General features: G+C 68.0%; 50 protein-coding genes and 1 pseudogene (1 of these 51 cut by a window edge). 26 read left to right on the forward strand and 25 right to left on the reverse strand.

Annotation, left to right across the window (positions count from 1 at the left end; all coding sequences use genetic code 11):
* Positions 1–1811 carry the 5' portion of a prolyl oligopeptidase family serine peptidase gene (locus tag ACP7AB_RS13125; RefSeq protein ID WP_425991760.1) on the reverse strand. It extends 274 nt beyond the left edge of the window, so 1811 of the gene's 2085 nt are visible here — the first part of the coding sequence; its start codon is at positions 1809–1811; the stop codon falls past the left edge of the window.
* A 111-nt stretch (positions 1812–1922) separates the two neighbouring features.
* Here ACP7AB_RS13125 and ACP7AB_RS13130 point away from each other — a divergent pair, with 111 nt between their 5' ends.
* Together ACP7AB_RS13130 and ACP7AB_RS13135 are read left to right on the forward strand one after the other, a co-directional pair.
* Positions 1923–2180, forward strand: coding sequence for a type II toxin-antitoxin system Phd/YefM family antitoxin (locus ACP7AB_RS13130; protein ID WP_425991758.1), 258 nt, complete (start codon positions 1923–1925; stop codon positions 2178–2180).
* A complete protein-coding gene (locus ACP7AB_RS13135) occupies positions 2177–2563 on the forward strand; it encodes a type II toxin-antitoxin system VapC family toxin (protein ID WP_425991756.1) in 387 nt (128 codons plus the stop codon). Before ACP7AB_RS13130 ends, ACP7AB_RS13135 begins: the two co-directional genes overlap by 4 nt.
* A gap of 4 nt (positions 2564–2567) precedes the next feature.
* Here the strand turns inward: ACP7AB_RS13135 and ACP7AB_RS13140 are convergent, their stop codons facing one another.
* Positions 2568–4658 (reverse strand): prolyl oligopeptidase family serine peptidase, encoded by a 2091-nt coding sequence (locus ACP7AB_RS13140; protein WP_425991754.1) that lies wholly within the window; start codon positions 4656–4658, stop codon positions 2568–2570.
* Positions 4659–4854: 196 nt separating this feature from the next.
* Here ACP7AB_RS13140 and ACP7AB_RS13145 point away from each other — a divergent pair, with 196 nt between their 5' ends.
* The 9 genes from ACP7AB_RS13145 (at position 4855) to rplS (ending at position 16655) form a co-directional block, all read left to right on the forward strand.
* Positions 4855–5736: a GNAT family N-acetyltransferase gene (locus ACP7AB_RS13145; protein WP_425991753.1), complete on the forward strand. Its 882-nt coding sequence runs from the start codon at positions 4855–4857 to the stop codon at positions 5734–5736.
* Positions 5736–6221, forward strand: coding sequence for a tRNA (adenosine(37)-N6)-threonylcarbamoyltransferase complex ATPase subunit type 1 TsaE (gene tsaE / locus ACP7AB_RS13150; RefSeq protein ID WP_425991751.1), 486 nt, complete (start codon positions 5736–5738; stop codon positions 6219–6221). Before ACP7AB_RS13145 ends, tsaE begins: the two co-directional genes overlap by 1 nt.
* On the forward strand, positions 6214–7314 hold the full coding sequence (amgK, locus tag ACP7AB_RS13155; RefSeq protein ID WP_425991749.1) for an N-acetylmuramate/N-acetylglucosamine kinase AmgK: 1101 nt from the start codon (positions 6214–6216) through the stop codon (positions 7312–7314). Before tsaE ends, amgK begins: the two co-directional genes overlap by 8 nt.
* Positions 7311–8030, forward strand: a complete 720-nt coding sequence (gene murU / locus ACP7AB_RS13160) for an N-acetylmuramate alpha-1-phosphate uridylyltransferase MurU (RefSeq protein ID WP_425991747.1) — start codon at positions 7311–7313, stop codon at positions 8028–8030. The genes amgK and murU overlap by 4 nt, the downstream gene beginning before the upstream one ends.
* Positions 8031–8213: 183 nt before the next feature.
* Positions 8214–11270, forward strand: a complete 3057-nt coding sequence (gene addB, locus ACP7AB_RS13165; protein ID WP_426046153.1) for a double-strand break repair protein AddB — start codon at positions 8214–8216, stop codon at positions 11268–11270.
* Complete coding sequence (addA, locus tag ACP7AB_RS13170; RefSeq protein ID WP_425991743.1) at positions 11267–14740, forward strand: double-strand break repair helicase AddA; 3474 nt, start codon at positions 11267–11269, stop codon at positions 14738–14740. The genes addB and addA overlap by 4 nt, the downstream gene beginning before the upstream one ends.
* A gap of 229 nt (positions 14741–14969) precedes the next feature.
* The gene (gene trxA / locus ACP7AB_RS13175; RefSeq protein ID WP_425991741.1) at positions 14970–15305 is read left to right on the forward strand and encodes a thioredoxin; all 336 of its coding nucleotides are present in this window, start codon (positions 14970–14972) and stop codon (positions 15303–15305) included.
* Between the two features lie 167 nt (positions 15306–15472).
* Positions 15473–16222: a tRNA (guanosine(37)-N1)-methyltransferase TrmD gene (gene trmD / locus ACP7AB_RS13180; RefSeq protein WP_425991869.1), complete on the forward strand. Its 750-nt coding sequence runs from the start codon at positions 15473–15475 to the stop codon at positions 16220–16222.
* Positions 16223–16226: 4 nt separating this feature from the next.
* On the forward strand, positions 16227–16655 hold the full coding sequence (rplS, locus tag ACP7AB_RS13185) for a 50S ribosomal protein L19 (protein ID WP_303696550.1): 429 nt from the start codon (positions 16227–16229) through the stop codon (positions 16653–16655).
* A 296-nt stretch (positions 16656–16951) separates the two neighbouring features.
* Here rplS and ACP7AB_RS13190 read toward each other — a convergent pair whose 3' ends face one another.
* The 5 genes from ACP7AB_RS13190 to ACP7AB_RS13210 form a co-directional block, all read right to left on the reverse strand.
* Positions 16952–18106, reverse strand: a complete 1155-nt coding sequence (locus tag ACP7AB_RS13190) for an aldose epimerase family protein (protein ID WP_425991739.1) — start codon at positions 18104–18106, stop codon at positions 16952–16954.
* On the reverse strand, positions 18106–19752 hold the full coding sequence (locus ACP7AB_RS13195) for a pectate lyase (protein ID WP_425991737.1): 1647 nt from the start codon (positions 19750–19752) through the stop codon (positions 18106–18108). Before ACP7AB_RS13195 ends, ACP7AB_RS13190 begins: the two co-directional genes overlap by 1 nt.
* Positions 19753–19992: 240 nt before the next feature.
* Complete coding sequence (locus ACP7AB_RS13200; protein WP_425991735.1) at positions 19993–21003, reverse strand: sugar kinase; 1011 nt, start codon at positions 21001–21003, stop codon at positions 19993–19995.
* Positions 21004–21023: 20 nt separating this feature from the next.
* The gene (gene kduD / locus ACP7AB_RS13205; protein WP_425991733.1) at positions 21024–21782 is read right to left on the reverse strand and encodes a 2-dehydro-3-deoxy-D-gluconate 5-dehydrogenase KduD; all 759 of its coding nucleotides are present in this window, start codon (positions 21780–21782) and stop codon (positions 21024–21026) included.
* 11 nt (positions 21783–21793) lie between these two features.
* On the reverse strand, positions 21794–21958 hold the full coding sequence (locus tag ACP7AB_RS13210; protein ID WP_425991731.1) for a hypothetical protein: 165 nt from the start codon (positions 21956–21958) through the stop codon (positions 21794–21796).
* Between the two features lie 119 nt (positions 21959–22077).
* Between ACP7AB_RS13210 and ACP7AB_RS13215 the strand changes: the two genes are divergently transcribed.
* A complete protein-coding gene (locus ACP7AB_RS13215) occupies positions 22078–22737 on the forward strand; it encodes an RpiB/LacA/LacB family sugar-phosphate isomerase (RefSeq protein WP_425991729.1) in 660 nt (219 codons plus the stop codon).
* Positions 22738–22907: 170 nt separating this feature from the next.
* Here the strand turns inward: ACP7AB_RS13215 and ACP7AB_RS13220 are convergent, their stop codons facing one another.
* On the reverse strand, positions 22908–23966 hold the full coding sequence (locus ACP7AB_RS13220) for a LacI family DNA-binding transcriptional regulator (RefSeq protein ID WP_425991727.1): 1059 nt from the start codon (positions 23964–23966) through the stop codon (positions 22908–22910).
* A 210-nt stretch (positions 23967–24176) separates the two neighbouring features.
* On the opposite strand from ACP7AB_RS13220, the gene ACP7AB_RS13225 reads away from it, so the two are divergent.
* The 4 genes from ACP7AB_RS13225 to scpA all read left to right on the forward strand — a co-directional run bounded on the left by ACP7AB_RS13225 (position 24177) and on the right by scpA (position 30386).
* Positions 24177–24989, forward strand: a complete 813-nt coding sequence (locus ACP7AB_RS13225; RefSeq protein WP_425991725.1) for a 2-keto-4-pentenoate hydratase — start codon at positions 24177–24179, stop codon at positions 24987–24989.
* Between the two features lie 78 nt (positions 24990–25067).
* Positions 25068–26378 (forward strand): MFS transporter, encoded by a 1311-nt coding sequence (locus ACP7AB_RS13230; protein ID WP_425991723.1) that lies wholly within the window; start codon positions 25068–25070, stop codon positions 26376–26378.
* A gap of 314 nt (positions 26379–26692) precedes the next feature.
* Positions 26693–28084 (forward strand): methylmalonyl-CoA mutase family protein, encoded by a 1392-nt coding sequence (locus tag ACP7AB_RS13235; protein WP_425991721.1) that lies wholly within the window; start codon positions 26693–26695, stop codon positions 28082–28084.
* Positions 28085–28241: 157 nt separating this feature from the next.
* Complete coding sequence (gene scpA, locus ACP7AB_RS13240; RefSeq protein ID WP_425991719.1) at positions 28242–30386, forward strand: methylmalonyl-CoA mutase; 2145 nt, start codon at positions 28242–28244, stop codon at positions 30384–30386.
* A gap of 1 nt (position 30387) precedes the next feature.
* Here scpA and ACP7AB_RS13245 read toward each other — a convergent pair whose 3' ends face one another.
* The 5 genes from ACP7AB_RS13245 to ACP7AB_RS13265 form a co-directional block, all read right to left on the reverse strand.
* Positions 30388–30798, reverse strand: a complete 411-nt coding sequence (locus tag ACP7AB_RS13245; protein WP_425991717.1) for a hypothetical protein — start codon at positions 30796–30798, stop codon at positions 30388–30390.
* 21 nt (positions 30799–30819) lie between these two features.
* On the reverse strand, positions 30820–32640 hold the full coding sequence (gene mnmC / locus ACP7AB_RS13250; protein WP_425991715.1) for an FAD-dependent 5-carboxymethylaminomethyl-2-thiouridine(34) oxidoreductase MnmC: 1821 nt from the start codon (positions 32638–32640) through the stop codon (positions 30820–30822).
* Between the two features lie 115 nt (positions 32641–32755).
* Positions 32756–33034 carry a hypothetical protein gene (locus ACP7AB_RS13255; RefSeq protein WP_425991713.1) on the reverse strand — a complete coding sequence of 93 codons (279 nt, stop codon included), beginning with the start codon at positions 33032–33034 and terminating at the stop codon, positions 32756–32758.
* A gap of 261 nt (positions 33035–33295) precedes the next feature.
* Positions 33296–34168: a flagellar motor stator protein MotA gene (motA, locus tag ACP7AB_RS13260; RefSeq protein ID WP_425991711.1), complete on the reverse strand. Its 873-nt coding sequence runs from the start codon at positions 34166–34168 to the stop codon at positions 33296–33298.
* Positions 34169–34237: 69 nt separating this feature from the next.
* Entirely contained in the window at positions 34238–36037 is a 1800-nt protein-coding gene (locus tag ACP7AB_RS13265; RefSeq protein ID WP_425991709.1) for a long-chain-acyl-CoA synthetase, read from the reverse strand.
* A gap of 358 nt (positions 36038–36395) precedes the next feature.
* On the opposite strand from ACP7AB_RS13265, the gene ACP7AB_RS13270 reads away from it, so the two are divergent.
* Positions 36396–36938 (forward strand): hypothetical protein, encoded by a 543-nt coding sequence (locus ACP7AB_RS13270; protein ID WP_426046154.1) that lies wholly within the window; start codon positions 36396–36398, stop codon positions 36936–36938.
* Positions 36939–37004: 66 nt separating this feature from the next.
* Here ACP7AB_RS13270 and ACP7AB_RS13275 read toward each other — a convergent pair whose 3' ends face one another.
* From ACP7AB_RS13275 to ACP7AB_RS13290, 4 genes are all read right to left on the reverse strand, one after another.
* Positions 37005–38324, reverse strand: a complete 1320-nt coding sequence (locus ACP7AB_RS13275; RefSeq protein WP_425991705.1) for a PQQ-dependent sugar dehydrogenase — start codon at positions 38322–38324, stop codon at positions 37005–37007.
* Positions 38325–38334: 10 nt separating this feature from the next.
* The gene (locus ACP7AB_RS13280; RefSeq protein ID WP_425991703.1) at positions 38335–38874 is read right to left on the reverse strand and encodes a lipocalin family protein; all 540 of its coding nucleotides are present in this window, start codon (positions 38872–38874) and stop codon (positions 38335–38337) included.
* A gap of 66 nt (positions 38875–38940) precedes the next feature.
* Positions 38941–39858 (reverse strand): DUF1206 domain-containing protein, encoded by a 918-nt coding sequence (locus ACP7AB_RS13285; protein ID WP_425991701.1) that lies wholly within the window; start codon positions 39856–39858, stop codon positions 38941–38943.
* A 145-nt stretch (positions 39859–40003) separates the two neighbouring features.
* Entirely contained in the window at positions 40004–41629 is a 1626-nt protein-coding gene (locus ACP7AB_RS13290) for an NAD(P)/FAD-dependent oxidoreductase (protein ID WP_425991699.1), read from the reverse strand.
* 336 nt (positions 41630–41965) lie between these two features.
* Between ACP7AB_RS13290 and ACP7AB_RS13295 the strand changes: the two genes are divergently transcribed.
* The 7 genes from ACP7AB_RS13295 to ACP7AB_RS13325 all read left to right on the forward strand — a co-directional run bounded on the left by ACP7AB_RS13295 (position 41966) and on the right by ACP7AB_RS13325 (position 48301).
* Positions 41966–42445, forward strand: a complete 480-nt coding sequence (locus ACP7AB_RS13295) for a hypothetical protein (RefSeq protein ID WP_425991697.1) — start codon at positions 41966–41968, stop codon at positions 42443–42445.
* Positions 42446–42754: 309 nt separating this feature from the next.
* Positions 42755–43471, forward strand: coding sequence for a hypothetical protein (locus ACP7AB_RS13300; protein ID WP_425991695.1), 717 nt, complete (start codon positions 42755–42757; stop codon positions 43469–43471).
* An 879-nt stretch (positions 43472–44350) separates the two neighbouring features.
* Positions 44351–44848 (forward strand): hypothetical protein, encoded by a 498-nt coding sequence (locus ACP7AB_RS13305; protein WP_425991693.1) that lies wholly within the window; start codon positions 44351–44353, stop codon positions 44846–44848.
* 430 nt (positions 44849–45278) lie between these two features.
* On the forward strand, positions 45279–46232 hold the full coding sequence (locus ACP7AB_RS13310; protein WP_425991691.1) for an ABC transporter ATP-binding protein: 954 nt from the start codon (positions 45279–45281) through the stop codon (positions 46230–46232).
* Entirely contained in the window at positions 46229–46996 is a 768-nt protein-coding gene (locus tag ACP7AB_RS13315) for an ABC transporter permease (RefSeq protein WP_425991689.1), read from the forward strand. Before ACP7AB_RS13310 ends, ACP7AB_RS13315 begins: the two co-directional genes overlap by 4 nt.
* Before the next feature lie 12 nt (positions 46997–47008).
* Positions 47009–47290, forward strand: coding sequence for a DUF427 domain-containing protein (locus ACP7AB_RS13320; RefSeq protein WP_425991687.1), 282 nt, complete (start codon positions 47009–47011; stop codon positions 47288–47290).
* Between the two features lie 63 nt (positions 47291–47353).
* The gene (locus tag ACP7AB_RS13325) at positions 47354–48301 is read left to right on the forward strand and encodes a hypothetical protein (RefSeq protein WP_425991685.1); all 948 of its coding nucleotides are present in this window, start codon (positions 47354–47356) and stop codon (positions 48299–48301) included.
* An 18-nt stretch (positions 48302–48319) separates the two neighbouring features.
* Here ACP7AB_RS13325 and ACP7AB_RS13330 read toward each other — a convergent pair whose 3' ends face one another.
* Together ACP7AB_RS13330 and ACP7AB_RS13335 are read right to left on the reverse strand one after the other, a co-directional pair.
* Positions 48320–48721 carry a hypothetical protein gene (locus tag ACP7AB_RS13330; RefSeq protein WP_425991683.1) on the reverse strand — a complete coding sequence of 134 codons (402 nt, stop codon included), beginning with the start codon at positions 48719–48721 and terminating at the stop codon, positions 48320–48322.
* A gap of 48 nt (positions 48722–48769) precedes the next feature.
* Positions 48770–49285: a hypothetical protein gene (locus ACP7AB_RS13335; protein ID WP_425991681.1), complete on the reverse strand. Its 516-nt coding sequence runs from the start codon at positions 49283–49285 to the stop codon at positions 48770–48772.
* A gap of 65 nt (positions 49286–49350) precedes the next feature.
* On the opposite strand from ACP7AB_RS13335, the gene ACP7AB_RS13340 reads away from it, so the two are divergent.
* Both ACP7AB_RS13340 and ACP7AB_RS13345 read left to right on the forward strand, forming a co-directional pair.
* Positions 49351–49965, forward strand: a complete 615-nt coding sequence (locus tag ACP7AB_RS13340; protein WP_425991680.1) for a hypothetical protein — start codon at positions 49351–49353, stop codon at positions 49963–49965.
* 64 nt (positions 49966–50029) lie between these two features.
* Positions 50030–50701 carry a DsbA family oxidoreductase gene (locus ACP7AB_RS13345; RefSeq protein ID WP_425991679.1) on the forward strand — a complete coding sequence of 224 codons (672 nt, stop codon included), beginning with the start codon at positions 50030–50032 and terminating at the stop codon, positions 50699–50701.
* A 56-nt stretch (positions 50702–50757) separates the two neighbouring features.
* Here the strand turns inward: ACP7AB_RS13345 and ACP7AB_RS13350 are convergent, their stop codons facing one another.
* From ACP7AB_RS13350 to ACP7AB_RS13375, 6 genes and pseudogenes are all read right to left on the reverse strand, one after another.
* Positions 50758–51117 (reverse strand): endonuclease domain-containing protein, encoded by a 360-nt coding sequence (locus tag ACP7AB_RS13350; RefSeq protein ID WP_425991678.1) that lies wholly within the window; start codon positions 51115–51117, stop codon positions 50758–50760.
* Between the two features lie 88 nt (positions 51118–51205).
* The gene (locus tag ACP7AB_RS13355; RefSeq protein ID WP_425991677.1) at positions 51206–51751 is read right to left on the reverse strand and encodes a hypothetical protein; all 546 of its coding nucleotides are present in this window, start codon (positions 51749–51751) and stop codon (positions 51206–51208) included.
* A 613-nt stretch (positions 51752–52364) separates the two neighbouring features.
* The gene (locus tag ACP7AB_RS13360) at positions 52365–52628 is read right to left on the reverse strand and encodes a hypothetical protein (RefSeq protein WP_425991867.1); all 264 of its coding nucleotides are present in this window, start codon (positions 52626–52628) and stop codon (positions 52365–52367) included.
* Positions 52602–53084, reverse strand: a pseudogene (locus ACP7AB_RS13365) (DpnI domain-containing protein); the annotation flags it as partial. The gene ACP7AB_RS13360 and the pseudogene ACP7AB_RS13365, both read right to left, overlap by 27 nt.
* Before the next feature lie 203 nt (positions 53085–53287).
* Positions 53288–53569: a hypothetical protein gene (locus ACP7AB_RS13370; protein ID WP_426046157.1), complete on the reverse strand. Its 282-nt coding sequence runs from the start codon at positions 53567–53569 to the stop codon at positions 53288–53290.
* A 154-nt stretch (positions 53570–53723) separates the two neighbouring features.
* The coding region (locus tag ACP7AB_RS13375; RefSeq protein ID WP_426046155.1) for a hypothetical protein at positions 53724–55475 on the reverse strand (1752 nt) is incomplete at its 5' end.

A 55475-nucleotide genomic window follows, 5' to 3' on the forward strand; every position in this document is an offset into this window, starting at 1 on the left:
ACGGTGCCGCCGTACTCCCACTCGGTGAACCACAGTTCCTCGGTGCCATAGCCCATGCCGCGCACGTCGAAGACGCCGTCGTGATTGACCAGGCATTTGAATTCGTCCGACCAGCGGCCGGCGATCCAGTTGATCATATAGCCGCCATAGGAGGCGCCGAGCGCGCAGGCGTTGTCGCCGTCCAGGAACGAGTAGCGCTCCTGCGCCGCCGCCCAGCCCTTCTGCAGGTCTTCCAGCGGACGGTCGCCCCAATGCTCGGAGATCGCGTCGGTGAAGCCCTGGCCGTAGCCGGTGGAGCCGTGGAAATCGATCATCACCACCGCATAGCCGGCGCCGGCGTAGCTTTCCGGGTTCCAGCGGTATGACCAGGAGTTGCCGAATGAGCCTTGCGGCCCGCCATGGATCAGGAAGGCGACCGGGTATTTGCGGCCCTCGACATAGCCGGCGGGCTTGATGACGTAACCGTGGACCGTCTCGTCGTTCCAGCCCTCGAACGAGAACTGCTCGGCCTCGCCGAACATGCGGCTGTCGAGTTCCGGGTTCACGTCGGTGATCTGGCGCGGCATCTCACGGCCGCGGAAGGTCTTCACGAACAGCTCCGACGGCGAGGTCAGACTGTCCTGGGCGAAGACGAAGCCGGACGGGGTCAACTCGACCGCCGAGACGTGGCCGGGGCCAGTGATCGGGACGACGGCGCCGTTGGCGACATCGATGGAGAACAACCGGGTCTGGCCGACATCACCGGCGACGACATACAGGGTTCGGCCGTCAGCGGACCATTGCAGGCTGTCTGCCGAACGGTCCCAGTTGGCGGCGACCTCGCGCTTGGCGCCTGTGGCCACGTCCATCAGCACGATCTGCCAGCGATCGGCCTCGAAGCCCGGGCGGGCCATGGCGCGCCAGGCCAGGGTTCGGCCGTCCGGCGAGAAGACCGGGCCGGTGTCCCAGGCGTCGTTGCCGTCGGTCAGGTTGGTGAAGCCTCCGCCCGTTAGGCCGTTGGTCCTGAACAGGTCGAAATTGGTGCTCCACGGCTCGGTCTGGCCGGCGACGCGGGCCGAGAAGACGACGGCGTCGCCCTCGGGGGTGAAGGTGAACTCCCCCTCGTCGCCGAAGGGCTTGGAGGGGGTGTCGCCGTCGAAGCCGTGGGTGACCCAGACCGGATCGCCCGAGCCGTCGGCGTTGACCACGAACAGGTGGTTCTGGGTGCCGTCGGCCCAGGTGTCCCAATGGCGCACAAACATCCGGTCATAGACCTGACCCGTCGACTTGCGGGCGGCGGCTTCCGTGCCGCGCGCGACAGAGCAGGCCAGATCGTCGCAGGTCGGGTAGACGGCCAGGGACGCCACGACCTTCGAGGCGTCGGGGCTGAGGCGATAGGCATTGACGTCCAGGGGCAGGTCGGTGACCTGGGTCGCCGTGGCGCCGGTCGAGTCCGTCTTCCAGACCTGGCTGGACCCCGAACGGCCCGAGAGGAAGTACAGGGCGCCGTCCGAACCCCAGCGGGCGGTGTTGGCGCCGCCGTCGGAGATGGCCAGGCGACGCGGCTCGCCCTCGCCGTTGAGGGTCTGGATCATCAGGCTGGAGACGCCGCGGTTGGCCTCCATATCCGTGGCGCGCACATTGTAGACGACGTGCCGGCCGTCCGGCGACACGCGCGGGTCCGACAGCCGGTTGGCGTTCAGCATGTCGGTATAGGTGAAGGCGCGTTCCGCGGCCTGAGCCGTCGGCGCGGCGGCCGCCTCGGCGAGGGCGGGCAGGGCGGTCAGCATCGCCAGTGCGGCGCAGGCGGAAAGCAGGGAACGGTGACGCATCGGGCGGCTCCTGGGACTTCGTTGGCGCTGGCGTAGCACCGGGCGGAGCGGGGCGGAAGTTGCCGATTGGGGCCAGATTAGCTAAGTAAGTGGGACCAAGGAGATGCGCCGATGGCCACGGTCACCGTCCACCACGCCAAGACCCATCTGTCCAAGCTCATCGCCGCCGCCGAGCGGGGCGAGGAGGTGATTATCGCGCGCGGCAACAAGCCGGCGGTTCGAATAAGCGCGATCGAACCCGCAGATGTACGTCCGAAGCGTCAGTTCGGATCAATGAAGGGTCTGATCTCCATCGACGACCGGTTCTTCGAGCCGCTTCCGGAAGAAGATATTTTGCTCTGGGAAGGCCGTGGCGACGGTGACGATTGAGACTTCTGCTCGATACCCACGCCCTGCTCTGGTGGTTGGCGGGCGACGAGAATCTGTCGTCTGAGGCTCGCCGGGCGGTTGGCGACGAGACCACCACGGTCATCGTCAGTGCGGTCTGCGCCTATGAAATCGCGCTCAAGCATCGGCTGGGAAAGCTGCCGGACGCCTCCCTCGTCGTGCAGACGTTCGAAGCGACGCTCGAGCGACAGGGATTCGACTCGCTGCCGATATCCATCCCACACGCGCTTCGTGCTGGACGCCTCCCCCTTACCCACCGCGACCCGTTCGACCGCCTTCTGATCGCTCAGGCGCTGATCGACGACCTGACCCTCGTCTCAAACGAGCGCCGGTTCGACGATTTCGGCGTTAAACGCCTCTGGTAGCCCGCTAGGGAGCCTCCGCCGTCCACCTTGCGGTCCAGTCGAGAATTTCCCTCTGCCAGTCGACATAGTTGCGCGGCTTGAGCACCCAGTGGTTCTCGTCCGGGATCTGGACGAAGCGGCTGGGAATGCCCTGACGCTGAAGGGCCGAGAAGGTGGCCAGGCCCTGGTCGATCGGCACGCGGAAGTCGCGCGATCCGTGCAGGACCAGCATGGGTTTGGTCCAGTCGCCCGCGAAGTCGCCGGGCGAGAAGGCGCGGTACAGTTCCATCCGCTCCCAGGACGGCCCGCCGAACTCCCAGATGAAGTTGCCGATATCCATGGCGTTCATCAGCTGGGGCACGTCGAAGACCCCGGCATGGTTGACCAGACAGGCCCAGGGCCCGTTCCACTTTCCGGCGATCAGATTGACCATGTATCCGCCGTAGGAGGCGCCGAGCGCGCAGGCCCGGTCGCCGTCGATGAAGCGGTTCGCGGACAGCGCCGCCGCCCAGCCCTTCTGCAGGTCTTCCAGCGGCCGGTCGCCCCAGTGGTCGTTGATGGCGTCGGTGAACGCCTGTCCGTAGCCGGGCGAGCCGTGGAAATTGACCATCACCACGGCGTATCCGGCCGAGGTGTAGATCTGCGGGTTCCAGCGATAGGACCAGCTCTCGGTCCAGGGCGACTTCGGCCCGCCGTGGATCAGATAGACGGCCGGATAGGTTTGCCCCTCGACATAGCCGACGGGCTTGAACACCCAGCCGCGCACATCCTCGCCGTTCCATCCGGCGAAGGTGAAGGCTTCGGCCTCGGGCAGGTCGAGGGCGGCGATGGCGTCTGCGTTGTGGGTCGTCAGGGCGCGGGCGTCGTCGCCGACGCCGGTCATGATCCGGGTCGGGGCGTCGAAGCCGTCGCGGGCGTAGACGAGCAGGTTCGCCCGGCTCTCCACGCCGGAGATCGCGCCGCGTCCGGTCAAGGGTGTGACCTCGCCGGTGCGGGCGTCGATGCGGAACAGCCGGTTCTGGCCGTCGTCGGAGGCGGTGGCGAGCAGGCTGCGACCGTCCGAGGACCAGCTCAGCGAGCCGGGACCGCGATCCCAGTTCGGCGTCAGCGGGCGCGGGTTCGATCCATCGGCGTCGGCGACGATGACCACGGCCTGATCGCCGCCGACATTCTCGCGCTCACCGGCCAGCCAGGCCAGGCGGCGTCCATCCGGCGAGAAGGCCGGCGCGCCGTCTGAACCTTCGTTCGTCTCCGTCAGGTTCACGGCCGTCCCGCCATCCAGGGAGACGCGGAACAGGTCGGAGTTGTTGGTGAAGGCCTCTCCCGACCCCTGCGTCTGCGTCGAATAGACGAGGGTGCGGCCGTCGGGCGAAAGAGTGAAATCATCTTCGGTTCCCTGCGGCTGGGACGGCGTGTCGGCGTCGATCCCGGCCATCAGGTTGCGCGGCGCGCCGTCGGCCAGACCCGATCCATCCAACGCCTGGACGAACAGTTGCTGGCGTCGTCCATCGTTCCAGTGATCGAACTGGCGCAGCGGCATCCGGTCATAGCCGGTGACGGTCGAGGGCGAGCGATTGTCCGCCTCGATCCGGTCCTTCGTGCACTGGAGGGTGTCGCAGTCGACGAAGATCGGCAGGGAGAGGATCAGGTTCCGCCCGTCCGGCGAGACCTTGAAGGCGACGATATCGACCGGATAGGTCGTGACCTGCACCGCCGCATTGCCCTCGACGTCCGCGCGCCAGACCTGGTTCGATCCCCCGCGCGCCGACAGGAAATAGATCGCCTGACCGTCGACGGCCCACCGCCCGGTCGAGGCGCCGCCGGTCGAGACGGCCAGCTTGCGCGGCTCCCCGCCGCTGACGTCCGCGACCCACAGGGCGCTGACGCCCCTGTTGCCGTCCCAGTCGGTCGAACGGACGGAATAGAGCACGCGTCGCCCGTCCGGAGACAGGCGCGGGTCCGAGACCCGGTCCATCATGGCCAGGGCCCGCATCGACAGACCGCCGGGCAAGGCAGCCACGTCGGCGCCGGGAGGCGACGCCTGCTGGGCCGAGGCGGTCATCGACGCGGTCGACAATGCGAGCGCCAGCACGGCGGTGGAAATGCTGAACTTCATGGGAGCCCCCTCGGTATTTCCCCACCGTGCACCCCGGCGAAGGCCGGGGTCCAGATGGAAAAGGCAGGGCTCTGGTCAAGTCGCCCCGCAAGCCCAATCCCTTGTGTCCTCGATCTGGACCCCGGCCTTGGCCGCGGTGCACGGGAGGGGTGGACATGCTTGCCTGTGTTCCCGCCAGAGGCGACAAGGGGCGCGGATGACCGCTTCGCCGCCCGCCACGACCGAGCCTGCCGCCGTCCCCGCGCGACGGTCGGATCACGTCGTCGACGTCCTGATCGCCGAGCGGGCGCCGCAGCTGACGGGGTCGATCCTCTGGCCGGTGGTTCGCCCGGTGTTTTACTCGATCCTCGGCTATGGCCAGGCGCGGGACATGGCCGACGCCATCACGCCTCTGTCGGGACGGGCGGCGCTGGACCATGTGTCGAACCTGCTGGACCTGAAGGTGTCGAGCCTGAACCTCGATCGGCTGCCGGCCACCGGCCGCTGCATCGTCGTCTGCAACCATCCGACCGGGATCGCCGACGGAATCGCCGTCTACGATGCCATCAAGCGCCGCCGGTCCGACGCCATCTACTTCGCCAACGCAGACGCCGTCCGCGTCTCGCCCCGGCTGGACGAGGTCCTCATCCCGGTCGAATGGGTCGTCGACAAGCGTACGCGGGCGAAGACCCGCGTCACCCTGGACGCCGCCAAGGCCGCGTTCGAGGCGGAACGCTGCGTGGTCATGTTCCCTGCGGGACGGATTTCCCGCGTGGGAAAAGACAGACAGCTGACCGACCCGGAGTGGGCATCGACCGCAACATCGCTGGCGCGGAAATACAACGCGCCGACCATTCCGATCCATGTGAGCGGCCCCTGGTCGACCCTGTTCCACCTGTTCAACCGGGTGTCGCCCGAGCTGCGGGACATCACCCTGTTCCACGAGCTGCTGAACAAGCGGAAGAAGCCCTTCCGCCTCAGCGTCGGCAAGCCGATCCCGCCGACCCGTCTCGATATCGACGCGACCCGTGCGACCTATGCGCTGAAGGCCTTCGTCGAGCGGGTTCTGCCCAGCCAGCCCGACGCGGACTTCGCCTGATGGTCGGGATCGATCTGGCCGATGCGGAGGCGACCACGGCGCTCGGGCGCGCTGTGGCCCCGCGTCTCGAGCCCGGCGAGGCCGTCCTGCTCTACGGCCCGCTCGGCATGGGCAAGTCGACCCTGGCCCGGGGCCTGATCCGGGCCCTCGCCGGCGAGGACGAGGACGTGCCGTCGCCGACCTTCACCCTGGTCCAGTTCTACGAGACGAACCCACCGGTCGCCCATTTCGACCTCTACCGCCTGACCCGGCCGGAGGAGGCGTTCGAGATCGGCCTCGACGAGGCGCTGGACGTCGGCGCCGCCCTGATCGAATGGCCCGAGCGGCTGGGCGACGATCCCGCCCGCGCGCTCGGCCCCGACCGCCTGACCATCGTCCTGGAAGAACGCGGCGAGGGACGGCATGCGACCGTTTCCGGCGCAGGGGCGTGGGCAATGAAGATCAACGCCGTCGTCGAAAGCCTGCCAAAGAGCCTGAATGTCTGACGCCCTGAATGACCGGGAGGCCCAGCGGGTCGCCTTCCTGACCGGGGTCGGCCTCGCCGACGCCCGCCGCGTGCCCCTGCCCGGCGACGCCTCCACGCGCCGGTACGAACGGCTGACGCCCGCCGACGGTCCGGGCCTGATGCTGATGGATCAGGTCGCGGCGGCCGAGAGCCCGCCGGCCGATCCCTCCTGGTCGCCCGAGCGTCGCAAGGCCGAGGGCTGGAACGCCATCGCCCGCCTGTCCGCCGGCCGGATCGAGGCCTTCGCCGCCGTTGCCTCCCACCTGCGTTCGGTCGGGCTGTCGGCGCCCGCCATCGTCGCGCTCGACGCCGCTGCGGGTCTCGCCGTGCTCGAGGATTTCGGCGACGACCTGTTCGCCCGCGTGATCGAGGCCGGTCAGGACGAGACGCCCCTCTACCTCGCCGCCGTCGACGCCCTGGCCGAACTGCATGCGGCGCCGACGCCGCCGATGCTGACCGGTGCGGCGGGGCCATGGCCGCTGCAGGTCTATGACCAGACCGCCCTCCAGGGCGGGGCCGATCTGTTCGTCGAATGGATGCCGAAGCTCAAGCCAGAGCTGCGCTTCGACGACGCCGCCATCGCGGACTGGAATGCTGCCTGGGCGCCCATCGTCGCCGAGGGCGAGGCCGGCGCCTCGGTGGTGGCCCACCGCGACTACCACGCCGAGAACCTGATCTGGCTGCCCGAGCGGGAAGGTCCGGCCCGCGTCGGCATGATCGACTTCCAGGACGCGGTGCGGGCCCACCCGTCGTGGGACCTGCACTCCCTGCTCCAGGACGCCCGCCGCGATGTGTCGCCGTCGCTCGAGGCCGAGGCGCTGGAGCGGTATTTCGAGATGGCCGAGGTCGCCGACCGCCCCGCCTTCATGCGCGCCTATGCCGGGCTTGCGGCCCTGAACGAGGCCCGCATCCTCGGCATTTTCGCCCGCCTGATCGTGCGCGATGGCAAGCCGCGCTACCCCGCCTTCATGCCGCGTATGTGGGCCCACCTGAACGCCAACCTGACGAAGCCCGGCCTCGAAGGCGTGGCCCGCTGGTTCGACAAATATGTCCCTGCGGAGCTGCGCGCATGACCGCCCCGAAGACGGCGATGGTGCTGGCCGCCGGCCTCGGCACACGCATGCGGCCCCTGACCGACAATCGACCCAAGGCCCTCGTCGAGGTCGGCGGCCGGGCCCTGATCGACCACGTCCTGGACAGGCTGGCCGAGGCTGGCGTCGAAACGGCGGTGGTCAATGTCCACTGGTTCGCCGACCGGCTGGAGGCCCATCTGGCCGCGCGCGGACGCGGCCCCGGGATCGTCATTTCCGACGAGCGCGCGGAGCTGCTGGAGACCGGCGGCGGCCTGAAGAAGGCCCATCCCCTGCTCGGCGATGCGCCCGTCTTCGTGGCCAATATCGACAGCGTCTGGATGGATCGCGGCGACGTGCCCTGGGCCGACGCACTGGTCCGACTTTGGGACCCGGTGAAGATGGACGCCTGTCTCCTGCTGGCCACCCGCGAGGGCGCGATCGGGTTCGAGGGCGACGGCGACTTCTTCCTCGCCGACGATGGCCGACTGACCTTCCGGGGCGAGGCTGCGTCCGCGCCCTTCGCCTATATGGGCGTCCACATCACCCGGCCGGACTATGCCGACGGCGGGCCGGACGGACCCTTCTCGCTCAGCCCGTTGTGGCGGGCGTCGGCTGCGGCCGGACGACTGTACGGCTGCGTCCTCGACGGCGACTGGATGCACGTCGGCGACCCCCAGGCGCGCGACGAGGCCGAGGCCAGACTGGCGGGCGAGTGACCCCGTCACCTCCAACCTTTCCGCTCATCCCCGCGAACGCGGGGACCCAGTTCTGTCGTGGGGACCAGTCGTTCTTTCAAGCCCGGTGTCCGGGATGATCGTTCGCGCCGGCCATACGCGATCATCGCCCACAGCACTGGGTCCCCGCGTTCGCGGGGATGAGCGGATCAAAGGACAGCGGGCATGATCGCCTTCAACCCCTTCCCGGCAGACGGCGGCAAGGACGACCCGCGCTGGTTCGCCATCCCCGCTCACCGGCCGTTCCTTGAGGATCTGGCGGCCGGCGTGCTCGACTGGCTGGGCGACCAGACGCCGGAGACCCTGTCCGACGCCACCATCCTCCTGCCCAATCGCCGGGCGGCGCGGGCCTTCACCAGCGCCCTTTCAACCCTGAGCGGCGACCGGCCCGTCCTCCTGCCCCAGGTTCGCCCGCTGGGCGACCTGGAGGAGGACGAGCCGCCGTTCACCCCCGGCGAACTGGGTCTCGACCTGCCGCGCGCCATCGCCCCCCTGACCCGCCGGTTCGAGATGGCGCGTCTGATCGTCGAGCAGCACGACGACAGCCTCTCGCCAATGCGCGCGCTGGAGCTGGCCGACAGCCTCGGCGCCTTCCTCGATTCTTGCAATATCGAGGAGGTCGAGGCCCCCGAACGCATCGCCACCCTCGTCGAGGAGGACTTCGCCGAGCACTGGCGGCAGTCGGCCGAATTCCTCGGCCTCGCCGTCAAGGCCTGGCCCCGGCGGCTGGCCGAACTCGGCCTCGTCGACGCCTCGTGGCGGCGAACCAAGCTGCTGCGCCTTCTGGCCGAACGCTGGGACAGCCACCCGCCGCAGGGCCCCGTCATCGCCGCCGGATCGACCGGCACGGTCAAGGCCGCCGCCGATGTCCTGAAGGCCGTGGCCCGGGCGCCCCAGGGCTGCGTGGTCCTCCCCGGCCTTGATCTCGAGCTCAGCGAACCCGCCTGGGACGCCATCGAGGAACAGCATCCGCAGAGCGCGCTGAAACGGTTCCTCGAACGCGCCGGCGCCGACCGCGCCGCCGTCCGCCCATGGTTCCGCCGCCCGGCCGTGCCCGATGTCGAGGCGCGCGGCCTCGCTCGCCAGCGACTGGTCAACGAGGCCCTGCGCCCGGCCGAGGCCACCGCCGACTGGCGCGCCGAGATCGCCCGACTGCGCGCCGACGCCGCCGAGGCGGGCCAGGTCGCCGACCCCATCGCGCTCGGCCTCGAAGGCCTGTCCGTCGTCGCGACCCGCACCGAGGAGGACGCCGCCGCGACCATCGCCCTGATGATGCGCGAGACGCTCGAAACCCCCGGCCGGACCTGCGCCCTCGTCACCCCCGACCTCGCCCTCGGCCGCCGCGTCGCTGCCCGGCTGGAGCGCTGGGGCGTCATCGCCGACAGTTCCTCCGGTGCGACGCTGGACCAGATGCCCGTCGGCGTTCTCGTCGATCTGGCCGCCCGCTTCATCGCCGATCCGCTGAAGCCCCAGACCGTGCTGGCCCTGATCAAGCACGACCTGACGACCTTGGCCGAGGCCACGCCCAACGCCGTCGCCGAGCTGGAGAAGGTCGCCTTCCGCGGACCCCGCACCCGCGACTGGACCCGGATCGAGACCCGCCTGCAACGGAGCGCGGACCTCCAGGTCCGCTCTTCACCGACGGCGGAGACCAGCGGACCTGGAGGTCCGCGCTCCAGAGAGGCGACCGCGCTCGCCGGCCGGCTTCAGGCCCTCGCCGCTGCCGCCGCCCTCGGTCGTGCGGCTCCGCTCGACCAGGCCGCTCGCAACCTGACCGCCCTCGTCGAGGCCCTCGCCGGCGTCGACGTCTGGGCCGGACCGGACGGGGAGGCGGCGGCCTCCCTGTTGTCCCAGCTGATCGAGGGCGGGGCGTCCCTGGGCGACGTGACCGCCAACGACTTCGCCGAACTGGTCGCCGCCCTGCTGCACGACGTCACGGTCCGGACCGGCGGCGCCACCCATCCGTCCCTGCGCATCCTCGGCGCTATCGAAGCCCGGCTGGTCCGGGCCGACCGGATGATCCTGGCCGGGCTGGAGGAGGGGGTCTGGCCGCAAGGTGCGCCGATCGACCCCTTCCTGTCGCGCCCGATGCGCAAGACCCTCGGTCTGCCCCCGCCCGAGCGCCGGGTCGGTCAGACGGCCCAGGATTTCGTCCAGGCGGCCTGCGCCCCCGAGGCCATCCTCGTCCATTCCGAACGCCGCGGCGGCCAGCCCGCCGTCCGCTCCCGCTGGCTGTGGCGGCTGGATATGCTCACACGCGGCGCCGGGGTGGAGATCGATCGCCCCTCCGCTTCCCTCGCCGCCGCCCGCGCCCTCGATGCGCCCGTCGCCGGTCAGGGCGGTCTCGCGAGACGCCCGGCCCCGAAGCCGCCCGTCGACCGCCGCCCGCGTCAGCTCCCCGTCACCGGCGTCGAACGTTGGGTGCGTGATCCCTATGCTGTCTACGCCCGCTTCGTCTTGAACCTGCGTCAGCTCGACCGGCCGGGTCAGTCCGCCGAGGCTCTGGCGCGCGGCCAGGCCGTCCACAAGGCGGTCGAACGGCTGACGCTGAGCTGGCCCGACGTCCTGCCCGACGACTGCGAGGCCGAGATCGCGATCCTGCTGCACGAGGAGCTGACCCATCACGGCTTCGAGGACGCGGCCATGGCGCGCGAGGGGCCCCTGGCCCGCAACAGCGCCCGCTGGCTGGCCGGGTTCGAGATGCGCCGCCGCGCGCGCGGCATCGAGATCCGCGTCGAGGAGGAGGTCGCGATGACCTTTGACGCCCCCGCCGGCCCCTTCACCCTGACGGCCAAGGCGGACCGGATCGAACTGTCCTCCACCGGCGCGGCCATCCTCGACTTCAAGACCGGCGCGGCCCCCTCGGCCAAACAGGTGAAGTCCGGTTTCGCGCCCCAGCTGACCCTGACCGGCGCCATTCTCGCCGAGGCGGGCCTCAAGACCTCCGGCCCGATCGAGCCCGAAGAACTGACCTATGTCCGGGTCATCGGCCGCAAGGAGCCCGGCAAATCCGAGGTTCGAGCGCAAGGCGCCGAGGCGTCCGACCTGTCGATGGCGGCGCTCGCCGGCCTCAAGGCCCGCGTCGCCCGGTTCGACGATCAGACCACCCCCTACCTCAGCTGGGTCGCGCCCCAGTTCATGGGCAATTTCGGCGGCAACTACGACCACCTCGCGCGCGTCTGGGAATGGGCGGTCGCCGGCGCTGACGGAGACGCCGAATGAGCCCGGACAGCACCGTCCGCATCCTGCCCGACTTCGCCCAGATCGCGGCGGCGGACCCGCGCCAGTCGGTCTTCGTCACCGCAAACGCCGGCTCGGGCAAGACCTCGACCCTCGTCGACCGTGTGGCCCGGCTGCTGCTGGAGGAGGTCCAGCCCGGCGAGATCCTCTGCGTCACCTACACCAAGGCCGCCGCCGCCGAGATGCAGGCGCGGCTGTTCCAGCGCCTCGGCGACTGGGCGGTCATGGGTGATGAAGAGTTGGAAGACTCGCTCGCCGACCTTGGCGGTCAGGTCAGGGCCACGCTGTCATCCGACGAACTTTCCAAGGCGCGCAACCTCTTCGCCAAGGCGCTCGACACCCCCGGCGGGCTGAAGATCCAGACCCTGCACGCCTTCTGCGAAAAGCTGCTGCGCCGCTTCCCGCTGGAGGCCGGGGTCACGCCCGGCTTCACCGTGCTGGAGGATCAGGCGGCCCTGGCCCTGTCCCACGGGGCCCGAGAGGACCTGGCCCGCGCCGCGCTCGCCGACGCCGACGGCCGGATCGGCCGCGCCTACACCCATTTCGCCGTCGAGCTCGACTGGGCCAGTTTCGAGAGTCTGCTGGCCCGCATCGAACAGGATCGCGCCCGGCTGATCGACTATGTCGCCCGCATCGCCGCCGACCCCACGATCAGCCCCTACGCCCTCGTCGGCGCCGATCCCGACGGCGACGTGGCGTCGATCCAGTCCGACTTCATGCGCTTCCTCGACCGGGGCGAATGGCTGGAGATGGCCGAACTGATGTCGACCGGCTCGGTCACGGACCAGGGCTGCGCCGACCGCATGTACGCCGCAGACTGGACCTTCCCGGAGGTGTCCGCCGTCTTCCTGACCAGTGGCGCGCCGCGCAAGTCGATGGCGACCAAGTCCGCGCCCGCCCGCGCCCGCGACTGGCTGACGGCCCTGCAGGACAAGGTCGTCGCCACCCTCGGCGAGGTCCGCAAGGCCCGGGTCGCCGAGGACACCGTCCACGTCCTGACCCTGGCCCAGGCCCACGGCGCCCTCTACGACCAGGCCAAGGCCCGGCGCGGCGCCCTTGATTTCGGCGATCTGGTCGCCCGCACCGTCGAGCTGCTGACCGTCCGGGCCAATGCCGCCTGGGTCCTCTACAAGCTCGACGGCGGGGTCGAACACGTCCTGATCGACGAGGCCCAGGACACGGCCCCGGAACAGTGGGACATCATCCGCGCCCTGACCGAGGGCTTCTTCTCGGGCGCCGGATCGCGTCGCTTCGGGGCCGGCAAGGTCGAACGCACTGTCTTCGCCGTGGGCGACGAGAAACAGTCGATCTATTCCTTCCAGGGCGCCCGCCCCGAGCGGCTGAACCGCGAGGCCCAGTCGTACGAGACTCTCGTTCGCGGGGCCGGCTTCGCCTACACCGGCGTCGAACTGGCCACCTCCTTCCGCTCCACGCCGGAGGTGCTGGGCTTCGTCGATGCGGTGTTCGAAGGCCCCGAACGCACCCGCGCCCTCATCGGCGAACAGGTCGGCGCCATACCGGCGCACAGGGCCATGCGCGCCGACGATCAGGGCTGTGTCGACCTCTGGCCCCTCTACGAGGACGAGAAGCCGCCCGAGCGTGACGCCTGGGACGACCCGGTCGATCAGGAGCCGGTCCAGGGCGCCCGCAAGCGGATGGCCGCCGACCTCGCCCGCGAGATCAGACGCCAGGTCGAGACCGGCGTCGCCGTTCAGGACCGCAAGGATCGCGCGCTGCGTCCCTGCGGCTACGGCGACTTCCTCATTCTCGTGCGCCGCCGTGACGCTACCTTCGAGGAGATCATCCGCGCCCTGAAGGCGGCGGGCGTGCCCGTGGCCGGCGCCGACCGGCTGAAACTGTCATCGCACATCGCCTTCGACGACCTGATCGCCGTCGCCCGTTTCGCCCTCTATCCCGACGACGACCTCAGCCTCGCCGGCATCCTGCGCAGCCCCTTCTGCGACCTGGACGAGGACAGTCTGTTCGACCTCGCCGGGGCCGAGCACCGCAAGGGGCGGCTGTGGCCTGTCCTGCAACGCCGCGCTCCCGAACGGCCGGAATGGGCCCGCGCCCGCGACCTGCTGACCTTCGCGATCGACCAGCGCGGCCGCGATCCCTTCGCCTTCTTCGCCGCCCTGCTGAACCGGGTCGACGAGACCGGCCGCTCGGGTCGTGCCCGTATCCTGTCCCGCCTCGGCCGCGAGGCGGAGGAGGCCATCGACGAGACCCTGAACCAGGTGCTGGCGGCCGAACAACGAGGCGGCCTCGATCTGGAAACGGCCCTGTCGATGCTGGAGGCCGCCGACGTCGAGGTGAAGCGCGAGCTGGAAGGGGCGCGCGGCGAGGTCCGCGTCATGACCGTCCATGGCTCGAAGGGGCTGGAGGCGCCGGTGGTGATCCTGCCCGACACCACGGCGCGGGCGAAGGCCCAGGGGCCGACCCTGATGCCGGTCGAACTGGCCAATGGCGCCGAGGCCTGGCTGATGTGCCCCGGCTCGGAAAAGGAGGACTGCGAGGCCTCGGCCGCCGCCCGCGCCGTCCGCCAGAAGCGCGTCGACGACGAGACCCTGCGCCTCCTCTACGTCGCCCTGACCCGCGCCCGCGACCGGATCGTCGTCCTCGGCCGGGGCAGCGGCCGGTCGAAACAGGGCTATGAGGACGGCAGCTGGTGGGCGGTCCTGACCGAGACCTTCGACCGCCTCGGCGGACAGGTCCGCGACATCGGCCATGGTCGCCGCCGCTATGGCGTCGATCCTGTCGTGATGGCGACCTCGCGGGTCGTGCCCTTCCCGGGCGCCCTTGTTCCCGCCTGGGCCCGGACGATGCCGCCGGTCGATCCGTCCGCCCGCTATATCTCCCCGTCGCAGATGGAGGGCGCCAAACGCATCGCCGCCCCGTCGCCGCTCGCCGTCTCATCGACCGGGGAGGGGGCCGCCCTCGGTCGCTTCCGGCGCGGCGACCTGATCCACCTGCTGCTCGAACGCCTGCCCGAGATCACTGTCGCCGACCGCGCCGGGGCCGCCGCCCGCCTGCTGGCCAAGGAGCGCGACCTGTCGGACGCGCAAGCGTCGGAGATGATCGCCGCCGCCTTCCGCGTGCTCGACGACGCCCGCTTCCACGCCGTCTTCGGCCCCGGCTCCCGCGCCGAGATCGCCCTGACCGGCGGCGCCGGATCCCTGCGCCCCGGCGTCGTCATCAACGGCCGCATCGACCGGCTGGTGGTCACGCCCGACCGGGTCCTTGTCGTCGACTACAAGACCAACCGCCCCGCCCCCGACCGCATCGAGAACGCCGACCCCGCCTACGTCGCCCAGATGGCCACCTATGTCGCGGTGCTGGCGCGGCTGTATCCGGACCGCCCGGTCGAGGCGGCGCTGGTCTGGACCGACGGGCCGAAGCTGATGGCTGTGCCGCAGACGCTGATGGACGAGGCGCTGGCGGGGCTGCTGTGACCCCCAATTCACCGTGCATCCCGGCGCAGGCCGGGATCCAGATCCCAGACTGTGGCGGCTGGGATATCACACCGGTCCTGCTGATCCGACTTCAGCGTGGTCCACCTGGACCCCGGCCTTCGCCGGGGTGCACGGAGGTTGGGAGCCGTTGATTTCCCCCAGAATCGCCCCACATCTCAGCCAACAGAACACCGGGCGCGCCGATGCCGCCCTTGAGGAGGAGAATTCCATGGCCACGGTCAAGGTCACCGACGAGAGCTTCGACGCCGACGTCCTGAAATCATCCACCCCCGTGCTGGTGGACTTCTGGGCGGAGTGGTGCGGCCCCTGCAAGCAGATCGGCCCGGCCCTGGAGCAGATCTCCGACGAACTGGGCGGCCAGGTCACCATCGCCAAGATCAATATCGACGACAGCCCGCTGACCCCGTCCAAACTGGGCGTGAAGGGCATCCCGACCCTGATGCTGTTCAAGGACGGCCAACTTGCATCCCTGAAGGTGGGCGCCATGCCCAAGGGCAAGATCCTCGAATGGCTCGCCGAGACGGGCATCGCGGCGAAGGCGTGAAATTCTCCGCTCATCCCCGCGAAAGCGGGGACCCAGTTCTTAAGCGAGGCACGGCGTCCGGGATCTGGGGAGCCGCTCACTGGTGATGCTGATCGCTCAAAGCACTGGGTCCCCGCTTTCGCGGGGATGAGCGGAATTTATTTCAGATATCGGTTATGGGGCAGCCCATGCCCTTCACCGCCACCGTCCTGACCATGTTCCCCGAGGCCTTTCCGGGCCCGCTCGGCGTGTCGTTGATCGGCACGGCCTGGCGCGAGAAGGGGCTGTGGGCGCTGCAAACACTGGACATTCGCGACTTTTCCGAAGATAAGCGCGGCTTCCTGGACGACACCCCCGCGGGTGGCGGCCCCGGACAGGTCCTCAAAGCGGACGTGGTGGCCCGGGCTCTAGACAGCCTGACAGGGTCGCCCCGGCCGCTTTTGTACATGAGCGCACGCGGTCGACCCCTGACGCAGGCGCGAGTGAAGGACTGGGCCAGGACGGACGGCATTGTCGTTCTCTGCGGCCGGTTCGAGGGGGTGGACCAGCGGGTGCTCGACGCACGCGGGTTCGAGGAGGTCTCCGTCGGAGACGCGGTCCTGGCCGGTGGCGAGGCGGCGGCGATGGTGGTGATCGAGGCGTGCGTACGACTGATCCCCGGCGTTCTGGGCCAGGCCGAAAGCCTGAGTTCCGAAAGCTTTGAGGACGGTCTTCTGGAGCATCCGCAGTACACGCGACCGCGGACGTTCGAGGGGATCGACATCCCGGAGATCCTGTTGTCCGGCGACCATCGCAAGATGGCGGCCTGGCGTCAGGAGCAAAGGGAAAAGACCACTCAGGAGCGACGTCCAGACCTCTGGGCGGCGCATCTGGAAACAAGACCTGCGGAACCCTCCGCCAAATCAAAGCTAAAGGGCGCCAAAGCCCGAGGAGAATAGAACCATGGCCAACATCCTTCAGACGCTCGAAGCGGAAGAAAAAGCCCGTTTGATCGCCGTGCGCGCGATCCCGGTCTTCCAGCCCGGCGACACGCTTCGCGTCAACGTCAAGATCAAGGAAGGCGAGCGCGAGCGCGTTCAGGCCTTCGAAGGCGTCTGCATCGCCCGCGCCGGCGGCGGCGTGAACGAGAACTTCACCGTCCGCAAAATCTCCTTCGGCGAGGGCGTCGAGCGCGTCTTCCCGATCCTGTCGCCCAACATCGAGTCGATCGAAGTGAAGCGTCGCGGCGTCGTCCGGCGCGCCAAGCTGTATTACCTGCGCGACCGTCGCGGCAAGTCGGCCCGTATCGCCGAACGCCAGACCGTCCGCCCCGCCAAGGGCGCCGTGGTCCCGGTCACCGGCACCGCCGACAAGCCTGCCGACGAGGCGTAGGACATTCTTTTTGCGCTACCGCCCTTCGGGCTACTTGAGCGCGAATGACCTGAGTAAGGGCCTCGGCGGAAACGCCGGGGCCCTTTTCTTTGCTTCCTTCCTTTCGTCATCCTCCGGCAAGCCGCCGCTTGGCGGCGCAGACCGGGGGACCCAGCGGCGCGCGAGAGCGCGAACCTGCCGCGGGTGAATCTGGTTCCGACATCGCGCCTGAACAGATCGCCTTCGGCGCCGCTGGGTCCTCCGGTCTTCGCTTCGCTACGCCGGAGGATGACGAAAGAGAGGACGGGAGGGCACCGTCAGCTCGCCGAGAACCGGTACTCGGTCCGAGACCGGAAGGTCTCGCCCGGTCTCAGCACGGTCGAGGGGAAGCCCGGCCGGTTGGGGCTGTTCTGATAGTGCTGGGTCTCCAGCGCGACCCCGCAGTGCGGGCGATACGCGGCCCCGCCGCGCCCCACCAGTTCGACCGTGTTCGCCGTATAGACATGCAGCGCAGGCTCGGTGGTCCAGACCTCGAGCGCCCGCCCGCTGAACCCGTCCGACAGCCGCCCGGCGCGGCGCAGTCCCTCGCCCCGTACCGCGAAACTGTGGTCGTAACCGCCGCCGATGCGCAGCTGTTCGTTCACCTCGAACAGGTCCCGGCCGATCGGTTTGGGCGTGCGGAAGTCGAACGGCGTGCCCGCGACAGGCGCCAGGTCTCCGGTCACAACCTTGTCCGGCGCATAGGCGGCGAAGGCGTCGGCCTCGATCTGCAGGTCGTGGTCGAGGATCAACCGCCCCGGATTGCCCGACAGGTTGAAATACGAATGGTTGGTCGGGTTCAGCACCGTCGCCCGGTCGGTCAGGGCCAGATAGTCGATCGTCAACCGGTCGTCGTGCGTCAGCCTGTAGGTGACCGAGATCGTCAGCCGCCCGGGGAAGCCCTGATCGCCGTCGGCGCTGACCAGGGTCAGGACCACGCCCGGCCCCTCGGCGGTCAGGTCGGGACGACCCATCCAGTTGCGTTTGGCGAAGCCAACGGGGCCGCCGTGGCTGGAGTGCGGACCCGTGCCGACGTCGAGCTGGACCTCGCGCCCGTCGAGCTCGAACCGGCCGTTGGCGATCCGCCCGGCGTAGCGACCCACGGTCGAACCGAAGTTGCGCGACCGCTCGACATAGTCGGCCAGGGTATCGAGGCCGAGGACGACCTCCGCCATCCGCCCGTCGCGATCCGGCAGGGTCAGCGACTGCAGGATGCCGCCCCAGGTCATGACTCTCGCCTGGGACCCCCGGTCATTGGTGAGGGTGAACATCGCCACCGTCTGGCCGTCCGCCAGCGTCCCCCAGTCCTTCTGATCGACCGGCGGCGTCCGCATGAACGGCATCGACGGCATCGCCACCCGGGGCATCGACCCGCACCCGGCCAGCGGCGTCGCCGCCAGTCCGGTCAGAAGGGTGCGGCGGTCCAGATGCATCAGGCGACCGGTGCGGCCAGAGCCTCGATCAGATCGCCGAGGTTCCGCACGAAGGCTTCTGTCGAGATACACTCCACCGGGAAGTCGGTGTTGTAGGGCGAGGTGTCCCACAGGTCGCCGACGCGGGTGGTCTGGTACTCGCCCCCGGTGACCGCCTCGGGCGACGGGCCGATGTAGGGGTTCGACGTCGTGGTCATCGGCGTCGGCCAGTAGCCGCGCGTGCTGAGGCTCGCCGCCAGCTCGGCCGCCCGTCCGGCCGCCACCGGACGCGGACGTCGCCCGTCGGTCGACATGTCCCAGATGCTGACGTCGCGCAGGGTGAAGTATTTCGGCAGCTTCAACGCCCCCGGACGCGCCTTCAACGGCGAGGCGGCGATCAGGGCCGCCGGATCCATGGCGGCGGCCGCCTCATAGTCGGCGCGCAGGGCGGCGGTGTCGAGGTTCCGGAACGAGCCGTAGTGGATGACCAGATTGGTCGGGTTCTCGTCGGCGTAATAGCGGCCGTTGCGAATGTTCGACCCCCGGCGGTGGATATAGACCGGGGTGTTCGAGCCCTCGAGGATGAAGGTCGGATGCGTCCGTCCCGGCGCGATCAGGGTCTGGGGCGTCTTCACCTGGTCCAGCCAGTCCAGCGCCTCGGGCAGACGGGCCAGATATTTGCGGTCGCCGGTCAGCCTGTAGAAGCCGATCATCGACCGGATGTTCGTCGCCGTCGTGTGGGTGGCGAAGGCGCGCGGCTCGATGGTGCGGGCCGGCGCCGGCTTCAGGGTGTCGGGATAGTGCTGCAGACCCCAAGCGGGTTGCGGCATGGGCTGCTGGGTGGCGACGAAGATGTCCATGCCGCGCTGGATCGCGTCGACCAGCCGCCGGTCGTTCGAGCCGAGCGCCTGGTGGCAATAGAGCAGGAACTCGATGTTCTCGCCCGCCACGTCGTCGTTGAAGGTGATGTAGGGGGTGTAGTCCGGGTTGCCGTGCAGGCCGCCGGCCCCCTCGACGAACGGAAAGCGCTGCGGCCAGCCGCCGTTCGGATACTGGGCGTCGAGGACGAACTGGATCGCCTTGTCGAGCGGCGCCCGGTATCTGCGCTCGCGCTTCTCCAGATAGACCCGCAGCAGCAGCTGCGAGGCCTCGGCCGTGCCGGCGTCGTCGAAGGTGGCGTTGCCGTAGTAGTGCTGGAATTCCTCCAGCCGCCAGGCGTTGCCGCCGATCCGGGCGTACCAGTCCTTCAGGCTGTCCTCGCCCGCCGTGTCGATGACGTAGTTCCAGCCGCCGCGCGGATGCTGGCCGGCGATGAGCGCGTCTGCGGCGGCCCTGGCGGCGTCGTAGAACTGCTCATCGCCCGTGGCGTGATAGGCGTCGAGATAGGCGTGACCCACGGTCGCCGTGCCCGGAGGCTGGACCCAGATCATGGTCGGCGAGGCTTCCAGCTCCCCCCAGCGGCGCGAGAAATCGGGCAGGACGTTCCACACGTATCCGCCGGCGACGGCGACCTCGTCGGTCATGAAGGCGGTGGCCCGTTTCATCGTGGCCAGGATGGACGCGCGGTCGGAGGACGCTTGCGCGAAGGCGGCGACGGGCGTGGCGGCCAGGGCGGTCAGCGCGGCGCCTCCAGCGAGCAGGGCGCGACGCGACGGGGTCGGCGACATGGGGAACTCCGGGTCGTTTCCTGGGGACAGACGATCACGAGTCTGACGCTCGTTTGAAATCACGATACATGAATGACACCGGTTTCCTAGAGCCTTTCCTCCCCCGTCGGGGGAGGTGGCGCGGCGCTTCTTCAGCGCCGTGACGGAGGGGGCCAACCGCGAATTCGGTGTCCGGGGTTGGCCCCCTCCACCCCCGCGCAAGCGCGCGGCGGTCCCCCTCCCCCGATGGGGGAGGCATACTCAGCGCCGGATATCGAAGCCTTCAGCCGCCATGGCGGCGCGCACCTGGGCCTCGTCGAACAGGTTGAAGTCGCCGGGGACCGAATGTTTCAAACCTGCCGCCGCCAGGCCGAAGGCCAGGGCCTCGTCGTTCGACCAGCCCTTGTAGATTCCGAACAGGACGCCCGAGGCGAAGGCGTCGCCGCCGCCGACCCGGTCCACGACGCCGGTCAGGGCGATGGGGGCTGCGTGATGCTCGCTGTCGCGGGTGATCATCACCGCCGACAGGGTCTGGTCGTCGACGCTGTCGTTGACCCGCAGGGTGCAGCAGATCCGCTCCAGCGAGGGCCAGGTCTCGAACGCGGCCTTGGCGGCGGCGCGACGGCGCTCGGCCGGATCAGCGTCATCGAACGACCGGCCCAGCACGAGGGCGAAGTCGCGGTCGTCGGCGAAGGCGAGGCTGGACCCCGCCAGCATCTGGCCCAGGACGCGCGGCGGATCACCGGCCCATTCGGCCCACAGCTTGCCGCGGAAATTACCGTCGAAACTGACCTTCACACCCGCCCTGGTCGCCGCAGCGATGGCGGCGAGGGCGGCGGTCGAACCGGTCGGACCGGTCGCCGGCGTCACCCCCGAGAGGTGCAGCCACTCCACCCCGTCGAGCAGCCTGGCCCAGTCCAGCGCCCCGTCGACATGCTGGACGAAGGCCGAGGCGGCGCGGTCGTAGAGGACGTCCGACGGACGGCGCACGGCCCCCGGCGTCAGGAAATAGAGCCCCATCCGGCCGGGCTTGAAGACGATGCCGCGTGTGTCGACGCCATGCTTGCGCACCTCGTCGCGAGCGGCATGACCCAGCGGATTGTCGGGCAGGACCGTCGCCAGGGCGGCTGGCGCGCCGTAGCGGGCCAAGGACACGGCGACATTGGCCTCGGCGCCGCCGGGGCGGACGGTCAGGCCGGGCGACTGCATCAACAGTTCGCCGTCGTTGGGCGTGAGACGCAGCAGCATCTCGCCGAAGCAAAGGATCGTCATGGCGCTACGCTAGTCGCTGATCAGCGTGCGAGCCAGCCGCCGTCGACCGGAAGCGTGATGCCCTGGACGTAATCCGACGCCGCCGACGACAGGAAGACCGCCGCCCCGCCGATGTCCGACGGCTGGCCCCAGCGGCCGGCCGGGATGCGCCCCAGGATCTCTTTCGAACGCACCGGGTCGTCCTGCAGCGCCTGGGTGTTGTCGGTGGCGAAGTATCCGGGCGCGATGGCGTTGGCGTTGATGCCGTGTTTCGCCCACTCATTGGCCATCAGCTTGGTCAGGCCGGCGACGCCCGACTTGGACGCCGTATAGGACGGCACGCGGATGCCGCCCTGATAGGACAGCATCGAGGCGGTGTTGATGATCTTGCCGCGACGGCCGCCGGCGATCATGTCGCGCACCACGGCCTGCGACAGGAAGAAGACCGACTTCAGATTGACGTTGAGGACCGCATCCCAGTCTTCCTCGGTGAAGTCGACGGCGTCGGCGCGGCGGATGATGCCGGCGTTGTTGACCAGGATGTCGATGGGGCCGAGGCCCCTGGTCGCCTCGTCCACGATGCGCTCGATCGGCTCCATCGAGCCGAGGTCGGCCTGGATCGAGATGGCCTTCACCCCCTTGGCCAGGCACTGGCCGACGGTATCGTCAGAGGCGCGGCGCGCGACCGAGGCGATGGACGCCCCTGCGTCAGCGAGGGCCAGGGCGATGCCCTGACCGATGCCGGTATTGCCGCCGGTGACGACGGCGACCTTGCCTTGCAGGCTGAATGGATTGCCCATGGGTCCCTACTTCAGTTGGCGGACGTCGAGGACGTCATGTCGGTATGGTCGATGGTCTCGCCGCCCATCGCCTGGACGAAGGTGTAGTCCGTGATCAGATCGCGGTCGCGCAAATCGTCATGGCCCGCGCCGACCATCGAATCCGGACGGGTGGCGTGGTAAATCCTGCAATCCATGCGGCGATCCTCCCACCAGCGTTTGCGGGGCTTGGTAACCGGTGTCAAAACCAGATGCAAATGATCCCGCGAAGGGGTAAAGCCCTCGCCAGCCCCACAGACTTGCCGAGAGGACACCCATGAAAATCGCCCTGATCACCGAGAACAGCCAGGCCGCGAAGAACGCCATCATCCACGACGCCCTGACTGCGGTGGCCGAGCCCCTGGGGCATCAGGTCTTCAACTACGGCATGTACACGGCCGAGGATAAGGCGTCGCTGACCTACGTCATGAACGGCCTGCTGAGCGGCATCCTGTTGAACTCGGGCGCCGCCGACTTCGTCGTCACCGGCTGCGGCACGGGCATGGGCTCGATGCTGGCCTGCAACGCCATGCCGGGCGTCTTCTGCGGCCTGGTGATCGACCCGACCGACGCCTTCCTGTTCGGCCAGATCAATGACGGCAACGCCATCTCGATGCCCTACGCCAAGGGCTTCGGCTGGGCAGCCGAGCTGAACCTGCAGGACGTCTATCGCAAGCTGTTCGAGGGCGAGCGCGGCCTGGGCTATCCGAGGGAACGCGCCGAGATCATGGCCAAAAACCGCGGCATCCTGAAGTCGCTGAAGGCCGTGACCTGCCACGACATGCTGACCGTGCTGAAGACCGTCGACCAGGACCTGCTGAAGGCCTGCGTCGCCGGCGAGAAGTTCCAGGAGTATTTCTTCGCCAACGCCACGGACGAGGGCATCCGCGACTACGTCAAGGGCCTCGTCGGCGCGAACGTTCTCGAGACGGCGTAAGAAGACTCTCCCTCCCCCTCGGGGGAGGGGCGTCGCGCAGCGACGGGGTGGGGGCGGCTCGGTGACGCGCCGCCTTTTCGCTGTGCCGTGTCTGGGTCTCCTGGCCGCCCCCACCCGACCTCGCTTCGCTCGGCCACCCTCCCCATGAAGGGGAGGGAGAAGGTCAGCTTCTACAGCGCCCGCGCCGAATCCCTGATGACCAGTGACGGCCTCACCTCCGGCTGGTTCAGCTTGGCCGGATCCAGGCCGCGCATCGGCGCCAGCAGCTTCTCCGCCGCCATCCGGCCCATGTCGCGGATCGGCAGGCGCACCGAGGTCAGGTTCGGCCACACCCGCGATGCCATCGGCAGGTCGTCATAGCCGACCACCGACAGGTCGCGCGGAATCTCCAGACCCATGTCGCGGGCGACCTTGAACACGCCCAACGCCATCTCGTCGTTGCCGGTGAAGATGGCCGTCGGCGGCGGGTCGAGGGCAAGCAGGATCTTCGCCGCCTCCACCCCCGATTCGAACGTATAGGCGCCGACGGCGATATAGCGGTCCTCCAGCGTCAGCCCCTTTTCGGCGAGGCCCTCGCGGAAGCCGCCGCCGCGCACCGCACTCGAGCGGAACAGTTCCGGGCCCGAGATGAAGCCGATGCGGCTGTGGCCCAGATCGGCCAGGTGCCTGCCGGCCTCGGCCGCGCCGACATGGTCGTTGGTGACCAGCATGGAGCCCGGCTCGTCCAGTGACACCGAGGCGATGCGGACATAGGGACAGTCGAGGTCGCGCAGAACCTGGATGACCCGCTCGTCCTCGGACATCGACGGCGGCAGGATGACGCCGAACAGCTTCTGGCGCTCGACGAAGGTGCGGATGTCGTTCACCACGGTGTCGCCGGTCCGCACGCACGGGTGGACCACAAGCTCCAGCCCCGAACCGCGCAGTGCGTCCAGCACGCCCTGCTGCATGTTCACGACATAGTTCGGGCTGGGGTTGTCGTAGATCAGGCCCACCAGGAAGGATCGGCGGAAGGCGAGACCGCGCGCCTGCAGGTCCGGGGTGAAGCCCAGTTCCTCAATGACCGCATTGACCCGCCCGCGCGTTTCCTCGCGCACGAAGGGCGACTGGTTGATGACCCGCGAAACCGTCTTCTTCGAGACCGAGGCGATACGCGCCACGTCGTTGATCGTGGGCCGTTTTCCGGGCCTCATCCCCGCGCGGGCGGATGTCTTGTCGTCGTCGGTCAAGCTCGACCTCTTGCTGTGAGCGTGCAGCCTTACAACCGGTCCGGCTGTGACGCCATGCCCACGCTTGCCGCCGGCGCCGATCTCGGCAAGGGCGTTGACACCGGTTTCCTTCCCCTTCAATCATCCCCCAACCGACGAGAAGATCGGCTTCTGGCAAATGACATCGGGACGGCGCGTGACGGGCATTCATCACCATTCGGCGGTCGCGGCATGAGCGCGGCGAACGCCCCGGGCCTGAACGACAGCGTGTCCGACATCGCCGCGCGTTTCGTCGACGCGCGCCTGTCGCACACCGGCCTGTCGGACTATCCGGGCCGGCGCCCGCTCGACATGGCCACCGCCTACGCCACCCAGGACGCGGCCATCGGCCTGTTCCCGGACGAGATTGTCGGCTGGAAGGTCGGCATGGTGCCCCCGGGCCAGCAGCCGACCCTGCAGACGCATCGCCTTGCCGGCCCGATCTTCCGCCGCAATTTCTGGTCGACCTCGTCCGAACCGACCCCGCTGCCGGCCATCCCCGGCGGGTTCGCCGCGATCGAGGCCGAGTTCGTCGCCCGCATTGGCAAGGTCGATCCGTCCAGGCTCGACTGGACCCTGGAAGAGGCGACCGCCGCCGTGTCCGCCATGCATATCGGCGTCGAACTGGCGGGCAGCCCGCTTTCGACGATCAACGACCTGGGCTCGGCCGTGGTCGCCTCCGACTTTGGCAACAACGGCGGCCTGGTGCTGGGCGTCGAGATCGTGGACTGGGCCGCGCGCCTGGACGGCATCGAGGTTCAGACCCTCATTGACGGCGTGGCCGTCGGCACGGCCACGGCGGCCGCGATCCCGATGGGCGTGCTGGAATCGGTGCGTTTCCTGATCGAACACCTGGCCCGTCGCGGACGGCCGGTAGGGGAGGGAACCCTGATCTCGACCGGCGCGGTCACCGGCGTTCACCGCGTCGAGATCGGCGCCCAATCCGTCTGCGCCTTCTCGGGCGTCGGCGAAATCCATTGCACGGTCGTTTCGGCCGGGGCGTAGTTCAACCATGCCGGAACCCGTCGCGCCGCTCGCGGTGACAAGGCGGGTCAGGACGCGGAAACAGTAAGGACGGGGTCCATGACAGACGCTGCTTCGACCAGGGTCGAACCAATCCAGATCCAGCCGCCGTCGGGCAAATACCGCTGGGTCGTGGTCTGGCTGCTGTTCGCGGCCATGGTCATCAACTACGTCGACCGTCAGGCGCTGGGCGTCCTCAAGCCGACGCTGATGGCCGAGTTCGGCTGGACCGAAACCAACTTCGCCGACATCATCTTCTGGTTCCAGTTCGCCTACGCCATCTCCTATCTGCTGTGGGGGCGACTGGTCGACAAGATCGGCGCCCGCTGGGGCTTCGGCATCGCCTTTGTCATCTGGCAGATCGCCTTCATCGCCCATGCCGGCATCCGCAACCTGAACCATATGATCTTCGCCCGCGTGGCGCTGGGGATCGGCGAGGGCGGCGGCTTCCCGGCGGGCATCAAGGCCGTGACGGAGTGGTTCCCCAAGAAGGAACGCGCCTTCGCTGTCGGCCTGTTCAACGCCGGCACCAATATCGGCGCCATCATCACGCCCTTGATCATTCCACTGATCGCCTCGGTCTGGCTCGGCACGGCCGAAGACCCGAACTGGCGCATGGCCCTGATCATCATCGGCGTCGCGGGCCTGCTCTGGGTGCCCGTCTGGTTCATGATCTACAGGCGGCCCGGCGAGCACAAGAAGGTCACCCCGGCGGAACTGAACTGGATCGCCCAGGACGCGCCGGACCCCGCCCACAAGATTGGCTGGCTCAAGCTGCTGACGGTCAAGGAGACCTGGGCCTATGCCCTGGGCAAGTTCCTGATCGACCCGATCTGGTGGTTCTTCCTGTTCTGGCTGCCGGGCTTCCTTGGCGCCCGGTACGACCTGAACCTGCTGACCTTCGGCCCGCCGCTGATCGCCATCTATCTGCTCTCGGACGTCGGTTCGATCGGCGGCGGCTGGCTGTCAGGACAGTTCCTGAAACGCGGCATGAGCCTGGGCTCAGCGCGCAAGCTGACCATGCTGATCTGCGCCCTGGCGGTCACGCCCGTCGCCTTCGCCGGCAATATCGACAACATGTGGCTGGCGGTTCTGGTCATCGGCATCGCCACGGCGGCCCACCAGGGCTTCTCGGCCAACCTCTACGCCATGCCCGGCGACGTCTTCCCGCGCTCGGCGGTGGGCTCGGTGGTCGGCATCGGCGGCATGATCGGCGGCTTCGGCGGCATGGCCATGGCCAAGTACGCCGGCTACGTCCTCGACCAGATCGGCAGCTACACCCCGATCTTCGTGGTCGCCGCCTCGGCCTATCTGATCGCCCTGCTGGTCATCCACCTCCTGTCGCCGCGCTACGAGCCGGCCAGGGTCTGATCCCCTGAACCCCTCTCCTGAACGGGAGAGGGGTTTCGGCCCATACCCATCAACGGACGCGCCGATTTCCTCAATCGGATCAGGGCGTGGCCGCATTGAGAGGCCTTTTGTCCATCACGCCCTGATGCGGGGTTATACTGCCGTTCTTCTGGTGGAGGGATCGGCATGGGCCGGATCGGGGACGCAGCGGCTGCGGGCGGGCGAGACTCTGTCGACTCTGTCGAGTCGCTTTTGGAGTCGCGCGGTCAGTCGATCCGGCTGGACGCCCGGCGGCCAGAGTAGCAATACGGCGCGTGAACCTCGCCGGAGCCTGCATGTCCCAGCCTTTCCCGATCCCGTCGCCCGCCGAATGGCGCGCCGAGGCCGAGAAGGCGCTGAAGGGCCGGCCGGTCGAGGGCCTCGTCCATCTCGACGCCGACCACCTGACCACCCGACCTCTGTACGGCCGGGCCAATGCGACGGAGGCGGTCTTCGCCCCCCGCGCCTCGGACGCCGACGGTCGCCCCTGGGACCTGCGCACCCAGGTCGAGTGCGATGACCCCGAGGCCGCCAATGCAGCGGTCCTCGCCGATCTCGAAGGCGGCGCCGCCTCGGTCATCCTCTCAGGCGAGGTTCTGACCGATAGCGAACCACTCGGCCGGGCGCTGCACGGCGTGGCGCTGGAGCTGGCCCCTGTCGGCCTCGACGCCGGTCTTGCCGGGCCGGACGCCGCCAACGCCCTGGCCGTCGTCGCCAAGGGTTCCCCCCGCGCGAAGCTGATGTTCCACATGGACCCGCTGAGCGCCTTCGCCGCGACGGGCGGCTCGCCCCGTGCGATCGAGGAGCATATCAGCCTCGCCGCCAACACCGCGGCCCGCCACGCCGGGGCCTATCCGGAAGCCAGTTTCTTCCTCGCCACCGGCCGGGCCGCGCACGAGGCCGGTGGCTCCGCCGGCCAGGAACTGGGCTTCGCCGCCGCCGCCGCCGCGGCCTGTCTGAACGCCGCCGTGGATGCGGGCCTGCCCATTGAGCGCGCCCTGACCGGGACGGTCCTGGGGGTCAGCGTCGACGCCGAGTATTTCGACAGCCTGGCCAAGGTTCGGGCCCTGCGCCTGATCTGGCGTTCGATCTCCAGGGCCTTCGGCCATGAGACCCCCGGCCGGATCGAGGCCCGCTCTTCGCGCCGGATGCTGGCGGCCCGGGATCCCTGGCCCAACCTGCTGCGCCTCACCGCCGCCGGCTTCGCCGGGGCTGTGGGCGGGGCGGATGCGGTGGTGCTCGACGGCTTCAGCCGCGCGCTCGGCCGTCCCGACGCCTCCGCCCGTCGTCAGGCCCGCAACACCCAGCTGATCCTGATGGAGGAGGCCCACATCGGCCGGGTCGCCGATCCTGCGGCGGGCTCCTGGTATCTCGATCACCGCACCCGCGATCTCGCCGAAGCCGGCTGGGCCGAGTTCCAGCGCATCGAGCGTGACGGCGGCATCGTCGCCTCCCTGCGCGGCGGCGCCCTCCAGCAGCGGATTGCCGCCTCCCGCGCTTCCGGCAAGGCCGCCCTGTCCGAAGTCGGCGGCCAGATGGTCGGGGTGACGAAATTCGTCGACGCGGATGTGCGGGCGGTTTCGGTGGAGGCCTCGACGGCCTCCGTCCCAGGCATCGGCGGCGACCGCTGTCCGCCTCTGTCGCCCTTGCGCTGGGCCGAAGCCTTCGAACAGGAGACGGCGGCATGACCCTCCACTCCGTGCATCCCCGCGAAGGCGGGGACCCAGGTTTTAGCGACCCATCGGTGCCTGGGATCATCGTCAGCCCGCGCTTGGTCGAGCCTGTCGCCCAAAGCACTGGGTCCCCGCCTTCGCGGGGATGCACGGATCTTGGAGAAGCCGCCTGATGTCTCCTCCCGATTTCACCAGAGCCGCCCTCGATCTGTCGCCGCTGAACGGCGGCCTCGATCGCGCGCCCATCCGCACGCCCGAGGGCATCGACATCGCTCCCGTTTACGACGCGGCGGCCATCGCAGACCTCGACTTCATCGACGGCCTGCCCGGGTTCGCGCCGTTCGTGCGCGGCCCCTATCCGACCATGTACGCCTCCAATCCCTGGACCGTCCGCCAGTACGCCGGCTTCTCCACCGCCGAGGCCTCCAACGCCTTCTATCGCCGCAACCTCGCGGCCGGTCAGAAGGGGCTCAGCATCGCCTTCGACCTGGCCACCCACCGGGGCTACGACTCCGACCACCCGCGCGTCGCCGGCGACGTCGGCATGGCCGGCGTGGCCATCGATTCGATCCTCGACATGCGGACCCTGTTCGACGGCATCCCGCTGGACCAGATGTCGGTGTCGATGACCATGAACGGCGCCGTCCTGCCGATCCTGGCCCTCTACGTCGTCGCGGCGGAAGAGCAGGGCGTCGAGCACAAGGACCTGACCGGGACCATCCAGAACGACATCCTCAAGGAGTTCATGGTCCGCAACACCTACATCTATCCGCCCGGGCCCTCGATGCGGATCATCGCCGACATCTTCGCCTGGACGGCGCAGGAAACGCCGAAGTTCAACTCCATCTCGATCAGCGGCTACCACATGCAGGAGGCGGGAGCCTCCGCCGACCTGGAGCTGGCCTACACCCTGTCCGACGGGCTGGAATACATCCGCGCCGGGGTCGCAGCGGGCATGGACGTGGACCGGTTCGCGCCGCGCCTGAGCTTCTTCTGGGCCATCGGAATGGACTATTTCATGGAGGTGGCGAAGCTCCGCGCCGGCCGCCTGCTGTGGGCCGAGGCGGTCCAGGCCGAGTTCGCGCCGAAGGACCAACGCAGCCTGTCGCTGCGCGCCCACTGCCAGACCTCCGGCTGGTCGCTGGCGGCCCAGGACGTGTTCAACAATGTGCCCCGCACCATGGTCGAGGCCATGGCCGCGGCGGGCGGCCAGACCCAGTCCCTGCACACCAATTCGCTCGACGAGGCCCTAGCCCTGCCGACCGACTTCTCGGCCCGCATCGCGCGCAACACCCAGCTGTTGCTGCAGCTCGAGACCGGCCTGACCCGGGTCATCGATCCCTGGGGCGGCAGCTTCTTCGTCGAGCGCCTGACCCATGAACTGGCTGAGCGGGCCCGAGCCCACATGGCCGAGGTCCGTGAACTCGGCGGCATGGCCAGGGCCATCGAGGCCGGCCTGCCCAAGCTGCGGATCGAGGAGGCCGCCGCCAGAACACAGGCCCGCATCGATACCGGCCAGCAGACCGTCGTCGGGGTGAACCGCTATCTGAACGATACGCCTGACGACATCCCGGTGCTGAAGGTCGACAACGCCGCCGTCCTGTCGGCCCAGATCGTGAAACTGAAACGCCTCCGCGCCGAACGCGACGAGGCGAAATGCCAGGCCGCGCTCGACGCTTTGACCGTCGGCGCCAGGGGCTCGGAGAACCTGCTCGAACTCTGCGTCCGCGCCGGCCGCGCCCACGCCACGGTCGGCGAGATGTCCGACGCGCTGGAGGCCGCCTTCGGTCGCCACGTCGCCACGGTGAAGACCGTCTCGGGCGTCTACGCCCGCGAAGCCGGCAAGGACCCGAAGATCTCGCGCGCCCGCGACATGGTCGCCGCCTTCGTCGAGAACGACGGCGGCCCGCCGCGCATCCTGATCGCCAAACTGGGCCAGGACGGACATGACCGTGGGCAGAAGGTGGTCGCCACCGCCTATGGCGATCTGGGTCTCGATGCCGTCGCCGGTCCCCTGTTCCAGACACCGGAAGAGGCGGCGCGCGATGCTGTGAACAACAATGTCCACGTCGTCGGGGCGTCGTCGCTGGCGGCCGGGCATCTGACGCTGGCGCCCGCCCTGATCGCCGAACTCAAGAAGCTGGGACGTTCCGACATCATGGTGACGGTCGGCGGGGTCATTCCTCCTGCCGACATCCAGACCCTGCTGGATATGGGCGTGGCCGCCGTCTACCCGCCGGGATCCGTCATCGCCGACACGGCCATCGACCTGATCGAGAAGCTGAATCGAAAGCTGGGTTACGCCCAGAAGGCCTGAATCAGGGGCGCTGGCGCCCCGGCAAGGCCTCGACCTCGGCCTCGGTCAGGGAGCGTTCGATGCGCGCGAAGCACTGGTCCGGGCCGAAGCGGACGTTCGGCAAGGCGATCCGTGCACTGTCGCCGACGCAGACCTGACTGCCGATCCCGGTCGCCGGCGTGATGACCAGGGCGTTGGCGTTTCCGATATCGGGGCAGCCGCCTGCCTGGATCGCGAACACGCCGCCGCCCAGGACCTTGACGTAGATCTGTTCGGTTCCGCCTCGCGTGAAGTTGGTGATCCGGTCGGGCTGGAAGCACTGGCGCGCGCCGCCGTCCGGCGTGCCGATCCCGGAGCTGGGCGCGGGGCCTTCGGTGGGCGCGCATGCGGCGATGCTGGACAGGAAGATGACAAGGGCGATCGGTCGGCGCACAGCGGCGTCTCCTCTTTCCAACTAGACGCCTCGACCGTCCTCCTGCCTTGCGCCGGGCGCAAGGGCCGCTCGCGACGGCGTGATCCGCTCGATGACATTGCGGGGCAGGGGCGAGGGCAGGCCCGAGACCAGAGCGGCGACATGTTCTCCCAGCAGAGGCGCGAGGCAGAAGCCTCGCGATCCCAGGCCGCCAAGGACGAACAGGCCGGCATGGCCGGGCACCGCGCCGGCGATCGGCAGGCGGTCTCGCGTGGTCGCCCGGGTCGCAACCCGGGAACGGACGGAGTCCGGCGCGATGCCTGCGGCGCGACCCGGCAGGCGGGCCGCGAGCGCGGCGAGGTTCCGCTCCGTGTCGGCCGGACGGATGTCTGTGGCGGTATCGTCCCGGTCGTGGGTGGCCCCGAACAGGAAGCCTGTCCCCGTCGGCGCGACATAGCCGCCCCAGGCCATGGCTGCGGGTTCGCCTTCCCCTTCGACCCATTCGGCCTGGCCCCGAACCGGCGACAGGCGCAGATCCGGCGCCAGGTCGATGGAGCCTGCGCCTGCGCACAGCACCACCGCCTCCGCCTCCGCGAGCACGCCGCCGGTCGCATCAACAACCCGCCATCCTCCGGCGTGAGGCTCGACGCGCGCCGCCTTTCCGGCGCGTACCGCGTCGGGACTGAGCCACGTCCTCAGGATCGTGGGCGGAGCGACGACGAAGGCGGAGGCCATGCACAGGCCCGGGCCCTCGACCGGCTCGCCGGCGATGCGGGACGCTTCGCTGTCGTTTGCCAGGGTGATCTCGCCGTCTGCCCAGATCGGCTGGGTTGCGATCCGCTCGAAGCGTCGGGCATCGCGTTCCGTGCCTGCGAGTTGCAGCACGCCGCGCGCAATCACCGCGCCGGGCAAGAGGCTGTAAAGGGCGCCGGCCCGCTCCAGCCCCTGGGCGAACAGGGCGGCCACTGGCTCGTCGCCGAGGTCGAAGCGCGGCGTCACCAGGGCGGCCGGGAAGCCGGACGCGCCCGCTCCGGGGCCGTCGGCCTCGATCACAACAGGTGTGAGACCGGCAGCCGTCAAGGCGCGCGCCACAGCGGCTCCGGCGATCCCTGCGCCGATGACGATCACGCTGCGAGGCGGCGGCGCGACGGCGGAATCACCGGTCCGGCGTGCCTCGAGCCGCTCGCGCTTGCGGCCGTGTCCGGGGCGTTTCTCGACGGCGAAGCCGCGCTCGGCCAGACCGCGTCGGACCAGGCCTGCGACGGTGAAGGTCGCGACGCGGGCGTCGGGCGCCGACTTCGCGGCGATCTGATCGAAGACGGCCTCGGACCACATGCCCGGGTTCACCGAGGGCGCGAACCCGTCCAGGAACCAGGCGTCGGCGCGGCCCGTCCATTGACCCAGGGCCCATTCCGCCTCGCCCACGGCGAGGTCGAGCACGGCGTGGAACTCCGGCAGGTCGATGCGATGGAAGCCCGGGGTCGTGGCCGGCCAGCGCTCGACGAGCGCCGCCGTCGCCTCGTGAATCTCGGGCCAGGCGGACAGGGCGCGGCTCGCCTGGTCGGCGTCCAGCGGATAGCCCTCGATGGAGAAGATGTGCAGCCGCCCGCCTTCGGGACGATGCCGCCGCCACAGGTCGAGCAGGGCGGCGATGTTCAGCCCGCTGCCGAAGCCCAGCTCGGTGACGGTGAAATCCCGACGACCGGCCCAGGCCTCGGGCAGGCCGCATCCGGTCAGGAAGACCGCCCGGGTTTCGGCCAGCCCGTCTTCGGCCGAGAAATAGACGTCGCCATACCGGCCCGACCGGGGCTCTCCGGCCTCGGTCCAGACCAACCTGGGGTCGCGGTCATCCGTATCGGTCATCGCGCGGTCTATAGGCGGCGTGGCGTATCGCGGGCACGAAAAAAGGGACCGCCCGGAGGCGATCCCTTTCCGTCAGACGAAGCGAACTCCGTCCGAATACCAGGTCCGTGAGGACTTAGTGAGCGGCCGGAGCGGCCGGAGCGGCCGGAGCCATAGCGGCGTCGGCAGCCGGGGCCATAGCGCCGTCGGCGGCCGGGGCGGCGGCGGCAGCAGCGCCGGCAGCGGCAGCAGCGTCCGTGGCGGCAGCGTCGGCGGTCGCAGCAGCGTCCGTGGCGGTGTCGGCGGCGGCGGCGGCGTCTGCCGAAGCGTCAGCGGCCTTGTCTTCGGCGGCGGGTTGGCAAGCAGCCAGGGTCAGGGCGGCGGCGGAGGCGGCGATCAGGGCGACGATGCGCATGATGTATATCCTTCAGAAGGGGGTTCAAGAGAGGTCATGAATCCTCTCCGTTGGGGAGATAACGGGATCGTGAGCGGATTCGCAAGCGAAATCTCACGGCTTCGTGATCGTCCGTGTTCCGGGAAGGTTGCGCCCGAGGGGCGAAGCCGTTTGCCGGGTTCGGTCAACCGGCCTTGAGCGCCGGTCCTCGCGCTAACGGGATCGTGACCTGTCGAGAGCCGGCGTGAGAACGCCGTGTTCCGGCGCCCTCCAACGAAATGATCAGGCGGCCTCGGGCGGGTTCGCCGCCAGGTGTTCTTCCATCTCCATGAACGACGGCTGGGCCGATGACGGGATGTCGCCGCGTCCGATCTCGACCGAGATCTGCGCCGCGTTGCCGTGCAGGTGGGCGACCAGCACCGACTGGATAATCTTGTAGAATGCCGCCTCCTCGTCGACGATCGCCTGCAGGCGCGCCGCCAGCGGTCCGACCAGGCCATAGGCCAGGAATACGCCCATGAAGGTGCCAACCAGGGCGCCCCCGATCATCCCGCCGAGGATTTCCGGCGGTTCGGTGATCGATCCCATGGTCTTGATGACCCCCAGAACGGCCGCGACGATGCCCAGAGCGGGCAGGGCGTCGGCCATGTTCTGAAGCGCGTGCGGCGCGCCGGCCGCCTCGTGGTGATGCTTCTCCAGTTGTTTTTCCATCGCGTCCTCGATCTGGTGAGGATCCTCGAGGTTCATCGTCATCATCCGCAGGGTGTCGCAGATGAAATCGATCGCGAAATGGTCCTTCATGACCTTCGGATACTTCTGGAAGATCGTGGATTCGCCCGGCTTCTCGATGTGGCTTTCCAGGGCGATGACCCCCTTGGACTTCATCGTCTTGGTCAGCGCGAACAGGAGGCTGAGCAGGTCCTTGTAGTCCTGCTTCTTCCACTTCGGCCCGGCGAAGGCCTTGCCCAACCCGCCCATGGCCGACTTCACGACGCCGATCGAGTTGGAGATCAGGAAGGCGGCGACGGCCGAACCGCCAATGGCCATCAATTCGTGTGGTGCGGCGTGGATGATGACGTCGAACTTGCCCCCGGCCAGGGCGTAGCTGCCGAACACCATGCCGAACAGCATGACGATGCCGATGATCTGAAACATTTGGCGGTCCGACGTCCCCGGGAGCAGAGACGCCGACCTTCGCCATTAATGATTAACGGCCGCTTTAGGTCAGAGCCGGTTTTGGCCGCTCTGGATGGCGGCGAAACCTTCGGCGGTCAGCTTGGTGTAGCCGGACTTGCCGCCCCGGACGTAGATCTGGCCGTCGATCTTCGCCGGATCGAAGCCGTCGGCCACCAGATCGACCTTGCGGTATTTGAAAGTCCCGGTCGTCTCCAGCGTCTTGGCCAGGCGCACGAACACGGGCCGCGCATAGGGCGGCAGCTGTTCGTCGGCCCAGACGGCGAAATCCTTGGCGGAGAACCGGCCCTCGACCACCAGGGTGACCATGCCGGCCTTGCCGTCGGCCCCCGGCACCGGGACGCCATAGGCGCTGACCTCGTTAATGCCGGGCGCGTCGGCCAGCCGCTGTTCGACCTCTGCAGTCGAGACGTTCTCGCCCTTCCAGCGGAAGGTGTCGCCGATACGGTCGACGAAGTAGAAATAGCCCTCCGAATCCTGACGCATCAGGTCACCGGTGCGGAACCAGCGATCCCCGCGCTGGAACACGTCGGTCAGGATCTTCTTCTCCGAGGCGGCCTTGTCGGCATAGCCGGAGAAGTCATGGCGGATGTTGTCGCCGATCATGCCGATCGCCTCGCCGATCTCGCCGGCCGAGGCCTCACGCACCAGGCCGCTGGCCAGGCGCACGGGCTCTTCGGTATCGACGTCGAAGGCGACCAGGCGGATGTTGATCTGCTTCTTGAGGAATTTCGGGACCCGCCCGATGGCGCCCTGCTTGCCGTCGAAATTGAACAGCGAGACATTGCCTTCGGTGGAGCCATAGAACTCCAGGATCTCCGGAATGGCGAAGCGGGACTGGAAGTCCGGCCAGACGTCGGGGCGCAGGCCGTTGCCGAAGGCCAGGCGGATCTTGTGGCCGCGTTCGCCCTCCTGCGGCGGGCCGTTCACCAGGTAGCGGCACAGTTCGCCGATATAGACGAACATCGTCGCGCCGGAGGTGTTCACGTCCCGCCAGAAGCTGGAGGTCGAGAATTTGCGCCGCAGGATCAGCCGCCCGCCGTTCAGCAGGGCGGGGCCGACACCGACCAGGCCGCCGGTCGAGTGATAGAGCGGCAGGACATTGAAGATCCGGTCCGTCGGCGTCGACTGGGTGCAGCCGGCGAAGGCGCGCATATAGGTCCGTGCCCGGGCATGGTGGATGCGTGCCGCCTTCGGCATCCCGGTCGTGCCAGAGGTGTAGATGTAGAGCGCGGTGTCGCGGTTGGTGAGGCCGTCGCGGATGCTGCGGTTCGGTCGCACCGACGATCCGCTGCGCACGGCGTTGTCCAGTCCGCGCCGCTCGGAGATCTCGTCGGCGTCCCGCAGGCCCAGGACCCACAGCATCATGGTGCGGCTGATGAAGGGCCGGGCCTCTTCGCACTTCCGCCAGGTCTCCTCGTCGGCCACGACCACGGCGACGCCGGCGATGTTGAGGCAGTGGGCCAGGGCCTGGCCGGTCAGGTTGGTGTTGATCAGGGCGGTGGCGATGCCGGCCTTCGAGAACCCCATCCAGGCGGCGATGTATTCCGCGCGGTTGGTCATCACCAGAGCGATGACGTCTGTGCGCCGCAGGTTCCGGCTGCGCGCCCAGTGGGCGTAGCGGTTCGCCATGCCGTCGAGGTCGCGATATGTCAGCGACCGATGCTCGTCCTCGACGGCGATATTGTCGGAGAATTTATCGACCGCTTCCTCGAAGTCGTCGCAGACCAGAACGTCGCTATCCAGGGCGATCGGCTTGATGCGCTTGAGCAGCCGACGCAGACCGGCCGCGAACTTGAGATCGCGTCGGATGTTGGCCGCCAAACCCATGGTCGCAGTCGCTCCGTATGCAGGCGTAAGTCAAACCGGTGATGAACAACCGGCGGGACGGGGTCAACCGGCAGGGGAATCCGTAAGGCCGGTCGGCGACGTTTCCGCCCGGGCGTGGCGCCGTTGCGTCGGCGCCGCCGGGTAAACCCGAGTCAGGGGCTCCTTTGGATCGAGTCTCCCGCAAGGCTCCCCTCAATATTACCCGTTCCTGAACGAGAATAAGGTCAAGGTTTGGTCGTGATTGCCGCAGAACGCGACCGGTTTGTGTCGATCACGGTATTTCTTGAAGGCGCGGGGGTTATTTCGGAACCTCGATCGCCGACGGTTGTTTTTCCGGCGTAACCTTGGAGGAACACAGATGACTGTGACCTATACGGACCACGCCATTCGGAACACTTCGGTCGAGGCCGATAATTTTGTGCCCCGCTACGCCCGCGCCAGGCGCGCGAAGAAGGGTGTGCGGACGTGGATGATCCTCGCGCCGATCGGCGCCCTGGTCCTGATCGGCGGCGGCGCGGCCATGATGATAGGCGGCGGAACCGAGACCCAGCCGCTCGTCGAGCCCCAACCCGGCGCGCCGATCATTCGGCCGCTCGAGGCCGCGCCTGCCCCGCTGGAAAGCTCGGTCGCACCGGCCGCCCTGACGACCCCCGCCGCCGCTCCGGTTCCGGTCGTTCGTGAAGCCGCGCCGACCCCGCCTCCCGCGGTTCAGCGTCGTGTCGGCGCCGTCGAAAGTCGCGCGGCAGCAACCCCCGCCGTGGCGCCGCGCACGGAAGCCGTGACCGAACCGACCGGCCCGCTTCCTTACAGCGGTTCGCCTTCGACCGGCGTGACCCCGACCGCGCCGGCGCCGGCCGTGACGCCGTCGGCCCCGGCCATCCAGACGACCCCGCTGAACTGATCGGCGGCCAGGACAAGAAAGCCCCCGGTTCGCGCCGGGGGCTTTTTGCTGTCCGCGTTCCCGCGCTCAGGTCGCCGGAACGACCCGCCAGATGACATTGCCCACGTCGTCGGCGACGAGCAGGGCGCCCAGTCGATCAACCTGCACCCCGACCGGCCGGCCCATCGCCTCGCCCTCGGCGTTGAGGAAGCCGGTCAGGAAGTCCTGCGGCGCGCCCGATGGCTTTCCACTGGCGAAGGGCACGAAGATCACCTTGTAGCCGGCCTTCGGCTCCCGGTTCCACGATCCGTGCTGACCCACGAAGGCGCCGTGGCTGTAGGCGGCCGGGAAGGCGGTCCCTTCGTAGAAGGTCAGACCGAGCGATGCTGTGTGGGCGCCCAGCGCATAGTCGGGCGCGATGGCGGAGGCGACCCTGGCCGCATCCTGGGGCTGGACCCGGGCATCGACCGTCTGGCCGTAATAGCTCCAGGGCCAGCCGTAGAAGCCGCCGTCCCGCACCGAGGTCATATAGTCGGGGACCAGGTCGTTGCCGAGCTCGTCCCGCTCATTGACCGCGACCCAAAGGGCGCGACTGTCCGGCTGCCAGGCGAGGCCGACGGGATTGCGCAGGCCCGAAGCGAAGACCCGCTGGGCGCCCGTGGCGATGTCGATCTCGTGGATGGCGGCGCGGCCTTCCTCCTCGTCCATCCCGTTCTCGCCGATGTTCGAGTTCGACCCGACGCCGACATAGAGCTTCGTCCCGTCCGCCGAGGCGACCAGGCTCTTGGTCCAGTGGTGGTTCCGGCCTGCGGGCAGGTCGGCGATCTTTGTCGCCGGCGCCGTGATCTGCGTCTGACCCGTCTGATAGCGGAAGGCGACGACGGCGTCGGCGTTGGCGACGAACAGCCGGTCCCCGACCAGGGCCATGCCGAACGGTGAGGTCAGGTTCTCAACGAAGGTCGACTTCGTCTCCGCCATCCCGTCGCCGTCCGCGTCGCGCAGCAGGATGATGCGGTTTGGGCTCGGCGGAGCGGCGCCCGCGCGCTTCATCACCAGACCCATGACCCAGCCGCGAAGGCCGCCCGACTTCCCCTCGGGCCTGGGCGGGGCATTGGTCTCGGCGACCAGGATGTCGCCGTTGGGCAGGCGATAGAGCCAGCGCGGGTGATCCAGACCGCTCGCGAAGGCCTGGACCCGGAACCCCTGTGGCGCGGTCGGCATGACGCCGTCCGGCCACCCGACCGCCGGAGCGATATTCACCGTCGGCGCCAACAGGTTCCTGTGCGGCTCGACCAGGGTCGGCCGGGCGCCAAAGGTCGAGCCCTCGGGTGCGATGGGTCCGCTTCCGCAGGCCGCGAGCGTCAGGGCGGAGGCGCAGACGGCGAGCAGGAGAGGGCGGTGCGTCATCGAGTGCTTCCTAGAAGGCGGGGAATTCGAGGCGGCTGACATCGTAGCCCAGCGACCGGGCGCGCTCTACGAGGGCGGCGCGTTCGGCGGCGTCGGGAACCTCGCGCGTATAGATCCACAGTTTCTCGAACTTCGGATCGGCCGAGATGAACCAGCTGTAGTCCTCGGCGTGGTCCAGCACCCAGTATTCCCAGGTGATCAGACCGCCCAGATAGCGGGCGCGGAGCTTGGCGTTGAAGCCGGGGTCGAGGATCGTGCCCGAGGCGCCGATGGCCTTCTCGCGACCGTCCGGCGTGTCCTGCTGGCACGTGTCGCGCACGCCGATCCGGGTCGGCGACTGGATGACATAGTTGGTCGCCCCGGCCACGCAGCCGTCGGTCAGGCTCATCGGCAGGCGCGCGATCTCCAGCCAGCGGCCGGAGTAGAACCGCTCCAGATCCACCGCTCGCGCCGGCTGGGGCGCGCGGACCTGATCGGCGGGTATGGAGGTGGCGCAGGCGCTGACGCCGACGACCGCGATGGCGGCCATGACCAGGGTTCGGATCGACATCTGCAGTCCTCGCGCGAGATTGAAAAGCGTAGATACGAGGCCAGTTCCGTCGGCGGACGCGCCGGACTATCCGGCGGCCAGATCTTTCGGCACGCGGATGCGCCGGAAGCGGGCCTCGACGAAGGCATAGGCGCCGAACGCGATCAGGCCGATCGCTGTCAGTCCCAGCATCAGGTCGCCGCCCGGCTGACGCTCCAGCGCTTCCAGCGCGGTGCCGAAGGTTTCCACCTTGGACGACTGGGCCCGCCATCCCGCCAGCGTCACGAACAGGGCCAGCGGCAGATAGGCCAGCCCCCGCGCGACATAGCCGATCCGCGCCAGCGGCAGCACCCAGCGACACACCGTCTTCGAACAGACCAGGGTCGCGCCGAAATCGTTGACGACGCCCATGACGACATTACCGATGCCGACACCGGCGATGATCAGGCCGATAGTCATCAGGGCCGCACCGCCGAACGGCAGGTCCAGCAGGATGGAGGCCTTCTCCTGGTTCTCCGCCAACTGTTCGGCGCCCATCGACGGTCCCACCTCATCCAGCAGCTGGAACACGCCGGAGGCCAGCACGGCGTAGGCGAGGCCGCTGAACCCCTGCGTCGTGCGCACCGCCCAGCCCTGAAGCTTCGAGCCCTCGTGATCGACGTCGAATACGGCCTGCAACACGCGCCAGCCGACGAAGGCCCAGAGGCCGGCGCCGATCAGGATCAGCCACAGCCGACCGAACGGCTGCTGCGCCAGGACATAGAGGACGCCGTGCGGATCGACGGCCTGTCCCCTCATGCCGATGGCCGTGGCGAGCATCAGGAGGCCGACCGAGACATAGACGAAGCCGTTGGCCGCGAAGCCGAACCGCGACGACGCCTCCAGCGCGTCATGCAGCCGCGGAAACCGGTCGTGCCAGGTCCGCCGGCGTCGCACGCGGTCGATCAGACGACCGGCCTCCTTGCGGAGGCGGCCGATGCCGAGGTCGGGGAGGGAAGCGGCCATGTCGTCTCGAACAAGCGGTGCCGTTCAACGCCGGAGGCGCCTGATGGCTCCAGGGCGCAACATCGAAAGCGCCGCCGGGACACTGCCTGCGAAGGGCATGTGGAAATGACGCCGGGCTCAGCCTGGCCCATCCGCCTATGTCTACCTACGCGACGGTCTCCCCGACCATCGACCGCGCCACCGCCTCCGCCACCTTGATCCCGTCGACGGCGGCCGAGAGGATGCCGCCCGCATAGCCGGCGCCTTCGCCGGCCGGGAACAGGCCGCGCACGTTCAGGCTCTGGAAGTCGGCGCCGCGGGTCATGCGGATCGGCGACGAGCTGCGGGTCTCGACACCCGTCAACACCGCCTGGGCGTCATCGTAGCGGGCGATCTTGCGGCCGAACACGGGCAGGGCCTCGCGCATGGCGGCGATCACATAGTCGGGCATCAGCGGCGCCAGGTCGGTCGGCCGCACGCCCGGCTTGTAGCTGGGAACCACCTCCCCCAGGTCGGTCGAGGCGCGGCCCGCCAGGAAGTCGCCGACCAGCTGGCCGGGCGCGAAATAGTCGCCGCCGCCGGCCACGTAGGCGAGGCTCTCCAGTTCCCTTTGCAGCTCGATGCCCGCCAGCGGGTGGTCGCTGCCGTAATCCTGCGGCGAGATGCCGACCACGAAGCCGGAGTTGGCGTTCCGCTCGTTGCGCGAATACTGGCTCATGCCGTTGGTGACCACGCGGCCCGGCTCGCTGGTCGCGGCCACCACCGTGCCGCCCGGGCACATGCAGAAGCTGTAGACGGTGCGCCCGTTGCTGCAGTGATGCGACAGCGTATAGGCCGCCGCCCCCAGATCGGGGTGTCCGGCGCAGGGGCCGAACATCGCCCGGTCGATCCACGATTGCGGATGCTCGATGCGGAAGCCGATCGAGAACGGCTTGGCCTCGATGTGGACGCCGCGCTCATAAAGCGTCTGGAAGGTGTCTCGCGACGAGTGGCCGATGGCGAAGACCACGTGGTCGGCCTCCAGGGTCTCGCCGGTGTGCAGGCGCACGCCCCGGATGGCGCCCCTATCGAGATCGATGTCCGTGACCCGGTGCTCGAACCGGTATTCCCCGCCCAGGGCCTCGATCTTCTCGCGCATGGCCTCGACCATGGTCACCAGGCGGAAGGTGCCGATGTGGGGGTGGGCGTCAGTCAGGATCTCCTCCGGCGCCCCGGCCGCGACGAACTCATGCAGCACCTTGCGGGCCAGGAAGCGCGGATCCTTGATCTGGCTGTAGAGCTTGCCGTCGGAGAAGGTGCCCGCGCCGCCCTCGCCATACTGGACGTTGGATTCCGGATGCAGCTTGCCCTTGCGCCACAGTTCCCAGGTGTCCTTGGTCCGCTCCCGCACCACCTTGCCGCGGTCGAGGATGATCGGCCTGAAGCCCATCTCGGCCAGGATCAGCCCGACGAACAGACCGCACGGCCCGGCCCCGATCACGACCGGCCGCAGACGCTGGGCCTTTCCTCCGTCCCGGGGCGCGACGGCGACATGCCGATAGGCGACGTCCGGGGTGGGCTGCACATGCGGGTCGCCGACGAAGCGCGCCAGTACTGCCGCCTCGTCCCTCACCTCGACGTCGAGGATGAAGACCTTCAGGATCGCCGACTTCTTGCGCGCGTCATGCGCCCGCTTCCACACCGACCAGGAGATCAGGTCGTGCGCCGGAACGGCCAGACGCGCCGCGATCGCGGCGGGCAGGGCCTCCGACGTGTGGTCGAGGGGCAGCTTGAGTTCGGACAGGCGCAACATCGGCGGCCTTGTAGCGGCTCGCGACGCCGAGCGCATGAGGAAGATGGGCGTCGCCTTATCGGCGAAAGCTCAAAGACCGCTCTCGACCCTTAGGAGCCGTCGGCAATGTCTGCTTTCGAGCACCCGCCAACGGCCTTGAGGACAGACGCGATCAGGCGATGGCCTGCCTGTTGCCTCTGAGGAAAGAGGCACGCTTTGGGGTTTGATGCCGAACCGCGTTCAAGCGACCTTTGCTTTACGGGGCGCGACGTCATGCTGGCCTTCGTCAGACAAAATGCTTTGCGGCCCGGCACCGTAGGGCGTTCATGGACCTCCGATCCGCGAGGGAAGAAAGCCATGAACCGCGTCCTGACGACCATGACAGCCGCCGCGACCCTGTTCGCCGCCGCCCCCGCCTGGGCCTGTATGCCCATGATGCCGCATGGTGCCTCCGAGATCGAGCGGGCCAGGGCGGTCTTCGTGGCGCGTGTCACCGAAACGGAGCGGCTGCCGTCAGCGCCTTGCGAGCGCGACCTGCGTCGCGCCGGTATCCAGGACGGCATGCCGGGCAGCCGGAGCTGCGAGGCGTTCGGCAAGGCGACCCTGGAATCGATCTCGGTCGCCAAGGGCGAGGAACTCGTCGAGACTCCGGTCGTGGTCGACTGGAATACCCAGCCGCTTTGCGACGTGGGCTGGACCCCGGTCGTCGGCGATGTCGTGGTCGTCCTGATCGGCGACGTCGTCACCCAGCGCCCTACCGCGCAGGTTCGCGCCATCCTGCAATCCACGCCCGAATTCCAGGCCCTGATCGCTCAAGCGACTGCGGCCCAACACTGACCTCACACGTCCAGGGTCGCCTGACCCGGACCCTGAGAACCAGGGTCCTGATCCTCGGTGCCGGCCCCGGCGGCCAGGTCGCCGCCATCCGCTCCCGCGCGGCTCGCTGCAAGGCCTGAAAGATCCGGAACCCTGACTGTCCGGCCCCCCAACCCCGGCGCCGCCGGCGCGCTGTGCCGGGACTGACGGGCCCCTGTGACCCGCGAAACGCGCCGCTAAGGGGGCCAGACTCCACGGCGAAACAGACCCCCTGTGGCCATCTTCTGCGCTTGCGCCGTGTATCGTTAGTCAACTTTGCAGGAGCCCGGGATGCGGAACATAGGTCTGGTCAGCGCTGCCGTGATCGCGATGTCGATGGCGGCGATGGCAGGGGCAGTGGCGGCTTCCGCCCCACAAGAAAATATTTATAGGCTTTCAGAAGAAGACCGCATGCGGATTTTCGTGTCCCAAGCTGAGGGACAAATCCTTGCGGCTGTGGCCTTAGCCGAGCGAGATGGCCTGAGCGGAGAGGCCGCGCAACAGCGCATCAGGGATTATCTGCAAAACACTATCCAAACAGGGCCTGCTTTGAGGGGCGTCGAGCGCGCAAGTGCACCTGAGTTAGAAACTTGGCGAGGGGAAATGTATATGGCCCTTGCGTTGGCGCGTCGGTCACTCATCACGAGCACACGAATAAGGCACGACAGTGACGGCTCCCTTGGCGTTTCTGCCGCGCTGGCGCGGGAGCGCGAATCGCGTGCGGAACAGGATCGTGCCGATTCTGCCGCGGCGGCGCGGCTGGGCGAGCAGCTGGCCGAATCGCGTGCGGAACGGGACCGTGCCGCTTCTGCCGCGGCGGCGCGGCCGGCCGAATCGCGTGCGGAACGGAACATGGAAGGTCGCAACGTGCCCGGTAACGCAGCCGCGGGCCAACCCGCGACAAACGCGGGCACGACCGGGATCCGGCGGAGCCGGGCGACCTATGACTCTGATCTCGACGACGAGTATGACCCTGATCTCGACGACGAGGCGGGCGAGCCGGACTGAGGCGGCACCCACTCAAGCGACCCTGCCCCGATTGAAATCAGGCAACGGCGACCGCCCAGGCAGTCGCCCCCCTGGCGCTGCTCCTCTCCGTCCGGGAAAAAGGGCGGGGGTGGGGCCGGGCTGGGGCGACGGCTTCGGGCGGCCTGGCGTCAGGCGCTGGACGTCGGCCGAACCGATGTCTGATGTCCACCCTTAAGCGACGGTCGGGAGGTCCGCTGTCGGGCCTGACGGTCAATGTCTGGTTTTCGGCCTGACGCCGATGTCGTGGTCCGACCCATGCGGTCATTCGGCAGGCCCGACCGACAGCGGGCTGACAGGTCCCGTCAGGCCGATCAACTTGACGCGCACTTTGCGGGCAACCAGTGTGACCTGACCAAGCGACGCCTCGACGGGTCAGACCTCTATGGCGCTTTCAGGAAAGAGCGGACTTATGGCTACGCGGTTGCAGAAATCCTCCATTGTTGCGTTGAGCCTCACGGTCGCTGTCACGGCGATGGCGCTCGGCGGGTCGGCCTACGCCCAGGACGCCGGCGGCGATGTAAACGTCAGTTCACCATCCACGGGCGGCTCGCTCCGCAACGCGCCTGCAAGTGACTTTACGGACCAAACCGCGTCCGACAATGCTTCGGCAGAACCCGCGACGGACGCCGCGCCAGCCCCGTCAGCGCCGTCTGCCGACGACCCGCAGGCTGAGGCTGACGAGGGTGAGACTGGTATCCGGCGGAGCCAGGTAACCTACGACAGTGATCCGGCCGAGCCGGAGTAAGGCGTCAGGAACGATCGCGAGGTCGTGCGGGCAACGTCACCGGGACACGTCGGGCCAACCTGACCAATCACTGCTTTTCAGCTCGGCGATCCGCCGCCACGGGGGACTATAGAATGAAGAAAACCAGACTGTTTGCGGCGGCCTCGGTGTTCGCCATCCTGTTCGGCACCAGCGCGGTCGCCCAGGACATGGCCTTCTCTCTGACCAACAACAGTGACGCCACCCTGGTCGAGCTGATGGTCGGTGAATCGTCGAACGAGAACTGGGATGAAGACATTCTGGACGGCGAGTCGATTGGCCCGGGCGAGACCGCCGACATCTCGGTCGAGGACGACCTGGAAGACTGCGAATACGACGTGCAGGCCGTGTATGACGACGGCGACACCGAAGAGGTGTTCAACGTCGATCTCTGCCGACTGAGCAACCTCACCGTCGAGGACGATGACTTTGACGAGGAAGAGGAAGACGACGAGGAATACGAAGACGAAGACGAAGACGACGAGGAATACGAGGACGACGAGGAATACGAGGACGACGAAGACTACGAGGACGACGAAGAATACGAGGACGACGAGGACGACGAGGAATACGAGGACGACGAGGACGAGTGATCGCGCCTTCGTAAGCCAGATAGCGGCGGCTCCTGCGGGAGCCGCCGTTTTCGTTTCCGCGCCACCGGTCTCTGTAGTTGCATCCCTCGTGGGGCCGTGGGTTTCAACCAGAGAGACGGCACGATCAGGCCCGAAAAGGATACACCGAGTCCGCCCGCATGGACCTGTCCGCCGCCGACCGGGCCGAGGTGGTGCGACGGCTGGGGGCGGTCATTCGAGGGTCTTGAGACCGGCTGCAGTAATGTCTGCTGTCCACGGTGGGCTCAACCGGTGACCGCAACACGCTAACTTTTCTTCGGACATTGATCATGTCCGCATACGGCTTCGAAATGTCAGCAGTTGGCGACTTCCTCGCTCCGGCGCCTTGAGCCGTGACCGAACGACGCCATATTGCGGACACGGCACCTCGGCCGCTGGGGAGACGCGCCGAATGCCGCCGGTCATCGACATCAAGGGCCTGAGCAAGACCTACGCCTCCGGGCTGCAGGCGCTGAAGCCCATCGACCTCCAGATCGGCAAGGGCGAGATCTTCGCCCTGCTGGGCCCGAACGGCGCCGGCAAGACGACGATGATCTCCATCATCTGCGGCATCGTCACGGCCTCGACGGGCACGGTCACGGCCGACGGTCACGACATCAAAAAGGACTACCGCCAGGCGCGGATGAAGATCGGCCTGGTGCCCCAGGAGCTGACCACCGACGCCTTCGAGACGGTGCTGGCCACTGTGACCCTGAGCCGGGGTCTATTCGGCAAGGCCCCGAATCCCGCCCATATCGAACAGGTCCTCAAGGACCTGAGCCTGTGGGACAAGAAGGACTCCAAGATCATGACCCTGTCCGGCGGCATGAAGCGCCGCGTCATGATCGCCAAGGCGCTCAGCCACGAGCCCGACATCCTGTTCCTGGACGAACCCACGGCCGGCGTGGACGTCGAGCTGCGCCGCGACATGTGGAACCTGGTGCGTCGTCTGCGCGAGAGCGGCGTCACCATCATCCTGACCACCCACTATATCGAGGAGGCTGAGGAGATGGCCGACCGGGTCGGCGTCATCCTCAAGGGCGAACTGATCCTGGTGCAGGACAAGACCGAGCTGATGAAGATGCTGGGCAAGAAGACCCTAACCCTGAACCTGCAGGACCCGCTGGAGGTCCTGCCGCCCGAACTGGCGGAGTGGGATCTGACGCTGCGCGACGAGGGCAATGAGCTGGAGTTCGTGTTCGATTCCAACGCCGAGAAGACCGGCGTGCCCTCCCTGCTGCGCCGCCTGTCGGACCTCGGCATCGCCTTCAAGGACCTGAACACCCGCCAGAGCTCGCTGGAGGACATCTTCGTCAGCCTGGTCCACCGCGACCCGGCCGCCGCCAGCACCGGAGCCGCCGCATGACCTTCAACGGATACGGCGTCTGGGCTATCTACAGGTTCGAGATGGCGCGGGCGATCCGCACCCTGTGGCAGTCGATCGTCACCCCGGTGATCACCACGGCCCTGTATTTCGTCGTCTTCGGCTCGGCCATCGGCAGCCGGATGACAGAGATCGACGGCGTGCCCTACGGCGCCTTCATCGTGCCCGGCCTGATCATGCTGAGCCTGTTCACCCAGTCGATCTTCAATGCCTCCTTCGGCATCTACTTCCCGAAATTCACCGGCACGATCTACGAACTGCTCAGCGCGCCTGTGTCGCCGTTCGAGATCGTCCTGGCCTATGTCGGGGCGGCGGCGACCAAGTCGGCGGTGCTGGGCCTGATCATCCTGGCGACCGCGTCGCTCTTCGTGCCGCTGCAGATCCTGCACCCGGTCTGGATGCTGGCCATCCTGATCCTGATCTCGACGACCTTCAGCCTGTTCGGATTCATCATCGGCATCTGGGCCCAGAGCTTCGAGCAGCTCAACTTCATCCCGATGCTGGTGGTGACGCCCCTGACCTTCCTGGGCGGCTCCTTCTATTCGATCCACATGCTGCCGGAGCCGTGGCGGACGATCACCCACTTCAACCCGGTGGTCTATCTGATCTCCGGCTTCCGCTGGAGCTTCTACGGGACCGGCGACGTGCCGATCGTGTGGTCCCTCCTGGCGACATGCGGATTCCTCGTGGCCTGCCTCGCGGTCGTCGGATGGATCTTCAAAACCGGCTATCGGCTCAAAACCTGACGGAGATGACAGATGACGACTGCGACCTGGAACGGGGTGGTGATCGCCCGCTCGGACGATACCGTGGTGGTCGAGGGCAACCACTATTTTCCGCGTGACGCCGTGGATCCGGCCGTGTTGAAGGCCTCGACGACCACCTCGATCTGCCCGTGGAAGGGGACGGCCTCCTATTCCTCGCTGGTCGTGGACGGGAAGGAGAACAAGGACGCTGTCTGGTATTATCCCGAGCCCAGGTCCGCCGCGGTCGAGATCGCCGGTCGAATGGCGTTCTGGAAGGGCGTCGAGGTTCGCTGACGGTACGGTCGGTTAAGGTCCTGACATTGGACGCCCCCGTCGTTCGCCGCTAAGACGCCTCCCATGTCGTCCGAGACCCCTCCAGGCCCCGCCGAAAACCGTCCGCCCGAGCCGTTCGTGCGCGGCCAGATCGTGTGGTCGCGCCCGCCCCGGCCCGTGTTCCGCGTCGGTCCCCTGCCGCGGGTGGCCCCGGCCCCGGCGGCTCGTCCCGTCCGACGGTCGGGCGCAGGCATACTGACCGGCTCGATGATCCCCCCGGCCCGGGCTGCGTCCCCCGCCGCCGGGGTCCTGCCGGAAGCACCGGTCGAGCCGGTCGTCGAGGCCGTGGCTCCCCAGCCAGAGCCGGTCGCGCCTGAGCCTGTCGTCGAAGCGGTCTCTCCCGAACCCGAGCCGGTCCAGGCCGCGCCCGAGCCCATGCCCGCGCCGCAGGAAATCGTCATCGAGCCGGAGGCGCCGGAGCCCGCCGTCACCGTGCCGCCGCCGCTCTCGACCGAGGCGAAGCCGGCCGCCAGGCCACGCGAACTGCCTTCGGTGGTCGTGACCCCGGCGATCTACGCCACCGTGGGCGCGGCCATGCAGAAAGTGGCCAGGGGCGACCGCTGGCCGATCGTCGCGGGCGTCGCAGCCCTCGTGGTCATCGGCGGCTTCATCTGGCTGGCCACCCTGCCTGCCCCGCAGCCCGTCGCTCCGGGCCCGACGCCTCTGGTCGCCGATGCCGCGCCTCCCGCAGGGACGACGGTGGTCGAGGCGCCTGCGCCCGAGATCGAGACTGCGGCGCCGGTCCGCGCGCCGTCCGCCCCTGCTCCGGCTGCCGCCGCGCCCGTGACGGCCCTGCCGCGCCGCCCGACCCAGGCTGCGCCCGTCGTGGTGGTGCCGCCCGCGCCGGTCGAGACCGCGCCCCGGCCCTATATCCAGACCGCGCCTCTGGTCGTGGAGCCGCCGACCCCGGCCGCGCCCGCGTCGGCGAATCCGGACGCACCGGTCTCGACCGCGCCCCAACCCTTGAATTAGGGCCGCTGAACCAAAGCCTCAGCGCTCCGCCGCGCGGTAGGGCAGGTAGCCCCGCTCGACCATGCGGCGCAGGCCTTCGTAGGCCTCCGACAGCTCCTCATAGGCGGCGCGCATACCCGACAGCTTCGCCGCCTCGGCCGGGCCGATGGCCTGGCCCGCCTCCGACAGCCTCAGCGCCTCGGCGATCCAGCGCGCCCGCGCCGTCGCGGCGGCCACCGCCAGCCGCTGGAAGGCGGCCGGCTCGGTATGGTTGGCGCCCAGCCCCAGGACCTGCGGGATCACCTCCCGGTTGGAGACGAAGGCGGCGTAGTCGATCTGTTCCAGATGCCCGCGCAGCCTGCGCTGCTCCTGCGGGTCGTTGTCGCTGGGCTCGAAATGATCCCGGCGGCTTCGATAGCTGGACGTCATCATGCTGGACATTCAGGCTTCCTCGGGCGGTCTCGCTGAGGGCAGCCTGCGCCCGACCGGTTAACGCCGCGTCAGCAAGCGTGGCCGGTCCGGCGCGGCCCAGCCGGGAGGCAGGGGCTCGGCCCACCCCTCGGGCGCGTCGTCCGAGGCCGGGAAATAGCCCGTCGCCGAGCGGTAGCCGAGGATGTACCAGATCTCGATCAGATAGCCGTGCAGCCGGGTCTGGTCCGCCGCCGGCCGTTTCGACGCCGCCCCGATGGCGATCCCCAGCCGCCCGGCCACGTCCGAGGCCTCCAGCGGCCCGTCCGCCTCGGCCAGGATGTCGTCGATCACGCCATCGACCCACCCCGACAGGGTGGCCCGGTTCTTCGGTCCCTTCGGCCCGGCATAGGTTCCGTCGGCGTGGAACTTGTCCTCGTCGCGCAGGGCCTGCAGCCGCGCCCGGACCTCGTCCCCCAGCATCGCCCGCTCCTCATAGAGGGGCTCCGCCTTCGGCTTCCACAATCGCCACACCACCCCGCCGGCGGCGGCGGCGAGCAGGACGAGGGTCGCCAGGATACGCGCATAGTGAGCCATCCCCCCATCATAGCCAGCGCGCCGCCCTGTGCTAGGCTGCTCCCGCATTGGCACCGGGGGGGACGATGACGCTGCCACAGGCCAATCTGTTCGACTATTTCTCGGCCTTCGTGTCGGTGGTCCTCGGCCTGGCCGTGGCCGACATCGCCCACAGCCTGCACAGACTGCTCGTCGCCCGGAAGCGGGTGAACTGGAGCCCGTTGCCGCTGCTCTCGGCCCTCGTCGTCTTCACCCTGATCATCGCCTATTTCCTGCGGCTCTGGGACAAGGGCCTCGGCATCACCGAGATCAGCTTCTATCGGGTGGCGGTCGAGGCCGCCTATGTCCTCCTCCTGTTCCTCGTGGCGGCGGCGACCCTGCCCGACGAGATCCCGCCCGAGGGGCTGGATCTGCAGGCCTGGTACATGGAGAACCGGGCCTATCTGTTCTGGCTGGCGGCCGTGGTCCAGGTCTGGAACCTCGTCGACTTCGTCCTCCATTTCCCCGAGCACGCGGCGAAGGGCGAGGCCATCCCCATGGGCGACTGGATGGCGGTGGGCCAGGCGATCGGCGCCATGATCCTGACCGTGGTCCTGGCGCACAGCTCGCGCCGGTGGCTGCATGGGATCGCCTTCGTCGGCATCCTGATCCTGGCCCATTTCGGCTTCCGGGACTTCGCCATCGGCTACGTCCCGGACTGAGCCCGAGGACTGGCGCTCCCCCTCGGCGCCCCCATATGCAACATGAACCGTTGCGGAGTCCGTCATGACCAAGCCCCTTCACATCGACTTCGTCTCCGACGTCGTCTGCCCCTGGTGCGTCGTCGGCCTCGGCGGGCTGGAGACGGCCCTCGACACGCTCAAGGCCGAGGGCATCACCGCCGAGATCGCCTTCCAGCCGTTCGAGCTGAACCCCGGCATGGCGCCCGAGGGCGAGAACGTCGCCGAACATATCGCCGCCAAATACGGCTCCACCCCCGAACAGTCGGCCGCCAACCGCGCCATGATCACCGCCCGCACGGCCGAGGCCTGGCCCGGATTCGAGATGAAGATGGGCGCCGACAGCCGCATCTGGAACACCTTCGACGCCCACCGCCTGCTGGCCTGGGCCGGCGAACAGGGGCCGGAGCGTCAGAAGGCGCTCAAGGCGGCCCTGTTCCGCACCCATTTCACCGACGGCAATAACCTGACCGACGCCGGCGTCCTGACCCGGGCCGCCGAGGCCGCCGGTCTCGACCGCGCCGGGGCGGCCGAGGTGCTCGCCTCCGGCCGCTACGCCGCCGAGGTCCGCGCCGAACAGGCCCTGTGGCGCAGCCGCGGCATCAACGCGGTCCCCGCCGTGGTGGTCGAGGGCAAATACCTGATCTCCGGCGGCCAGCCCGCCGCCGTGTTCGAGGAGGCCCTGCGCAAGATCGCGGCGGAACAGGCGGCGGCCTGACTTCCTTCTCCCCTTGCGGGAGAAGGTGCCCCGCAGGGGCGGATGAGGGGTAAGCTTCAGCCCTCGCCGTACCCCACCGCATGATCCCGAACCGCCTGAAACAGCAGCGCCGGATTCTGCAACACCGCCTCATTGGCAAACCGCATCACGGTCCAGCCGTTCGCGCTCAGCCACGCATCCCGCGCCGCATCGCTTTCGGCCCTCAGCACATGCACCCCGCCGTCCAGCTCAAGGATCAGCCGGATCGAGGGACAGGCGAAGTCTGCGATGTACGGCCCCAGCGGCATCTGCCGTCGGAACTTCAGCCCCTCCATCCGCCGATCCCTCAGGAACTTCCAGAAGACGGCTTCCGGGAGTGTCGGATCGCTGCGTCCGCGACGGGCGTTTGATCGGGTGCGATCGGACGGCTTCAACATGGTCCGAGCCTAACCGGCGAACGGCGGTGTTTCACCCCTCATCCGTCCGCTTCGCGGCCACCTTCTCCCGCAAGGGGAGAAGGGACTCCTACGGCCACCCCTCCGCCGCCCCCTCCGGCAGCCCCGCCTGCTCCCGCCACACCGCCCGGTTCAGCCGCACGATCGCCAGCGTCATCGCCTGCACCGACCCCATCCTCCCCTCGGTGTCCCAGACCGCCCCGGCCCAGTCCTGCTCCCGATTCCGTTCCCGGTCGTCCGCCGCGACCTCGGCCCCCAGATGTTCGGCCCGCCAGTGCAGGACGAAGGGCAGATGCCACAGCGGCACGTTCTCCGGCCGCTTCCCGACCATGGCCGCCGACAGCGCCCTGGCCAGGTCCCGTTCCTCGCCCAGCCGGCTTTCGAAGGCGTCGTATGTCCGCTGCGCGAACATCGACCAGCCCTCGGCCGGCTCGACCGGCCCGTACACAGGGTCCGGCCGCCTCCACCCCTCCGCCTCGCGCCGCTTCCACAGGGCCGGCACCCCGACGTCATAACGTTTCGCGACCGACCGCGCCGTCTCCCCGTCCTCCCACGCCTTGCGCGCCTCGGCCCAGACAGCCTCGGGACGGATCTTGCGGCGTGTCGGTTCGCTCATGGGGACGAGGCTAGCGCGCGGGTGCGCCGGAAGCGGACGTAGCCCCTGTCTCCTCCCTGTCGCGCAGCGAAGGGGAGGTGGCTCGGAGCGAAGCGGAGAGACGGAGGGGGTCTTCCCGCGCGCAGAACCCCTCCGTCTGCTCGCGAAGAGCTCGCATCCACCTCCCCATCGCGAAGCCGCGACGGGGAGGAGACGCCATCCTCACCCACGAAACTCCGATCCCCTCTCCCGACCGGAGAGGGGGACGAAGTGCCCGCCGGTACGTCCCCCGCCCGCCACCTTTCGTCATCCTCCGGCGAGCGCAGCGAGACCGGGGGACCCAGCGGCGCCGAAGCGAAGCGAAGGCGAAATGTCTCAGCGAAACCGTGTGCGACAGGGTCGCGCTCTCGCGCGCCTCCCCCGGTCCGATCTCCGATCGGCCGGAGGATGACGAAAGAAGAAAAACCCTCTCCCGTCGGGAGAGGGCTTGAGCGCACACGAGCGTCAGCGAGTGTTCTTCGCGCGAAAGGGTGAGGGGTTTGTCGCCAACCGGTGAGGGCACGCCCCTCACCCTTTCGGCTGCACGCATCGCTGCCCTCTGCGAGCCTCAAGCCCTCTCCCACCGGGAGAGGGATCAGGTCCGCCGGTACGTCCCCCGCCCGCCGAACTCCAGCCACCCCCTGTCCCGCAGCACCTGCAGCTGCTGCCTGATCTTCGGCCGCACATTGTGGTTGCCCGGATAGAGCGCCGCCAGCCGCGCCTCGAACCCATAGACCTCGGCCAGGGTGAACTCCGGCCTGCCAACATCCTCGACGCACTTCATCACATCGAGCAGCCAGCCCCGCGCGGTCGGCGCCGCCTCCCTCAGGAACAGCGTCGCCCGCCACTGGTCCAGCACGGCCTGTTTCGCCACATGCGCCCCGGCCCGGATCAACGGGATACGCCCGGCCAGCGGCACCTTCCCGATCAGGATGTTGCACCCCTGCCAGCCCGCACGACGCGCCGTCATCGACAGCGGCTTGCGTGGCTCGATGATCGCTTCGGTGAAGAAGTGGCTCGGCACAACGATCAGGTCGGTGACGCGGGTGCGGGCCTTGTCATAGCCCATGACCATCAGGCTGGGGTTGTTCGCCGCCGCCAGCCGCGCCTTCATCGCGCCCCAGGCACCGTTGACCAGCTTGTTGTCCGTGCCGCCCCTGGCGGCCTTGAGTTCGTCGTCCTCGGCGCAGACGCCGCAATGGACGTCGGCCACCGGCGCGTTGGCCGCGAAGGCGGTCAGGGGCGTCGCGCCGCAGCCGGGACAGAAGGCGTTGGCGGCGACCCGGCCCTCGCTCAGGACGCGGGCGTTCCGGGTCGGCCCCTTGAAGACCGCTGACCTTCTTCTCTTTCGTCATCCTCCGGCGAGCGCAGCGAGACCGGGGGACCTAGCGGCGCGCGAGAGCGCGAACCTGCCGCGCATCGAGTGGGTTGAACCATTTCGCCTTCGCTTCGCTACGGCGCCGCTGTGTCCCCCGGTCTGCGCCGCGAAGACGCGGCTTGCCGGAGGATGACGAAAGATCAGGTAGCCCGCCGGTACGTGCCCCGCCCGTTGAACGCCAGCCATCCCATATCCCGCAGCACCTGCAGCTGCTGCCTGATCTTCGGTCGGACATTGTTGTTGTCCGGATAGATCGCCGCCAGCCGCGCCTCGAACCCATAGACCTCGGCCAGGGTGAACTCCGGCCTCCCCCATTCGTCATCCTCCGGCGCAGCGAAGCGGAGACCGGGATACCCATCGTCATTCTCCGGCCGATCGAAGATCGGACCGGGGGAGGTGCCGCAGCGAAGCGAAGGCGAAATGTCTCAGCGAAGCCGTGTGCGACAGGTTCGCGCTAACGCGCGCCGCCTCGTTCCGAGTCTGCGAGGCTTCGCCTTTCCGCCCGGAATGACGAGAGAAGAGGGTGCCCCGTGCTCTCCCTGGATCAGCACGGCCTACAGCCGGCCGTCGGCAAGGCTACGGCGAATTTTCTAAAAATTCTTCCAGCGCTGCCTTGGTCTCACGAATTTTCTGATGGCGATTTCTGATTTTGGCTTTCGCTAGTAGCTCGATCATTTCGCTTGTCATTTTTCTGACTACCGCTCTTTGGCCTGGGTCCATCTCCGAGTGGCGCATCTTCAGAAAATCTGGATAGAGCTCCGCGACCCGATAGGGATGAGTAGCTGATCGGTCGCGAAGGATTTGGTTTCGAATCCGTTTGTGTGCTTCCAAGAACGCAAAGAACGCATCTGGAAAATCTTTCGGTGCTGACATCCTGCTTTCGAGCAAAAATCTCGCATAGTGATTATCAACTTGGAATGTATCGAAGTCACTATTTCGAGCGCGACCAAAAGCCGTGTCAAATATAACTTTCGCACCGAAATATTCCCGTTCGCTTGTAAGTATTATGGCATATTGAAGCCAGAATAGAGATTTATTCTGAAGTCCATCTATTGATTTTAGCTCATCAAATAATGCCTTCGCAGCGGGCAAGTAGTCCTTTTGGCTGAAGATTGACCCCATGATTGCGGGCCGATACGTGAACTTTATAAGTTCCGAGTATATATCCCGGCCGGTGGTGAGGTTTCCTGCCGCCTTCGCAATAGACACAAGGGCGCGAACCTTCTCGTCGCGGTCAAACATTTCTCTAGAAAGCAATTCTGCCAACACTGGTGACCGAACTGAAATGTATCCGCCCTCGGCCCCAATGAATTCCTTCACGGGTCCGGCTGCAGCAAGTTCTTGTCGGCTTGGGCTATAGCCAGCCAAGCTTTGTACGAATCGAGCATTAGGCTCGAATCCGCAAAGTTCAACAATAAGAACGTGAAGGAGCCAGTCCTTAACGCGGCCCGGCTGAATCGATCTGAAAACAGTATCGATCTTCTGTCTCATAAACGAGGAGTTAAACCTATCAAGTATGATGGACCTAAATTCACGCCGGCATTTGTTCGTAAGAATGCCGAGTTTTTCTCCAGAGGTTAGCCCTGCTTCGACGCCCCAAAGGCCGTTGGTATCAAACCACGTCACGATTTGCTGGCATTCTCGGTCGCTGAGTACATTTGCATCGTAGTCAACGTATCTATCACCGAATATCAGATTCAGTTCGTGGCCTTGCAAATCGAATACGCTAGTGCGGCAAGTTCCAATATAAGAGAAATGGCTAAACTGGTTTACCAGAAAAATGAGATCGCTACGATTGTTTGTCTTAAATACATCGTCAACAAATATGACTGTGCGGCCGGGCAAAGAGGTTAAGTACGGTATATCAATAGATATAATGTCTCTAACCGGTTTCAGAGTCAGAACTGTGAAGCCCCGCACATGGAGGGCGTACTTTAGCGACTCGGCTGCGATTGTTTTTCCATTGCCGAGGTCGCTATGTATAAGATATCGACCTGCAGAATGCGAGTCGTCGATATCGGCAACTAGAGAATCTGCGTCATCACGCCAAAGGCTATACGAAAACTGCTGATCTGGCCGCGTGCTGGGAAGCACTTCATGTTTTAGATCGCCGAGCAACACTAGGTCGAATACGTCTGAACCGCTTGCGGCTCGGCCCGACTGCGGCGGAGCGTATAGTTCGAAAGAGACTGGTGTCGACCTGGCTCTTAGAGTCTGACTCATAATGATTCTGATGGATATCAGGCTCTTGCCAGTCTGCGGGTGAGCAGGCGGATATGGGCGACGAAGACCCAGGCGGTGGCCGAGGCGATGGTGGCCTCGAAGTCC

Source organism: Brevundimonas sp. TWP3-1-2b1 (assembly GCF_049896165.1).
Lineage (GTDB): Bacteria > Pseudomonadota > Alphaproteobacteria > Caulobacterales > Caulobacteraceae > Brevundimonas > Brevundimonas subvibrioides_B.

Coding starts and splice junctions, on each gene's coding strand:
- ACP7AB_RS13130 (WP_425991758.1), top strand. CDS start 1,923: ATGGCCACGGTCACCGTCCACCACGCCAAGACCCATCTGTCCAAGCTC.
- kduD (WP_425991733.1), bottom strand. CDS start 21,782: ATGGGCAATCCATTCAGCCTGCAAGGCAAGGTCGCCGTCGTCACCGGC.
- ACP7AB_RS13315 (WP_425991689.1), top strand. CDS start 46,229: ATGACCTTCAACGGATACGGCGTCTGGGCTATCTACAGGTTCGAGATG.
- ACP7AB_RS13215 (WP_425991729.1), top strand. CDS start 22,078: ATGAAAATCGCCCTGATCACCGAGAACAGCCAGGCCGCGAAGAACGCC.
- ACP7AB_RS13310 (WP_425991691.1), top strand. CDS start 45,279: ATGCCGCCGGTCATCGACATCAAGGGCCTGAGCAAGACCTACGCCTCC.
- ACP7AB_RS13200 (WP_425991735.1), bottom strand. CDS start 21,003: ATGACGATCCTTTGCTTCGGCGAGATGCTGCTGCGTCTCACGCCCAAC.
- tsaE (WP_425991751.1), top strand. CDS start 5,736: ATGGTCGGGATCGATCTGGCCGATGCGGAGGCGACCACGGCGCTCGGG.
- ACP7AB_RS13320 (WP_425991687.1), top strand. CDS start 47,009: ATGACGACTGCGACCTGGAACGGGGTGGTGATCGCCCGCTCGGACGAT.
- ACP7AB_RS13225 (WP_425991725.1), top strand. CDS start 24,177: ATGAGCGCGGCGAACGCCCCGGGCCTGAACGACAGCGTGTCCGACATC.
- motA (WP_425991711.1), bottom strand. CDS start 34,168: ATGTTTCAGATCATCGGCATCGTCATGCTGTTCGGCATGGTGTTCGGC.
- mnmC (WP_425991715.1), bottom strand. CDS start 32,640: ATGACCGATACGGATGACCGCGACCCCAGGTTGGTCTGGACCGAGGCC.
- addB (WP_426046153.1), top strand. CDS start 8,214: ATGATCGCCTTCAACCCCTTCCCGGCAGACGGCGGCAAGGACGACCCG.
- trxA (WP_425991741.1), top strand. CDS start 14,970: ATGGCCACGGTCAAGGTCACCGACGAGAGCTTCGACGCCGACGTCCTG.
- ACP7AB_RS13190 (WP_425991739.1), bottom strand. CDS start 18,106: ATGCATCTGGACCGCCGCACCCTTCTGACCGGACTGGCGGCGACGCCG.
- ACP7AB_RS13305 (WP_425991693.1), top strand. CDS start 44,351: ATGAAGAAAACCAGACTGTTTGCGGCGGCCTCGGTGTTCGCCATCCTG.
- ACP7AB_RS13355 (WP_425991677.1), bottom strand. CDS start 51,751: ATGAGCGAACCGACACGCCGCAAGATCCGTCCCGAGGCTGTCTGGGCC.
- rplS (WP_303696550.1), top strand. CDS start 16,227: ATGGCCAACATCCTTCAGACGCTCGAAGCGGAAGAAAAAGCCCGTTTG.
- ACP7AB_RS13335 (WP_425991681.1), bottom strand. CDS start 49,285: ATGGCTCACTATGCGCGTATCCTGGCGACCCTCGTCCTGCTCGCCGCC.
- trmD (WP_425991869.1), top strand. CDS start 15,473: ATGCCCTTCACCGCCACCGTCCTGACCATGTTCCCCGAGGCCTTTCCG.
- ACP7AB_RS13270 (WP_426046154.1), top strand. CDS start 36,396: ATGACTGTGACCTATACGGACCACGCCATTCGGAACACTTCGGTCGAG.
- scpA (WP_425991719.1), top strand. CDS start 28,242: ATGTCTCCTCCCGATTTCACCAGAGCCGCCCTCGATCTGTCGCCGCTG.
- amgK (WP_425991749.1), top strand. CDS start 6,214: ATGTCTGACGCCCTGAATGACCGGGAGGCCCAGCGGGTCGCCTTCCTG.
- ACP7AB_RS13195 (WP_425991737.1), bottom strand. CDS start 19,752: ATGTCGCCGACCCCGTCGCGTCGCGCCCTGCTCGCTGGAGGCGCCGCG.
- ACP7AB_RS13300 (WP_425991695.1), top strand. CDS start 42,755: ATGCGGAACATAGGTCTGGTCAGCGCTGCCGTGATCGCGATGTCGATG.
- ACP7AB_RS13345 (WP_425991679.1), top strand. CDS start 50,030: ATGACCAAGCCCCTTCACATCGACTTCGTCTCCGACGTCGTCTGCCCC.
- ACP7AB_RS13255 (WP_425991713.1), bottom strand. CDS start 33,034: ATGCGCATCGTCGCCCTGATCGCCGCCTCCGCCGCCGCCCTGACCCTG.
- ACP7AB_RS13265 (WP_425991709.1), bottom strand. CDS start 36,037: ATGGGTTTGGCGGCCAACATCCGACGCGATCTCAAGTTCGCGGCCGGT.
- ACP7AB_RS13275 (WP_425991705.1), bottom strand. CDS start 38,324: ATGACGCACCGCCCTCTCCTGCTCGCCGTCTGCGCCTCCGCCCTGACG.
- ACP7AB_RS13290 (WP_425991699.1), bottom strand. CDS start 41,629: ATGTTGCGCCTGTCCGAACTCAAGCTGCCCCTCGACCACACGTCGGAG.
- ACP7AB_RS13210 (WP_425991731.1), bottom strand. CDS start 21,958: ATGGATTGCAGGATTTACCACGCCACCCGTCCGGATTCGATGGTCGGC.
- ACP7AB_RS13325 (WP_425991685.1), top strand. CDS start 47,354: ATGTCGTCCGAGACCCCTCCAGGCCCCGCCGAAAACCGTCCGCCCGAG.
- ACP7AB_RS13145 (WP_425991753.1), top strand. CDS start 4,855: ATGACCGCTTCGCCGCCCGCCACGACCGAGCCTGCCGCCGTCCCCGCG.
- ACP7AB_RS13140 (WP_425991754.1), bottom strand. CDS start 4,658: ATGAAGTTCAGCATTTCCACCGCCGTGCTGGCGCTCGCATTGTCGACC.
- ACP7AB_RS13350 (WP_425991678.1), bottom strand. CDS start 51,117: ATGTTGAAGCCGTCCGATCGCACCCGATCAAACGCCCGTCGCGGACGC.
- ACP7AB_RS13285 (WP_425991701.1), bottom strand. CDS start 39,858: ATGGCCGCTTCCCTCCCCGACCTCGGCATCGGCCGCCTCCGCAAGGAG.
- ACP7AB_RS13295 (WP_425991697.1), top strand. CDS start 41,966: ATGAACCGCGTCCTGACGACCATGACAGCCGCCGCGACCCTGTTCGCC.
- ACP7AB_RS13330 (WP_425991683.1), bottom strand. CDS start 48,721: ATGTCCAGCATGATGACGTCCAGCTATCGAAGCCGCCGGGATCATTTC.
- murU (WP_425991747.1), top strand. CDS start 7,311: ATGACCGCCCCGAAGACGGCGATGGTGCTGGCCGCCGGCCTCGGCACA.
- ACP7AB_RS13230 (WP_425991723.1), top strand. CDS start 25,068: ATGACAGACGCTGCTTCGACCAGGGTCGAACCAATCCAGATCCAGCCG.
- ACP7AB_RS13280 (WP_425991703.1), bottom strand. CDS start 38,874: ATGTCGATCCGAACCCTGGTCATGGCCGCCATCGCGGTCGTCGGCGTC.
- ACP7AB_RS13235 (WP_425991721.1), top strand. CDS start 26,693: ATGTCCCAGCCTTTCCCGATCCCGTCGCCCGCCGAATGGCGCGCCGAG.
- addA (WP_425991743.1), top strand. CDS start 11,267: ATGAGCCCGGACAGCACCGTCCGCATCCTGCCCGACTTCGCCCAGATC.
- ACP7AB_RS13340 (WP_425991680.1), top strand. CDS start 49,351: ATGACGCTGCCACAGGCCAATCTGTTCGACTATTTCTCGGCCTTCGTG.